General features: G+C 72.6%; 48 protein-coding genes and 3 pseudogenes (2 of these 51 cut by a window edge). 27 read left to right on the forward strand and 24 right to left on the reverse strand.

The window, feature by feature from the left end:
- Together ACH4U7_RS24500 and ACH4U7_RS24505 are read right to left on the reverse strand one after the other, a co-directional pair.
- Positions 1 to 389 carry the 5' portion of a GNAT family N-acetyltransferase gene (locus ACH4U7_RS24500; protein ID WP_398529977.1) on the reverse strand. The gene continues 127 nt to the left of window position 1, outside the view, so the window shows 389 of its 516 coding nt (coding positions 1-389); the start codon lies at positions 387 to 389; its stop codon lies beyond the left edge, outside the window.
- A gap of 239 nt (positions 390 to 628) precedes the next feature.
- A complete protein-coding gene (locus ACH4U7_RS24505; RefSeq protein ID WP_398529978.1) occupies positions 629 to 1,081 on the reverse strand; it encodes a phosphatase PAP2 family protein in 453 nt (150 codons plus the stop codon).
- 74 nt (positions 1,082 to 1,155) lie between these two features.
- Here ACH4U7_RS24505 and ACH4U7_RS24510 point away from each other — a divergent pair, with 74 nt between their 5' ends.
- Positions 1,156 to 1,533, forward strand: a complete 378-nt coding sequence (locus ACH4U7_RS24510; RefSeq protein WP_398529979.1) for a DUF5753 domain-containing protein — start codon at positions 1,156 to 1,158, stop codon at positions 1,531 to 1,533.
- Positions 1,530 to 1,757, forward strand: a complete 228-nt coding sequence (locus ACH4U7_RS24515; protein ID WP_398529980.1) for a DUF397 domain-containing protein — start codon at positions 1,530 to 1,532, stop codon at positions 1,755 to 1,757. Before ACH4U7_RS24510 ends, ACH4U7_RS24515 begins: the two co-directional genes overlap by 4 nt.
- A gap of 97 nt (positions 1,758 to 1,854) precedes the next feature.
- Here ACH4U7_RS24515 and ACH4U7_RS24520 read toward each other — a convergent pair whose 3' ends face one another.
- Positions 1,855 to 2,520: a hypothetical protein gene (locus tag ACH4U7_RS24520; RefSeq protein WP_398529981.1), complete on the reverse strand. Its 666-nt coding sequence runs from the start codon at positions 2,518 to 2,520 to the stop codon at positions 1,855 to 1,857.
- Positions 2,521 to 2,578: 58 nt separating this feature from the next.
- Between ACH4U7_RS24520 and ACH4U7_RS24525 the strand changes: the two genes are divergently transcribed.
- Positions 2,579 to 3,298: a copper homeostasis protein CutC gene (locus ACH4U7_RS24525; RefSeq protein ID WP_398529982.1), complete on the forward strand. Its 720-nt coding sequence runs from the start codon at positions 2,579 to 2,581 to the stop codon at positions 3,296 to 3,298.
- A 34-nt stretch (positions 3,299 to 3,332) separates the two neighbouring features.
- Here the strand turns inward: ACH4U7_RS24525 and ACH4U7_RS24530 are convergent, their stop codons facing one another.
- The gene (locus ACH4U7_RS24530) at positions 3,333 to 5,324 is read right to left on the reverse strand and encodes a hypothetical protein (protein WP_398529983.1); all 1,992 of its coding nucleotides are present in this window, start codon (positions 5,322 to 5,324) and stop codon (positions 3,333 to 3,335) included.
- A 112-nt stretch (positions 5,325 to 5,436) separates the two neighbouring features.
- Positions 5,437 to 6,882, reverse strand: coding sequence for an MFS transporter (locus tag ACH4U7_RS24535; RefSeq protein WP_398529984.1), 1,446 nt, complete (start codon positions 6,880 to 6,882; stop codon positions 5,437 to 5,439).
- Between the two features lie 147 nt (positions 6,883 to 7,029).
- On the opposite strand from ACH4U7_RS24535, the gene ACH4U7_RS24540 reads away from it, so the two are divergent.
- Positions 7,030 to 7,362: an ArsR/SmtB family transcription factor gene (locus ACH4U7_RS24540; RefSeq protein WP_398529985.1), complete on the forward strand. Its 333-nt coding sequence runs from the start codon at positions 7,030 to 7,032 to the stop codon at positions 7,360 to 7,362.
- Between the two features lie 21 nt (positions 7,363 to 7,383).
- Here the strand turns inward: ACH4U7_RS24540 and ACH4U7_RS24545 are convergent, their stop codons facing one another.
- Complete coding sequence (locus ACH4U7_RS24545) at positions 7,384 to 9,441, reverse strand: HelD family protein (protein WP_398529986.1); 2,058 nt, start codon at positions 9,439 to 9,441, stop codon at positions 7,384 to 7,386.
- 293 nt (positions 9,442 to 9,734) lie between these two features.
- On the opposite strand from ACH4U7_RS24545, the gene ACH4U7_RS24550 reads away from it, so the two are divergent.
- Positions 9,735 to 10,313 (forward strand): TetR/AcrR family transcriptional regulator, encoded by a 579-nt coding sequence (locus ACH4U7_RS24550; protein ID WP_398529987.1) that lies wholly within the window; start codon positions 9,735 to 9,737, stop codon positions 10,311 to 10,313.
- Positions 10,314 to 10,332: 19 nt separating this feature from the next.
- Here the strand turns inward: ACH4U7_RS24550 and ACH4U7_RS24555 are convergent, their stop codons facing one another.
- Entirely contained in the window at positions 10,333 to 11,991 is a 1,659-nt protein-coding gene (locus tag ACH4U7_RS24555) for a DNA repair helicase XPB (protein WP_398529988.1), read from the reverse strand.
- A gap of 75 nt (positions 11,992 to 12,066) precedes the next feature.
- Complete coding sequence (locus ACH4U7_RS24560) at positions 12,067 to 14,643, reverse strand: helicase-associated domain-containing protein (RefSeq protein ID WP_398529989.1); 2,577 nt, start codon at positions 14,641 to 14,643, stop codon at positions 12,067 to 12,069.
- Positions 14,644 to 14,758: 115 nt separating this feature from the next.
- Between ACH4U7_RS24560 and ACH4U7_RS24565 the strand changes: the two genes are divergently transcribed.
- Both ACH4U7_RS24565 and ACH4U7_RS24570 read left to right on the forward strand, forming a co-directional pair.
- Positions 14,759 to 16,045: a hypothetical protein gene (locus ACH4U7_RS24565; protein WP_398529990.1), complete on the forward strand. Its 1,287-nt coding sequence runs from the start codon at positions 14,759 to 14,761 to the stop codon at positions 16,043 to 16,045.
- Between the two features lie 225 nt (positions 16,046 to 16,270).
- Positions 16,271 to 16,873, forward strand: a complete 603-nt coding sequence (locus tag ACH4U7_RS24570) for an HAD family hydrolase (RefSeq protein WP_398529991.1) — start codon at positions 16,271 to 16,273, stop codon at positions 16,871 to 16,873.
- Between the two features lie 5 nt (positions 16,874 to 16,878).
- Here the strand turns inward: ACH4U7_RS24570 and ACH4U7_RS24575 are convergent, their stop codons facing one another.
- A complete protein-coding gene (locus ACH4U7_RS24575; RefSeq protein WP_398529992.1) occupies positions 16,879 to 17,121 on the reverse strand; it encodes a hypothetical protein in 243 nt (80 codons plus the stop codon).
- A 181-nt stretch (positions 17,122 to 17,302) separates the two neighbouring features.
- On the opposite strand from ACH4U7_RS24575, the gene ACH4U7_RS24580 reads away from it, so the two are divergent.
- Complete coding sequence (locus tag ACH4U7_RS24580; protein ID WP_014177506.1) at positions 17,303 to 17,686, forward strand: cold-shock protein; 384 nt, start codon at positions 17,303 to 17,305, stop codon at positions 17,684 to 17,686.
- A gap of 65 nt (positions 17,687 to 17,751) precedes the next feature.
- Here the strand turns inward: ACH4U7_RS24580 and ACH4U7_RS24585 are convergent, their stop codons facing one another.
- The 4 genes from ACH4U7_RS24585 to ACH4U7_RS24600 all read right to left on the reverse strand — a co-directional run bounded on the left by ACH4U7_RS24585 (position 17,752) and on the right by ACH4U7_RS24600 (position 21,495).
- The gene (locus ACH4U7_RS24585) at positions 17,752 to 18,642 is read right to left on the reverse strand and encodes a 1,4-dihydroxy-6-naphthoate synthase (protein WP_398529993.1); all 891 of its coding nucleotides are present in this window, start codon (positions 18,640 to 18,642) and stop codon (positions 17,752 to 17,754) included.
- Complete coding sequence (locus ACH4U7_RS24590; RefSeq protein ID WP_398529994.1) at positions 18,639 to 19,394, reverse strand: futalosine hydrolase; 756 nt, start codon at positions 19,392 to 19,394, stop codon at positions 18,639 to 18,641. The genes ACH4U7_RS24585 and ACH4U7_RS24590 overlap by 4 nt, the downstream gene beginning before the upstream one ends.
- A gap of 110 nt (positions 19,395 to 19,504) precedes the next feature.
- Positions 19,505 to 20,017: a hypothetical protein gene (locus ACH4U7_RS24595; protein WP_398529995.1), complete on the reverse strand. Its 513-nt coding sequence runs from the start codon at positions 20,015 to 20,017 to the stop codon at positions 19,505 to 19,507.
- Between the two features lie 26 nt (positions 20,018 to 20,043).
- A complete protein-coding gene (locus tag ACH4U7_RS24600) occupies positions 20,044 to 21,495 on the reverse strand; it encodes an MFS transporter (protein ID WP_398529996.1) in 1,452 nt (483 codons plus the stop codon).
- Between the two features lie 393 nt (positions 21,496 to 21,888).
- Between ACH4U7_RS24600 and ACH4U7_RS24605 the strand changes: the two genes are divergently transcribed.
- Both ACH4U7_RS24605 and ACH4U7_RS24610 read left to right on the forward strand, forming a co-directional pair.
- A complete protein-coding gene (locus ACH4U7_RS24605) occupies positions 21,889 to 22,800 on the forward strand; it encodes a DUF3027 domain-containing protein (RefSeq protein ID WP_398529997.1) in 912 nt (303 codons plus the stop codon).
- Positions 22,801 to 23,051: 251 nt separating this feature from the next.
- The gene (locus tag ACH4U7_RS24610; RefSeq protein WP_398530234.1) at positions 23,052 to 26,462 is read left to right on the forward strand and encodes a sacsin N-terminal ATP-binding-like domain-containing protein; all 3,411 of its coding nucleotides are present in this window, start codon (positions 23,052 to 23,054) and stop codon (positions 26,460 to 26,462) included.
- A gap of 55 nt (positions 26,463 to 26,517) precedes the next feature.
- On the opposite strand, the gene ACH4U7_RS24615 is transcribed toward ACH4U7_RS24610, so the two are convergent.
- Positions 26,518 to 27,336: an SAM-dependent methyltransferase gene (locus tag ACH4U7_RS24615; protein WP_398529998.1), complete on the reverse strand. Its 819-nt coding sequence runs from the start codon at positions 27,334 to 27,336 to the stop codon at positions 26,518 to 26,520.
- 175 nt (positions 27,337 to 27,511) lie between these two features.
- On the opposite strand from ACH4U7_RS24615, the gene ACH4U7_RS24620 reads away from it, so the two are divergent.
- Positions 27,512 to 28,291 (forward strand): calcium-binding protein, encoded by a 780-nt coding sequence (locus tag ACH4U7_RS24620; RefSeq protein WP_398529999.1) that lies wholly within the window; start codon positions 27,512 to 27,514, stop codon positions 28,289 to 28,291.
- A 33-nt stretch (positions 28,292 to 28,324) separates the two neighbouring features.
- Here ACH4U7_RS24620 and ACH4U7_RS24625 read toward each other — a convergent pair whose 3' ends face one another.
- Complete coding sequence (locus ACH4U7_RS24625) at positions 28,325 to 28,573, reverse strand: DUF2530 domain-containing protein (protein WP_398530000.1); 249 nt, start codon at positions 28,571 to 28,573, stop codon at positions 28,325 to 28,327.
- A gap of 212 nt (positions 28,574 to 28,785) precedes the next feature.
- Between ACH4U7_RS24625 and ACH4U7_RS24630 the strand changes: the two genes are divergently transcribed.
- A complete protein-coding gene (locus ACH4U7_RS24630; protein WP_398530001.1) occupies positions 28,786 to 30,252 on the forward strand; it encodes an NCS2 family permease in 1,467 nt (488 codons plus the stop codon).
- 56 nt (positions 30,253 to 30,308) lie between these two features.
- Here the strand turns inward: ACH4U7_RS24630 and ACH4U7_RS24635 are convergent, their stop codons facing one another.
- Positions 30,309 to 30,506 carry a ribbon-helix-helix protein, CopG family gene (locus ACH4U7_RS24635; RefSeq protein ID WP_014177490.1) on the reverse strand — a complete coding sequence of 66 codons (198 nt, stop codon included), beginning with the start codon at positions 30,504 to 30,506 and terminating at the stop codon, positions 30,309 to 30,311.
- 130 nt (positions 30,507 to 30,636) lie between these two features.
- Here ACH4U7_RS24635 and ACH4U7_RS24640 point away from each other — a divergent pair, with 130 nt between their 5' ends.
- Genes ACH4U7_RS24640 through thpR form a run of 3 tightly spaced genes read left to right on the forward strand, consistent with a single transcriptional unit; the run spans position 30,637 to position 33,119 of the window.
- Complete coding sequence (locus ACH4U7_RS24640; protein WP_014177489.1) at positions 30,637 to 31,080, forward strand: MarR family winged helix-turn-helix transcriptional regulator; 444 nt, start codon at positions 30,637 to 30,639, stop codon at positions 31,078 to 31,080.
- Positions 31,081 to 31,112: 32 nt separating this feature from the next.
- Positions 31,113 to 32,507: an MFS transporter gene (locus ACH4U7_RS24645; protein WP_398530002.1), complete on the forward strand. Its 1,395-nt coding sequence runs from the start codon at positions 31,113 to 31,115 to the stop codon at positions 32,505 to 32,507.
- Positions 32,508 to 32,555: 48 nt separating this feature from the next.
- Positions 32,556 to 33,119, forward strand: a complete 564-nt coding sequence (gene thpR, locus ACH4U7_RS24650; RefSeq protein ID WP_398530003.1) for an RNA 2',3'-cyclic phosphodiesterase — start codon at positions 32,556 to 32,558, stop codon at positions 33,117 to 33,119.
- A 175-nt stretch (positions 33,120 to 33,294) separates the two neighbouring features.
- Here thpR and ACH4U7_RS24655 read toward each other — a convergent pair whose 3' ends face one another.
- The 3 genes from ACH4U7_RS24655 to ACH4U7_RS24665 all read right to left on the reverse strand — a co-directional run bounded on the left by ACH4U7_RS24655 (position 33,295) and on the right by ACH4U7_RS24665 (position 35,524).
- Positions 33,295 to 34,290: an aldo/keto reductase gene (locus ACH4U7_RS24655; protein WP_398530004.1), complete on the reverse strand. Its 996-nt coding sequence runs from the start codon at positions 34,288 to 34,290 to the stop codon at positions 33,295 to 33,297.
- A gap of 55 nt (positions 34,291 to 34,345) precedes the next feature.
- Complete coding sequence (locus tag ACH4U7_RS24660; protein WP_398530005.1) at positions 34,346 to 34,819, reverse strand: hypothetical protein; 474 nt, start codon at positions 34,817 to 34,819, stop codon at positions 34,346 to 34,348.
- A gap of 171 nt (positions 34,820 to 34,990) precedes the next feature.
- Complete coding sequence (locus tag ACH4U7_RS24665; RefSeq protein ID WP_398530006.1) at positions 34,991 to 35,524, reverse strand: Trp biosynthesis-associated membrane protein; 534 nt, start codon at positions 35,522 to 35,524, stop codon at positions 34,991 to 34,993.
- 271 nt (positions 35,525 to 35,795) lie between these two features.
- On the opposite strand from ACH4U7_RS24665, the gene ACH4U7_RS24670 reads away from it, so the two are divergent.
- On the forward strand, positions 35,796 to 36,800 hold the full coding sequence (locus ACH4U7_RS24670) for a hypothetical protein (protein ID WP_398530007.1): 1,005 nt from the start codon (positions 35,796 to 35,798) through the stop codon (positions 36,798 to 36,800).
- A gap of 93 nt (positions 36,801 to 36,893) precedes the next feature.
- On the opposite strand, the pseudogene ACH4U7_RS24675 reads toward ACH4U7_RS24670, so the two are convergent.
- Positions 36,894 to 36,968 (reverse strand): annotated as a pseudogene (locus ACH4U7_RS24675) (TetR family transcriptional regulator); the annotation flags it as partial.
- 14 nt (positions 36,969 to 36,982) lie between these two features.
- Here ACH4U7_RS24675 and ACH4U7_RS24680 point away from each other — a divergent pair.
- Both ACH4U7_RS24680 and ACH4U7_RS24685 read left to right on the forward strand, forming a co-directional pair.
- Positions 36,983 to 39,091 carry a transposase gene (locus ACH4U7_RS24680; RefSeq protein ID WP_398530008.1) on the forward strand — a complete coding sequence of 703 codons (2,109 nt, stop codon included), beginning with the start codon at positions 36,983 to 36,985 and terminating at the stop codon, positions 39,089 to 39,091.
- 81 nt (positions 39,092 to 39,172) lie between these two features.
- Positions 39,173 to 39,541 (forward strand): annotated as a pseudogene (locus ACH4U7_RS24685) (ABC transporter permease); the annotation flags it as partial.
- 75 nt (positions 39,542 to 39,616) lie between these two features.
- On the opposite strand, the gene serC reads toward ACH4U7_RS24685, so the two are convergent.
- Positions 39,617 to 40,735, reverse strand: coding sequence for a phosphoserine transaminase (serC, locus tag ACH4U7_RS24690; protein WP_398530009.1), 1,119 nt, complete (start codon positions 40,733 to 40,735; stop codon positions 39,617 to 39,619).
- A gap of 10 nt (positions 40,736 to 40,745) precedes the next feature.
- On the reverse strand, positions 40,746 to 41,087 hold the full coding sequence (locus ACH4U7_RS24695; protein WP_398530010.1) for a hypothetical protein: 342 nt from the start codon (positions 41,085 to 41,087) through the stop codon (positions 40,746 to 40,748).
- Between the two features lie 7 nt (positions 41,088 to 41,094).
- Here ACH4U7_RS24695 and ACH4U7_RS24700 point away from each other — a divergent pair, with 7 nt between their 5' ends.
- Positions 41,095 to 44,277: an FAD-binding and (Fe-S)-binding domain-containing protein gene (locus tag ACH4U7_RS24700; RefSeq protein WP_398530011.1), complete on the forward strand. Its 3,183-nt coding sequence runs from the start codon at positions 41,095 to 41,097 to the stop codon at positions 44,275 to 44,277.
- An 18-nt stretch (positions 44,278 to 44,295) separates the two neighbouring features.
- Here ACH4U7_RS24700 and ACH4U7_RS24705 read toward each other — a convergent pair whose 3' ends face one another.
- Positions 44,296 to 45,291, reverse strand: a complete 996-nt coding sequence (locus ACH4U7_RS24705; RefSeq protein WP_398530012.1) for a 2-hydroxyacid dehydrogenase — start codon at positions 45,289 to 45,291, stop codon at positions 44,296 to 44,298.
- Between the two features lie 257 nt (positions 45,292 to 45,548).
- Between ACH4U7_RS24705 and ACH4U7_RS24710 the strand changes: the two genes are divergently transcribed.
- Positions 45,549 to 46,487, forward strand: a complete 939-nt coding sequence (locus ACH4U7_RS24710; protein ID WP_398530013.1) for a dihydrodipicolinate synthase family protein — start codon at positions 45,549 to 45,551, stop codon at positions 46,485 to 46,487.
- 46 nt (positions 46,488 to 46,533) lie between these two features.
- Here the strand turns inward: ACH4U7_RS24710 and ACH4U7_RS24715 are convergent, their stop codons facing one another.
- Positions 46,534 to 46,791: a glutaredoxin domain-containing protein gene (locus tag ACH4U7_RS24715; protein WP_398530235.1), complete on the reverse strand. Its 258-nt coding sequence runs from the start codon at positions 46,789 to 46,791 to the stop codon at positions 46,534 to 46,536.
- Positions 46,792 to 46,908: 117 nt separating this feature from the next.
- On the opposite strand from ACH4U7_RS24715, the gene ACH4U7_RS24720 reads away from it, so the two are divergent.
- From ACH4U7_RS24720 to ACH4U7_RS24750, 7 genes and pseudogenes are all read left to right on the forward strand, one after another.
- On the forward strand, positions 46,909 to 48,345 hold the full coding sequence (locus tag ACH4U7_RS24720) for an MFS transporter (RefSeq protein ID WP_398530014.1): 1,437 nt from the start codon (positions 46,909 to 46,911) through the stop codon (positions 48,343 to 48,345).
- Between the two features lie 133 nt (positions 48,346 to 48,478).
- Positions 48,479 to 49,264 (forward strand): annotated as a pseudogene (locus ACH4U7_RS24725) (TIGR03084 family metal-binding protein); the annotation flags it as partial.
- A gap of 371 nt (positions 49,265 to 49,635) precedes the next feature.
- A complete protein-coding gene (locus ACH4U7_RS24730) occupies positions 49,636 to 51,345 on the forward strand; it encodes an acyclic terpene utilization AtuA family protein (protein WP_398530015.1) in 1,710 nt (569 codons plus the stop codon).
- On the forward strand, positions 51,342 to 52,940 hold the full coding sequence (locus ACH4U7_RS24735) for an acyl-CoA carboxylase subunit beta (RefSeq protein ID WP_398530016.1): 1,599 nt from the start codon (positions 51,342 to 51,344) through the stop codon (positions 52,938 to 52,940). The genes ACH4U7_RS24730 and ACH4U7_RS24735 overlap by 4 nt, the downstream gene beginning before the upstream one ends.
- A 24-nt stretch (positions 52,941 to 52,964) precedes the next feature.
- Positions 52,965 to 54,899, forward strand: coding sequence for an acetyl/propionyl/methylcrotonyl-CoA carboxylase subunit alpha (locus ACH4U7_RS24740; protein WP_398530017.1), 1,935 nt, complete (start codon positions 52,965 to 52,967; stop codon positions 54,897 to 54,899).
- 187 nt (positions 54,900 to 55,086) lie between these two features.
- A complete protein-coding gene (locus ACH4U7_RS24745; protein ID WP_398530018.1) occupies positions 55,087 to 56,244 on the forward strand; it encodes an acyl-CoA dehydrogenase family protein in 1,158 nt (385 codons plus the stop codon).
- Between the two features lie 57 nt (positions 56,245 to 56,301).
- A protein-coding gene (locus tag ACH4U7_RS24750) for a 4-coumarate--CoA ligase family protein (RefSeq protein WP_398530019.1) crosses the window boundary here: on the forward strand, positions 56,302 to 56,746 show its 5' end (the start). The gene runs 1,142 nt beyond the window's last position; 445 of the gene's 1,587 nt are visible here — the first part of the coding sequence; the start codon lies at positions 56,302 to 56,304; the stop codon falls past the right edge of the window.

The following is a 56,746-nucleotide window of genomic DNA, read 5'->3' on the forward strand; positions in this document are numbered from 1 at the left end:
CGGCCGAAGCCGAACCGCGGGTAGTACTCCGGGTGTCCGAGGACGGTGACGTAGTACTCGCCCAGCTCCCTGGCCGCGCTGAGCGCGGCACGGATGGCCGCCGAACCGGCACCGGTCTTCTGGTGCTCGGGCAGCACGGAGACCGGGGCCAGGCACAGGGCCGGGGTATCGCCGATGTGGCAGCGCGTCAGCAGCGCGTGGCCGACGGGCGTTCCGTTCGCGTCGGCGCTGACGACGGACAGGCCCTCGATCCACGACACGTCGGCGCGCAGGGCGTCGACGAGGTCGGCCTCGTACGGGGTGTCGAAGGCGGCGAGGACGATACCGCGGACGGCCGGGATGTCGGCCTCGGTCTCGACACGGGCGGTCCACTGGTTGTGGGTACGCATGATGGGATGAAGATCCGTTTCATGGTGAGGTTCGTGTGGGACTGCCCCGCGAGCTCACGCTCCCAGCGAGGCGGGTGACTGGATCAGGCCGTCGCCCGGGACGTGAGGACGGTCCGGGCGCTGCGCGGCGCAGTGACCTTCAGCGCGGCCATCAACTCACCCTCCCTGTCGTCCTCAACCTGATCCAACACGAACTCCCGCACCGTACCACGATCTTGATCCGACATCCGGCAGCGGATTTATCGGTCACCCAAGGCCGCGCCGGATCGCCCCCGCCGTTCGAGCAGTACCGCGGCGGCCCGGGCGACGGGCGGGGCGGCCGACCACACCGCCGCGGTGACGACGGCGGCCCCGAGCGCCGCGCCGGCCAGCACGTCGTGCGGATAGTGCACGCCCGCCGCCACGCGTGCCACCGCCACCACCGCCGCCAGCGGCAACACGACGGCCGCCAGGCGCGGGCGCAGCACGACCAGGCCGACGGCGAGCGCGGCCGCGAGGGTGGCGTGGTTGCTCGGAAAGGACCAGTCACCCGCCCCCGGACAGTCGGCCACCGCCGCCACCCCGCGCACCGCCCGGCACGGCCGCTCCTCGTCCACCACCAGCTTCAGCGCCTCGCTGACCGCGTACGCGACGCCGGTCCCGACGCCGACCAGCACCACCACGGCGATCCCCCGGGCACTGCGGCGCCGCACGGCCGCCCACCCCACCCACGCCAGGAGCAACGCGGGCCATCTTCCGCTCGTCGCATCCAGGAGAAGAAGCCGAGGTGATCGAGGGCAAGGTCGCAGCGCGTCTGCGTCGGCGTGAGGTGTTCGAGCTGGACGCGCCGTCGTTCTTGTGGGTCATTCTGAATGAGGCCTGCCTGCGTACGGTCGTGGGCAGCTCTGATGTCATGGCCGGTCAGCTTGAGTACCTGCTGACAGCGGCCACGTCACCGCACGTCAAGCTTCAGGTCATGCCGTTCTCGGCAGGCGCCCCGGCCGCACACGCGAAGCCCTTCACTGTGTTGCGCTTCACGGACTCTCCCACGGTGCTTTACACCGAGACCAGGGTAGGAGGCCGGATGCACGACTCCGCTCGGACGGTCGCCTCCGCCCTGGATGATTACGATTTGCTCGCTGTGGCGAAGGAGTACCGCGCATGATGAGTGCCGCCTTGGATCTCACAGCCGCCGAATGGGTCAGATCCTCCTACAGCGACGCCAACGGCGGCGAGTGCGTGGAGTTCTCCCGCACCTTCACCCGGACCCACGACGCCGTCCTGGTCCGTGACTCCAAGAACCCCCACGGCCCGGCGCTGATCTTCTCAGCACAGGGCTGGTCGTCGTTCGTCTCCGACCTCATATGCGCAGAGTGCTCGGGCGCCTGACCTGCCGGGAAAGCTGGTACTCCACCAAGGGAGTTCGAAGCCTTCGGTGATCGAAGGACACACAATGTCGTCTGACCCGGGTCGCGAAACGATCGCATTACGCATTCAGCAGCGCCAGCTCCGTCGCGAGATTCCGGCGCGCCGCGTCCTCCCAGCGGTCGCGGGCCTGGGGCGTACGGAACAGCCTTGGCATGGCGAGCAGTTCGCGCAGCACACCTGCCCGGCCGTCGCGGAAGGCGTCGTCGGGGACGAAGCCGTACTCCTCGCGGACGGCGGCGGCGTACGCGGCGTAGTCGTCGGGGGTGCCTGCCAACACCGCCAGGTCGGCGTCGCACAGCACTTCGCCGTTGGTGTCGCCGGGGGCGGGGTCGTGGGTGCGGGTGAGGCGGACCAGGCGGGCGACTTCGGCGGTGCGGGGCTCCGGCACGCCTGCCTCGGGTAGGGCGCGTTCGGCCAGGCGGGCGCTGCGGTCCTCGTTGGTGGAGCGCTCGGGGAGGTAGACGGCGTCGTGGAACCAGGCGGCGAGGCGGACGGCGGCGGGGTCGGCGGCGTGGGTGATCAGCTCGTCGATCCGGTCCAGGATCGCGAGGAGGTGGTCGGTGGTGTGGTAGCGGCGTTGGGGTTCGGCCCAGCGCGCGAGGAGGTCCTCGCCGTACGGGGCGGGGGAGGGGGCGCGGACGGGCTCGCGGGCGCTGTTGAGGTGGGTCGCCCAGCGGGTGAGGAGGGTGTCATGGGCGGGGTGGCGGGGTGCGGGGTCGGCCATGGGCCAATTGTGCGGGGTGCGGGTTTCGGGGCGCGTGGGGTGTGGCAAGCTGTTCAGCATGTCTAGACCAATTCTCGAGGTGATCGCCCTCGACGCGGCGGACGCGGTCGCGGCGCAGGCCGGAGGGGCCGACCGGCTCGAACTGGTCACCGATATGGCCGCCGACGGGCTCAGCCCCTCCCGCGAGACCTTCGCCGAGATCCGCTCGGCCGTGGACCTCCCGCTGCGGGTGATGCTGCGCGCGTCCGACGGCTTCGCATGCGGTGGAGCCGCCGCGCTCGACGCGCTGTGCGCGCGGGCGGAGGCGCTGCGGGCCGAGGGGGCGGACGAGTTCGTCCTCGGCTTCCTGGGCCCCGACGGGCTGGCCGACCTGGCCGCGATCCGCGCGCTCACGGACGTCGTCGGGGCGGGTTCCGGGCTCGATGAGAGCCGGTGGACCTTCCACCGCGCCATCGACCGGGCCGCCGACCGCGATGTGCTCCGTCAGCAGCTCGCGGGCCTTCCGGGGCTGGACACGTATCTCACCGCCGGGTCGGCCGCCGGGGTCGACGAGGGGCTTCCGGTCCTGGCGGAGGAGGCGGCGCGTGGCGCGGGCGGGCCCCGGATCATGGTGGGCGGCGGGCTGCGCCTCGACCACCTGCCCGCGCTGCGCGCCGCGGGGATCGACGCCTTCCATATCGGCGGCGCGGCGCGGCCCTCGGGGTGGGCCGGGCCCGTGGGCACCGCCTCGGTGCATCAGTGGCGGGCCGCGCTGGACGAAGTGGTGCCGGTGGGGTGACTCCGGGGCCGCCCCCGCAGCCACCCCGGCGCGTTCAGTCGACTGCGGCGAGGTTGGTCGCGGAGGAGCCGATGGTGGTCCAGGTGGAGCCGTGGCCGCTCCAGCGGGAGACGGTCTTGTGGTCGCTGGAGACGCGGTACACCTTGTGGTCTGTGACGATCAGGTCGGCGCCGGCGGTGCCGATGGTGGTCCAGGAGAAGGGCTCATCGTTGTACTTGAGGATCTGTCCGGTGGACTCGCGGACGATGAACATCCCGGCGCCACCGGCGTAGATCTTGTCGGCGGCGCCGCCGACTCGGAACCACCCGTCACCGTGTTCGGTCCACTGGAAGACCGACGCGTGGTCGGGGGTGATCCCCCACAGGTGATTGCCGACCGCGAAATCCGCGCCTGGATTGCCGATGTCGCTCCAGTTGTCCGGGGCGCCGTTGTACTTCCAGATCCTTCCGGTGTCCGGGTTGGTGGAGAACAGTCCGGCCGGGCCAGCGTAGAGCTTTGCCGATTTGATCCCAATACGGGTCCATTTGTCCTTGTCCGGGTCCCAGCGCATGACCGCGTCGCGCAGGGGCCTGAGCCCGTAGAGCGTGTTGCCTTGCTGGATGAATTGGGCGCCGGGAGAGCCGATCGGTTTCCAGCTCTTGGACGCCGGACGGTACTGGGAGATCCATTTGTCGGACTCGTTGATCCGGAACAGGCCGGCTCCTCCCGCGACGATGCTGTCGGCATCGCTGCCGATGGAGCGCCAGGACTTGCCGGTTCCGCTCCACTGCAGCACCTTGCCGCCCTCGGAGACGGCGTAGACGCCGGCCGGGTCGGTGACGTCCGCGCCCTTCGCGGGCGCCGAGGACTCGGTGTCGGGACGGGCGTCCTCGTGCCGGGGTGAGGAGGTGGAGGGTTTGGGGGGCGGGCTGCTGCTCTGCGAGGCGGAAGGGCCGCCCGCGGCCGGCCCGGAGGAGGAGGGCGGCTGCTGCGGCGGCGAGGAGAGCGTGCGGGCCGGGCCCGCGTCGTGGCGTTCCGGGAGGGCGTAGAGGAGTACGCCCGCCGTGGCGGCCGCGACGGCGGCCCCGACCCCGGCGGCCAGGATCAGCTGGGTGTGGCGGCGGTGCGGCCGGGCGGCCGTGGGGCGGATCTCCGTGACAGGGGCGTCGGCGTTGCCGGCGACCCCGGTTGCTTCGGGAGTTGCGCTGGTCAGCGGAGTGTCCAGGCGTTCCAGGACAATGCCCTGGACGATGTCCGACCCGGTGAGGGCCGGGCGGATCTGCTGCCATAGGAGGGCGACTTCGGTTCGCTGTTCCTCGATCTCGTCGTGCACCAGAGCCGACTGGAGGATCACGCCCCCGCGGGCCGATATGGCCGGCAGACGGTCGCCATGGCGGTCCTCATGGCGTTCCTCAGTCTGGTCCTCAGCCCGGTTCTCATCGTGGTCTTCTGCGCTGTTCTCGTCCTCGGCCTCAGCACCCGTCGTGTGCGCCCGGCCTTCCCCTTCTCCTCGCTCCGGGGTGTCCGCCAGGACCCGCTCCGCGGCCTGCTGGACCTCCCGTACGACGCCCAGCCGATGGCGTGCCTCCGCCAGGTGCTGCCGTACCAACTCCGCGTCCGCTCCCGCCCCGACGGGCTCGTCCGGATCCGTGAGCGCGGTGATGATCTGCAGCAGCGCCTTGACCAGCTTCTCCGACTCGGCGCGGTCCGCCTCGGCCTGACGGCGCGCCGCGCCGGGGTCCTCCGCCGAGCGGATGGTCTGCTCGGCCGTGATCGCCGCCTCGTACAGGCGCCGAGCCTTGGCCAGCATCGTGGTCCGGCCGCGCTCGTCGCGGACGCGGTCCTTGATCACGGCGTTGAGCCGACCCAGCGGGATGATCTTGGTCCCGGACCGGTACTCGCCCCAGATGGTCTTGCTGGTGCGGTAGCGCTCGGCCAGCTCCCGTACGGTCATCCCGGCGGTGAGATCCCGTAAGAACCCCGCCAGGGCGTTCCCCTCTTCCGTGCTTCCCTTCGGCGGTCCCTGCGGCCGCCCGGCTCTGCCCACACGTCCCCCTTGTCCACCCGTGCCTCGTGGCGTGGTGTCACCACCCGATCACACCACTTCGGAGGTCCCGGTGACACCCGGATCCATGAAAAGCCCGACGACCGCACGGACATCAACCAGCGGTAGCCGCGCGGTCGTACGAGCGGTCGTACGAGCGGTCGGGGGTGCGGGTCGTCGTCAGGACCGTGGCCGTGGCGAGCAGGGCCAGCAGCGTCGCCGTCAGCGGGAACCAGCGGTCGCCGAGGAGTGCGATGGACGCGCTGCCCGCGCCGCCGCCCGCCGCCATCCCGAGGTAGAGGGCGCTGCTGTTGAGGGAGATCAGCAGGGGTGCGTTCGGCGGGTCGAGGGAGGCCAGCCGGTGGGGGAGCGCGACCGAGACGGACCAGCCGGCGACCGGGGTGACCAGGGCGTAGAGCAGTGCGCCCGGCATGGTCCGGCCGAGCCAGGGGAGGGACAGGAAGGCGAGGGCCGTGACCGCGCTCCCGGTGAGCATGACGCTGCGTACGCCCCAGTGGTCCACCGCCCGGCCGCCCAGCCAGCTGCCCGCCACCGATGCGATGCCCATCACCAGCATCACCATGCTCAGGCGTCCGGCCTCGCCGCCCGTGGCGGGGCGTATGGCCGTGGCGATGTAGATGTACACGGAGTTGAAGGCGAGGAAGAAGAGGAAGGTGGTGGCCGTTGCCGCGACGACCCGGCGGTCGCGCAGCGGGGTCAGCCGTTCGCGCAGCCCGGGTGGAGTCGGCTGCCTGGGCTGCGTGGTCGGGGTGCCGACGCTGGATGCGGCACCGGGCGTAGCACCTGCTCCGGCACTCGGCGCGGCCGCGGCACCCTGCGTGCCAGCAGCCGGGCCACCAGCAGCGCGCGGTCCAGCCGCGGCCCCGGCACCGGCGCCCGGCGCGCCAACAGCAGCGCGCAGCCCGGCCGCGACGCCGGCACCCTGCGCGGCACCGGCGCCCGGCGCGGCACCGGCCGAACCACCAGCCGCCCGCGCCCACGGCGCCCCCGGCGTCCCCGGCAGCTCGCGCAGCAGCAGCGCCTGGCCCGCCAGGGCCGCCGCGCCGAGGGCGACGACCAGCCACATCGTCAGGCGCCAGTCCGTACGCCCGATCCAGGTGCCCAGCGGTACGCCGAGCGCGGTCGCCACCGTCATACCGCCGAGCACGGTGGCCAGCGCCCGGCCGCGCCGTTCGGGTGGGACGAGCGAGGTGGCGACGGCGTTGGCGGTCGGGGTGTAGAGCGCGGCTCCGGCGGCGGCCAGTACGCGGGTGGCGAGCAGCAGGGGGTACGTGGGGGCGAGGGCGCTCAGCGCGTTGGCCGCGGTGAAGACGGTGAGCGCGGTGAGCAGCAGTTGGCGGCGCGGCCAGCGGGCGGTGAGGGTGGCGAGGACGGGCGCGAGCAGGGCGTATGCGAGCGCGAAGACGGTGACCATCTGCCCGGCGGTGGGGACCGATACGTCCAGGTCGCGGGAGATCAGGCCGAGGATTCCGGCCATCACCATGGAGTCGGTGCCCACCGCGAAGGTGCCGAGGGCGAGCAGGAGCAGGCGTAGCCGCACGGGTGTCCTCCCCGAAAGACGGTTTGATATGCGTCCAACAATAGGGATGGTTGGACGAGTGTCAAACTGTTTCGGGTTGATGAATGTCAAACTGTTCTGGGAGGACGGGACAGGACGGGGCGAGCGAGAGCGAGGAGGGTGGGCGAGGTGGACGAACGGCTGCCCCAGCCCGATGCCGAGGACATCGAGCTGGTAAAGGTCATGCACGCACTCGGTGATCCGGTGCGCCTGTGGCTGCTGTGCGTCTACGGCGACGGCGAGGAGCACAGCTGTGCGCCCGAGGCGGTGAGCCTCGACCATCTCCACAAGTCGACCGTCTCGCACCACATGCGGGTGATGCGCGAGGCCGGGCTCACCACCACGCGAGTCGCCGGGCGCAACCGCTATGTGCGGCTGCGCCGCGACGAACTCGACGCCAGGTTCCCCGGCCTCCTCGACGCGCTGCTCACGTCCATGCCGTGGAGCAGGGACGCGTTGTAAACGGGCCCGGAACCGGCCCGCTCAGACCAACTGCTCCGGGAGCGGCGCCGCGTGGACCACCGTCAGCCCCGACACCGCCCGGGTCAGCGCCACATACAGGCGGCGCAGTCCGGTGCGCTCGTCCGGTTCGCCGTCGACCACCGCGGCCGGTTCGTCCAGCACCACGTAGTCGTACTCCAGACCCTTGGCCAGCGTCGCCGGGACGAGGGTGAGGCGGGCGGCGGCGCTGGTCTCCTCGCCGGGGGAGAGATACGCCAGGCCCGCCGCGTCCAGGGCGCCCGCCAGCACCGGGATCCGCGCGTCGGCCGCGATCAGGCCGATCGAGCCCTCGTGGCCCAGCGCCTCATGGCAGGCGGCGATCACGGCGGAGTCGAGTGCGGCGGGGTCCACCGCGCGTACGGAGAAGTCGCCCGCCGCCTCGCGGATCGAGGTGGCCTCCGACAGCCCGGGGGCGATGGCGGGCAGCAGCCGCGAGGCGTATGCGATCACCTCGCGCGGCACCCGGAAGCCCTGGGTCAGTTCCTCCACCGCCGCCCCGGACTTGCCGAGGTGGACGAGGGCGTCCTCCCAGGTCGCCGTCGCCCACGGGGTGGTGCCCTGTGCGATGTCGCCGAGGATGGTCGCCGAGCCGGTGGTGCAGCGGCGGCCCACCGCCCGGTACTGCATGGGGGACAGGTCCTGCGCCTCGTCCAGGACCACATGGCCGAGCGAGTGCGTGCGCTCGACGAGGTCGGTGGCCTCGTCGATGAGCACCGCGTCCGCCGAGGACCACTGCGCGGACTTCACACCGCGCGGCGGCTTCGACCACAGGATGGTCTTCTGCTCGTCGGCGTCGAGGATCCCGTCCGCCTGCTCGGCGAGGAAGTCGGGGTCGGAGAGCAGCCGCAGCACGAGTTTGGCCGGGTCGACGGGCGGCCAGATCTCCTTGACGGCCGCCTTCACGGCGGGGTTGCGGGCCACCGCGTTCTGCACCCGGTCGTCGGGCGCCTCGCCGGCCTGTTCCATCCGTACGAGCACGGCGTGCGCGATCCGCTGCGGCAGCGCCTCGCGGGCCGCGCCGTACCGGATGTCGCGGTCCAGCAACTCGCGGACCATCTCCTCCAGTTCGTACGCCGGGACCCGCCAGCGCCGCGAGCCGCGCACCACCACGCACGGCTCGGTCGGCAGCGTGACGTGCGAACGTACGGCGCGGCGCAGCACCTCGGCCATCCGCGCGTCGCCCTTGAGGCCCGCCGCGTCGGCGCCGTCCGTGCCCCGCACCTCCACATGCGCGACGAGGTCGTCCACCGTGGCCTGCCCGACCTGCAACTCGCCGAGCGCGGGCAGGACTTGCTCGATGTAGTGGAGGAAGGACCGGTTCGGGCCGATGACGAGGGTGCCGGAGCGGGCGAGCCGCTCCCGGTGCGCGTACAGCAGATACGCGACCCGGTGCAGGCCGACCGCAGTCTTCCCGGTACCCGGCGCCCCCTGGACGCAGACCGTGCCGCCGATTCCGGCGCGTACGATCTCGTCCTGCTCGGGCTGGATCGTGGCGACGATGTCCCGCATCGGGCCCACACGGGGCCGCTCGATCTCGGCCTGGAGCAGCTTGCTCGCGTGCTCTGCCTCGGTCGGGTCGGTCAGGTGCTCGTCCTCGTACGCGGTCAGCTCGCCGCCGGTGTAGCCGAAGCGGCGGCGCAGCCCGATGTCCATCGGCGTCTTCTTCGACGCCTGGTAGAAGGGCTGGGAGACCGGCGCGCGCCAGTCGATGACCATCGGGTCGCCGTCGGCGTCGTGGACATGCCGCCGCCCGATATAGAACTGCTCGCCTTCCGCGCCCTCCGCCGACTCCGCGCCCGGCGCGTGCAGATAGTTCAGGCGGCCGAAGAACAGCGGGGTGTCGGCCAGGTCGGCGAGGGCCTTGATGCGCTCGTCGATCTGGCGCTGGAGGACTTCGGCGTTGACCCAGTTGGCGGTGACGTCCTTGATGTCGAGGGCTTCGACATCGGCGCGCATGGCGCGCAGGGCGGCACGGGACGCGGCGAGATGGGTGCGCTCCCGCTCGAGCGGGTCGGGGTGGTCAGGGGCGTGCGAGGGCACGGCGTAGCCTCCGGCGTGTACACAAAGCAGACAGACAAAGTGCGGGGCGTGAATGGCTCACGTCAGAAGCCGGCCGGTTTCCGTCCGGGCGGCGGCTCTCCCGGGGTGGTCGGGAGGCGGCAAGACGGGCGATTGTAGCCAGTGCTCCGCGGGGCCGCGAATGATTTTCCCCGCGGCTTGCCCCGCGGCTTGCCCCGTGGCTTTCCCAGTGGCTTTGCCCGCGGTTTTCCCCGCGGACCGGCCTGGTTGGATGGGCCAGGTGTTGAGGGAGACGAGGGAGAGGGAGGTGGCGCATGGCCCGTGCCGGTCTGACGCCTGAACGGGTGGCGGAGGCGGCGGCGGATATGGCGGACTCCGTCGGCCTGGAGAACGTCACGATCTCCGCGCTGGCGCGCGGCTTCGGAGTGGCCGACGCGAGCCTGTACTCGCACGTCAAGAACCTCCGGGACCTGCGCGTACGGGTCGCCTTCCGCGCCGCGAGCGACTTCGCCGACCGCCTCACCGCGGCCGTTGCCGGGCGCGCCGGGCGCGACGCCCTGATCGCCTTCGCCAACGCCTACCGGGCCTTCGCGCTTGAGCACCCCGGCCGGTACGCGGCGACGAACATCGAGATCGACCCCGAAGTGGCCGCCCGGTCCACGGGCGGCGCCCGCATCATCGAGGCCACGACCGCCGTGTTCCGCGCGTACGGGCTCGGTGACCCGGATCTGACCGACGCCATTCGGCTGGTGCGCAGCACCTTCCACGGCTACGCCAGCCTCGAGGCGATCGGCGCCTTCCGGGATCCGCGCGACGTCCAGGCGTCATGGGAGCGCGGTGTCAACGCCCTGGCCACGCTCCTGGAGAACTGGCCGTCGTACGCCGCCGACTAGCGGGCGCCACAGCCGGGCGTCACACGTCCTCGACGTCCTCGCCCGCCAGCAGCGCGTTCGCGTCCACGATCCGGTAGGCGTACCCCTGCTCGGCGAGGAACCGCTGGCGGTGGGCGGCGAAGTCCTGGTCGATGGTGTCGCGCGCGACGACCGAGTAGAAGACCGCCTGGTGGCCGTCCGCCTTCGGCCGCAGGACGCGGCCGAGGCGCTGGGCCTCCTCCTGGCGGGACCCGAACGTCCCCGACACCTGGATGGCGACCGTGGCCTCCGGGAGGTCGATCGAGAAGTTGGCGACCTTGGAGACGACCAGGACGGAGATCTCGCCCTGCCGGAAGGCGTCGAACAGCTTCTCGCGCTGCGCGTTGGTCGTCTCACCCTTGATGACGGGCGCGTCCAGATGCTCGCCCAGCTCGTCAAGCTGGTCGATGTACTGGCCGATGACCAGGGTCTGCTGCCCCTTGTGCCGCGCCACCAGCGCCTCGGTGACCTTGCGCTTGGAGTCGGTCGTCGCGCAGTAGCGGTACTTCTCGTCGGCCTCGGCCGTCGCGTACGCCAAACGCTCGTGCTCCGTCAGATTGACCCGGACCTCGACGCAGTCCGCGGGCGCGATATAGCCCTGCGCCTCGATCTCCTTCCACGGCGCGTCGAAGCGCTTGGGGCCGATGAGGGAGAAGACATCGGACTCCCGGCCGTCCTCCCGCACCAGCGTCGCGGTCAGGCCGAGCCGGCGGCGCGCCTGCAGATCGGCCGTGAACTTGAAGACCGGCGCGGGCAGCAGATGCACCTCGTCGTAGACGATCAGGCCCCAGTCGCGGGAGTCGAAGAGCTCCAGGTGCGGGTAGATGCCCTTCCGCTTGGTCGTGAGGACCTGGTACGTGGCGATGGTGACCGGGCGGATCTCCTTGCGCGTCCCGCTGTACTCGCCGATCTCCTCCTCGGTGAGCGAGGTGCGCCGCACCAGCTCGTGCTTCCACTGGCGGGCCGAGACGGTGTTGGTCACCAGGATCAGGGTGGTGGACTTGGCGGTGGCCATCGCCCCCGCGCCCACCAGCGTCTTCCCGGCGCCACAGGGCAGAACGACGACCCCGGACCCGCCGTGCCAGAACCCCTCGACGGCCTGCTTCTGGTACGGCCGCAGCGCCCAGCCGTCCTCGTCCAGCTCGATCGGATGCGCCTCGCCGTCCACATACCCGGCCAGGTCCTCGGCGGGCCAGCCCAGCTTGAGCAGCACCTGCTTGATCTGCCCGCGCTCGGAGGGGTGGACCACCACCGTGTCCGGGTCGACGCGCTGGCCGACCAGCGGCTGGATCTTCTTCGAGTGCAGCACCTCCTGGAGGACCGGGCGGTCGGAGGTCTCCAGGACCAGGCCATGGGTGGGGTGCTTGAGCAGCCGCAGCCGCCCGTAGCGCGCCATGGTCTCGGCGACGTCCACGAGGAGGGCGTGCGGGACGGGATAGCGGGAGTACTGGACGAGCGCGTCCACGACCTGTTCGGCGTCGTGCCCGGCCGCACGGGCGTTCCACAGGCCGAGCGGGGTCACCCGGTAGGTGTGGATGTGCTCGGGAGCCCGCTCCAGCTCGGCGAAGGGGGCGATGGCGCGGCGGCAGGCGTCCGCCTGCTCGTGGTCTACCTCGAGCAGGAGCGTCTTGTCGCTTTGGACGATCAGCGGTCCGTTCACGCGCCTGGGCCCTTCATGACGGGGTTGGGGGGCAAGCATCCAGTGTTACGCACTCGGGAGGGTGAACGGGAATGGTCACGTTCCCGCCGAGTCGTCCGCCAGCTCCGCGACCCCCGTGATCCGGTGCAGCGGGTATGTGCGCACCTCGTCGGCCGTGTGGTCGTACGCCGTGACGAAGCCGCCCTCGACGCGCACCGGGGCGATGACGCGCTGGCTGGCCGCGCCGTCCGCGTTGACGTAGCCGATCCAGACGGCCGAGCCGGTGAGGGCCGCGGCCTGCATGGTGGCGAGGGTGTCGGCGGAGGTGGTGCGGGGGAGTCGGCCGCTGTCGGTGGCGGACGCCGGGACGGGCTTGTGGGGGGCCGTCGCGGCGCGGTCACCTGCGCGGATGGCGCGCACCGCCGCGCCCAGAAGCGTGTCGTCGGGCACCGGCGGGCCCTCGGGCACGGGGGCGGGGGCCGAGCGGGGCGGGGTGCGGTGGGCCTCGGCGCGGGTGATCAGCACATCACCCTCGGCGGACTCGGCCGCCGGCGCGTACCCCATCGCGCGCAGGCCCTCCAGCAGCGCGTCCGGCGCCGCCTGCGCGGCCAGCACGGTCGGCGCGAGGCGGCGCAGCCGCAGACCGGCCGAGCGGCGGTCGGCGAGGATCTCGGTCAGCAGGGTGTCGTCGTCGCAGCGTACGTAGGCGGAGGCGGCGCCGACGCGGAGTCGGCCGTGCTTACGGGCCACGTCGTCGATGAGGTAGGCGAGCGGCTGGGGCACCGGGGTGCGGGAGTGCTCCGCGAGGAACGCGTGCAGGTCGGACGCCGCCCGCCCGGCGTCCAGCGCGCGGCGTACGGAGGCGGGTGTGAAGCGGTAGACCGTGGCGCCGCCCTTGGATTCCACCTCGGCCAGGACGCCGAGCGTCGCCGCGAGCGGCCGCTCCAGCGGGCCGGGCGCGACGGCGGTGAGGTCGGCCTGGAGGAGGACGTGGTCCAGCGGCTGGGGCAGCAGCGGCGCGAGCAGCCGCGCGGCCGTCGCCGCGGCGGCGGCAGCCTCGGCCCCGGACAGCGGTCGGCCGGCCGCGGGGCCCGCCGGGGGTGGGGCCGCGGGTGGGCGGGGGCCGAGGAGGGCGGCGCCGTGGGTGGAGAGGGCGCCGCGGCCGGTGACGCCGAGCAGTTCGGCCTCGGGCAGCGTCCACTGGGCCAGCCGGGAGCGCAGGTCGTCGGCGGGTGCGCCGCGGTGGGCCGGGCGCTCCCAGCGCAGGCGGGCCAGGAGCGCTTCGGTGGTGGGCGGGGCGCCGGGTGGGAGGGCGGCGAGGAGTTCGAGGACGCGGCGGCGCACCTCGGGGGCGGGGGACCGGTCCAGCTCCGGGCCGAGGGCCGCGAGCGTACGGCCCTTCACGTCGCGGCCGCCGACCAGGCCCGGTGTGCGGGTCGCGGTCAGCCAGGCGGCGGCGAGCCGCGCCCAGCGCTCCTCGGCGGGCAGCCCGAGCCAGTCGTCGTAGGCGGGGGTGGGCGCGTAGCGCTCGTCCGTCTCGCCGTCGGAGGCGAGCAGCCCGGCCGCGTACGCCAGCTCCACCCAGAACGCGGCCACCGGCTCGGACACATCGAGCGCCGCGGCGGTCCGCTTGAGGTCCCGTACGCTCACGCCGCCCGCGCGCAGGACGGGCGGTCCCGCGGTCTCCCACTGGCCCAGCAGCTCCTCGACCGTGGACAGCGCGGTGAAGGCCTCGCCCGCCGCCGTGGCGTCCACAGCCTGTGGATTGTGCCGCGCCGCGGGCGGAAGGGGCGGCGGCAGTGGTTCGGGCGTGCGGTGCGCGCGGCCGCCGCGCAGATGCAGGGCCACCTCGCGGGGCAGCACCACATTGCGCGGCCCGGACGGCAGTAGCAGGCCGCGGGCCAGCAGCCACTCGACGGGCGGGCTGGGCGAGGCGACGGACGCCTCCCCGTACGGCGGGCCCCAGGTCAGCCTGGACAGGACCGCCGTCGCGCCGGCGGGGGCCGCCACCAGCAGCGCCGCCATACGGGGGCGGTCGCCGAAGAGTCCGGTCAGGGCGGCCACCGCGGTGACCGGGTCGTGGGTGGGCGGCAGCCCGGCCGCCGCCAGGATCTCCTGGAGCCGGCCGGGGGACATACCGGCCGTGGCCTCCTGGACGGTTGGGCCCAGACCGGTCGGGGAGGGGGCCGTGGGCGAAGGGGCCAGCAGCTCATGGGCGGTGCGGACCAGGCGCAGCCGGTCGTCGCCGCCCCAGGCGAGGGCCTGGGCGCGCAGGGTGGCCACGGCGCGGGGGAGTTCGGCGAGGATCTGGTCGCGGGTGGCCTCGTGGGGCGCTTCGGGCTCCGGGGCGTCGCCGGCCATCAGCGCGCTCAGCGTCTCGTACGAACACGGGTCCGGCGCTACCGCCAGCGCCTCCGCGGTCTGCAGCGCGAACCGGTCCAGCCGCTCCACCGCCCGTACGACCGAGGCGCGGGTGCCGGCCCGGGTGGCGAGCTGGGTGAGGTCGTTCGGCACGGGGGACAGCAGGTCGGGGCGGGCGTGCAGAAGGGTGGCGAGGGCGTCGTCGGGGCGGGTGCGCAGCTCTTCGGCGAGCGTGCGCGGCGCTCCGCGGCCGCTGTCCCGTGGGCCGGTCTCTGCAGGCACGTATGCCTCCCGATTCCGCGAGCTGGTCATTCGATCCACGATACCGGGGGGTGATGACGAGCCGGGGGTGCGGCGGGCAGCCGGTCCGGCGCGGTACCGTCGGAACGATCTGATACGCCAGCGGTGCGCATTGTCAGGGGTCTTGGTGGGGATCGAGAGCGAACAGCTCGTCTACGACTATCTGAGCCGTGTCGGCGATCTGGCACAGCAGCGGGGGTTGTCATCCGGCGACCGGATGCGGCTGGTCTCCGAGTTGCGCGCCGATATCGACCAGCGGCGGGCGTCTTCCGCCGGCTCGGACAGCCCGGCGGGGGTGAAGCGGATCCTCGCGAAGCTGGGCACGCCCTCGGAGGTGGTGACCGCCGCGGGTGGCCGCCCGGGAGCGGGCGCCGCGACGAATGGCGGCGCGGCGGGCGACGGCCCGGCTGGTGGCGGCCCGGCGAGCGGCGGCCCGGCGGGCGGTGGTGCCGCGGGCGCGGGGAGCGCAGGGCGCGCGGGCGGGGCGTACGGGGGTGCGGAGCCGTCGCGCGGAGCGGGCGCGACCGGGATGGCGCGGGCGGCCCGCGACAAGCTGTCCGGGTTCGCCGAGCGCAGCGGGCTGATCGGCAAGGTGCCCTCCCCGCGCGACGGTGACTCCCCGGCCCGGCCCGAGTCCCCGTCCGGCGAAGCCGGGGCAGACTCCGGGCCGTCGCCCCGTCGGCGGTCGTCCACCGCCGCGTCGCCGCCTCATCTCGCGGGCGAGGACGAGCTCGGCCCCCGCGAGTCCAACCCCGACTGGTGGCATACCGAGCCGGGCCCGTTTCTCCAGCCCGAGCAGCGCGATTCGCCGTTCGGCCAGGTGGAGGGGTTCGTCGGCGGGGTGGAGATCCCCGAACTGCTCGGCCGGCCGACCGAGTCGGACCAGGAGAACGAGGGTGCCGCCGAAGGAGCCTCGGGCACAGGTACGGGCACGGAACAGGGCGCCGACGCGGGCGCGGAGGAGGCGGAGGCCGACACCGGCGGCGGCAGGGCCGCCCGCAAACCCGGGCTGCTGCGCCGGGCGCTGCGGCGGCGCGGCGCGAAGGGCGACGGCGGCGGAGACGGGGCCCAGAAGGCAGGCTCCCTCGGTCTGTTGCCCCTGCTGGCGGTCGTGCTGCTCGTGGCCGGTGCCGCGCTGGGCGAACTCATCGTGATGGCCTTCGGCTGGGTGATCATCTACGGCGCGCGCAAGCTGTCGCGTGCCGAGATGAGGTGGGCCGCGCTGGGCATGCCCGGCCTGGTCGTGGCCGCGACCATGGCCTGGCTGTGGGGCCGGGCCTCCGGCAGATGGGGCGAGCCGATCCCCGAGAACGGCATGGGGGACGCGGTGCGGGCAGCCTGGCCGGTCGTTGTGCGCGCCGCGGCGATCGCGTCGGCGCTCTTCCTCGTATGGCGCACGAGGCGTCGGCGCTGACCCCGGCGCCCGACCGCCCCGTACCCGACCGCCCCGTACCCGACCGCCTCCGCGCCGACCTGCCCCGGCACCTGACCGGCCCCGTGGTGAGCGCCACGTCGGCGGCACGGAGTCAGCGGTTCCGCGCGGGGGAGAATGTCGGGCATGTCTTCGTCTTCGCCCGCATCCGCTGCTGCGCCCGCCGCATCCGCTACGTCTGCTGCGCCCGCCGCATCCGCGCACCCCGTGACCGTCGGTTTCGACCTCGACATGACCCTGATCGACTCCCGCCCCGGCATCAAGGCCGCCTACGAAGAGCTCTCCGCCGTCACCAGCACCTTCATCGACACCGACCTCGTCATCACCCGCCTCGGCCCGCCGCTGGAGCAGGAGCTCGCGCACTGGTTCCCGAAGGAGCGGATCGACGAGGTGGGGGACCTGTACCGCGAGCTGTACCCGGAGTACGCGATAGCCCCCACGCCCGCCATGTCCGGTGCCCGCGAGGCCGTCGCCGCGGTGCAGGCGGCCGGTGGGCGCGCGGTCGTGGTGACGGCCAAGCACGAGCCGAACGCCAAGCTGCACCTGAGCCATCTCGGCATCGAGGCGGACGCGGTGGTCGGCTGGCTGTGGGCCGAGGCGAAGGCGGAGGCGCTGCGCGAGTACGGCGCATCGGTGTACGTCGGGGATCACACGGGCGACGTGCGCGGCGCACGCACGGCGGGCGCGCTGTCCGTGGCGGTCGCGACCGGGCCGTGCGGCGTGGAGGAGCTGCGTACGGCGGGGGCCGACGTGGTGCTCGACGACCTGACCGCCTTCCCGGCATGGCTGGCCCGCCACCTGGAAGGATGACCCGCTCAGGGGTTGGGAGGACGGCGCTGCGCCCTGATCGAGCGCAGCAGGCCCGCCGCGGAGAGCGCGAAGCCGACGCCCATCAGCATGCACACGAAGTACGCGGCCGATGGCAGCGGGTGCAGGCCCAGGAAGAGCGGGGCTACGGTGATCAGAGTGGCCACGGCGCCCACGCCGAAGACGATCACGCCCAAACGCACCATCCGGTCGCCAGGGGCCGTTCCGTCGTGTGGTGTTTCATTGCTCACCGCAACAGGGTAGGTCGGAGCAGAGCGCGCGTAGGAACCACCACCCGGAACCACCCGGGTACGTCTTGTCACCAGGCTCCGGACCATTAGCCTTGGTGGTGGCGGGTCTTACGACCCGCTGTAGTGCTATCCAGACCCGTTTTTACGTGTTTTCCGACGAGTGACGAGGACGAGGACAGACGTGCCTACCGGCAAGGTCAAGTGGTTCAACAGTGAGAAGGGCTTCGGCTTTCTCTCCCGTGACGACGGCGGCGACGTCTTCGTCCACTCGTCAGTGCTCCCGGAAGGCGTTGACTCGCTGAAGCCAGGACAGCGGGTTGAGTTCGGCGTCGTCGCCGGTAACCGCGGTGACCAGGCGCTTTCGGTGACGGTGCTGGACCCGACCCCCTCTGTCGCGGCAGCCCAGCGGCGCAAGCCCGATGAGCTGGCGTCCATCGTCCAGGACCTGACCACCCTGTTGGAGAACGTGACGCAGCAGTTGGAGCGCGGGCGCTACCCCGACAAGGCACATGGCCACAAGATCGCGGGCATGCTGCGGGCGGTGGCCGACCAGCTCGACGTCTGAAGTCCGGTCAGATTCGACGTCTGAAGTCCGGCAAGGAAAACCCCGCCGGACCGAGAGCGTTCCGGCTAGACGAACTCCAGCGCGTTGTGGCCGAGGGGCGGCACCAGCCCCTCGGCCGCCGCACGTGTGAGCAGCCCGCGCACCGCGGCGTAGCCGTCCTCGCCCAGGTCGGCGGTGAATTCGTTCACGTAGAGCCCGATGTGCTGATCGGCGACCGCCGGGTCCATCTCCTGTGCGTGCTCCAGGACGTATCCGCGCGAAGCCGTCGGGTCGTCCCAGGCCGCTCGTACGGACGTACGCGTGGCCTCGGCGATGGCCCGCAGCCGCTCGGCGCCCAGCGACCGCTTCGCGACGATCGCGCCGAGGGGGATCGGCAGGCCCGTGGTGAGCTCCCAGTGCTCGCCCATGTCAGCCAGGCAGTGCAGACCGTAGTTCTGATAGGTGAATCGGGCTTCGTGGATGACCAGCCCGGCGTCGACCCGGCCGTCCCGTACGGCGGGCATGATCTGGTCGAACGGCAGCACGATGACCCGGCCGACCCCGCCCGGCACCTCACCGGCCGCCCACAGCCGGAAGAGCAGATACGCCGTCGAGCGTTCGCTCGGCACGGCGACCGTCTTGCCGGCCAGGTCCTTGGCCCGCCCCGGCTCCTTGGTGAGCACCAGCGGACCGCAGCCGCGCCCGAGCGCGCCGCCGCAGGGCACCAGCGCGTAGTCGCGCAGGATCCACGGCAGAACGGCGTACGACACCTTCAGCACATCGCGCTCGCCGCGCTCCGCCATGCCGTTGGTGATGTCGATATCGGCGAAGGTGACGTCGATCGCGGGCGCGTCCGGGACGCGGCCGTGTGCCCAGGCGTGGAAGACGAACGTGTCGTTCGGGCAGGGCGAGTACGCGATGCTCAGCGGCTGCGGCGTCGACCGCGGACTCTGCCGCGGGGGCGTGGGGGCGGTCATCTGCTGGGTCCCTTCCAGGTGGCGAGGGCGGGCGGGAGGTGACGGAAGGCGCTCGCCAGGGCGTCGAGCGCTTCGCCGATCCGCCAGGCGGCCCGGTCGCGCGGGCCGACGGCGTTGGAGATCGCCCGTAGCTCCAGAACGGGCACGCCGTGCGCGGCGGCGGCCTCGGCCACCCCGAAGCCCTCCATCGCCTCGGCGGCGGCGCCCGGGTGCCGTCGGCGCAGCTCCGCGGCGCGCTCGGCGCTGCCGGTCACGGTCGAGACGGTGAGCACCGCGCCGCGCACCGCCCCCGTCGCCTCGGCCACGGCCCGTACGAGCGCGGGCGGCGGAAGGTGTTCGACGGTTCCGAAGCCGAGTTCGGTGACGGCGGCGAAGCCGTCGGGGGTCTCGGCGCCCAGGTCGGCGGCGACGATCGGTTCGCCGACGACGACGGAGCCGAGGGGCGCGGGGGCGAAGCCGCCGCCGATGCCGGCCGAGACGACGAGCCCGTACGGCGTGTGTCCGAGCTCGGCGGCGGTGAGGGCCGTGGCGGTCGCCGCCGCCGCGGCGGCGGGGCCGACCCCGGCGTCCAGCGCGTCCACGGTGAGCGGGGGGCGTACGACCCGGTGCAGCGTCCGCCCGCCGGGTACGGACACCCTGGCTTCAGCAGTTTCGGCGGCTTCGGCCTCGGTCGCTGTCTCTGTCGCGCTGACGACGCCACGTACCACCGCGTCCCGCTCGGCGGGCACGGCGGTGACGACGAGTACGCGCATCAGCGGCTCCCGGATCTCCTGGATCTCGCGGATCTCCCGGTCAGGCGTCGGTTGTCAGACGCCGAGTGTCAGACGCCGGGTGTCAGACGCCGGTTGTCAGACGCCGGGTGTCAGGCGTCCCGCGTGAGCTTGATCGGCCAGGCGCCCTTGATCCCGCTGTTCTTGCCGGTCTCCACCACCACGATCGTCACGCTGTCGAGCGTGGTGGTCTGGCCGGTCTGCGGGTTCGTCTGCTCGAACAGCTTGTCGCTGTCGAGGCTGCGGTAGGTCTTCTTGGACTGGCCGTTGATGACGCCGTGGGCCTCGCTTATCACGAGCCATCCCGACTCGGCGATCTTCGGGTCCACGCCGACCCGCACCTTCTCACCGGGGCTGACCGACAGCGACTGCTCGGGCTTCGCGGTCAGGCACGCCGTGACCTTCTTCTCGGACTTGGCGACGACCTTGTCGTCCTTGTAGCAGCCCTTGGCGGCCTCGGTCGTCACGGTCTTCGAACCGACCGTGACCGTCGCCAGCGGGGTCGGCTTGTCGCAGGCGGAGAGGGCGACGATCCCAAGGGACACGGCACAGGCGGCGGTGGCGGCCCGGCGGCCCTTGCCCCTGGTAAACAGCGCAGCGGTCATGCGGGCAGGCTACCGGGCTGGGTTGATCAAGCCACGCGGGGGTGTGTCGCTCCCTGCCGTGCGGCCGCCAGCAGCCCCCGTACGCTCGCCGCCGCGCCCAGCGCGATCATCGCCCCGGCGACCGCCATACCGAGCGCGCCGCTGAGCGGGAGAACGATGCCCACGGCCCCACCGATGACCCATGCCAGCTGGAGCGTGGTCTCCGAGCGGGAGAAGGCGGAGGTGCGGACCCGCTCGGGCACATCGCGCTGGATCAGCGCGTCCAGCGACTGCTTGGCCAGCGCCAGCGCGAACCCGGCGGTCGCGGCCACGACGGCGACCATGACCGCGCTGTAGAGGGCGGCCGACACGATGAGCACGCCCAGGGCCGAGGTCAGCACCACCGCGATGATCCGCTCCGGCCCGCGCGCCCGCAGCCAGGCGCCGATCGCCGTACCCAGCGCGTTGCCGCCGCCCGCCGCGACCGCGGCCACGCCGAGCGAGATCTCGGGGGACAGCCCGCCCAGTGGGTGCTCGCGGAGCAGAAAGGCGAGGAAGAAGGTCAGAAAGCCGGACAGCGTCTTGAGGGAGGAGCATGCCTCCAGGGCGTGCAGCACGGAGGGGCTGACGTTGCGCAGGCCGACGCGGCGTGGGGCCTTGTCGCCCACCTTGTCCGTCTTGTTGACCTGTTCATCCGTATCGCTTGCCTTGTCGCTTTTATCGCTCGCCGAGTGTGTCGGCTTCGGCAGATGCAGATGGTGCTCACCGGAGGTGAGCTGCACCTTGCCCTCGCCCTTCGCCGAGTCGACCTTGTGCGGCAGCGTGAAGGAGAGGAAGCCGCCCCCGACGAACACCGCGCACGCCCCGTACAGCGGCCAGCTCGGCCCGATCTGGTGCAGCCCGGCCCCGACGGGCGCCGCCAGACCGGTCGCGAGCAGCCCGGCGAGCGTGACCCGTGAGTTCGCCTTGACCAGCGAGAAGCGGGGTGGGAGCAGGCGTGGCACGACGGCGGACCGTACGACGCCGTACGACTTGGAGGCCACCAGCACGCCCAGCGCCTCCGGGTACAGCTCGAGCCCGCCGCCCGCCACCGCGCCCGCGATCATGAGCGCGAGCACGGCCCGCGTGAGCATGGCGCTGGCCATCGCGGCGCGCCGGCCGTGCGGAAGGCGGTCGAGCAGCGGGCCGACGATGGGGGCGAGCAGGGCGAAGGGGGCCATGGTGATGGCCAGGTAGAGGGCGACGCGCCCGCGCGCCTCGGCGGTCGGTACGGAGAAGAAGACGGTGGAGGCGAGGGCGACGGTGATCAGCATGTCGCCCGCGGAGTTCACGGCGTGCAGCTCGATCAGCTTGCCGAGGCCGGATTCGCCGGCGCCGTGGGCGTGGGTGGCCCGGCGGATGCCTCTGCCGGTCGCGGTGAACGGGAGGTGCAAGGCTCGGCCGATTCGGCGGCCATGCCGTCGGATCGGGCCGTCGCCGATGAACCTCGTGACTTCCACCCGACCATGGTGCAGCCAACAGGGCCGGTATGTGAGGCCCCTGACCGCCATCCGGAACTATGCGTTCCCCTTTGGTGGCTCATGGGTGGCTTGTTCCACCGCTTTCGCAAGGCTTCCGGACGGCTTCCGGGCGGACGGGGGTGGGGCGGGGAGGGCCGGACAGGGTAGCGTGCGTTACGCGCCACCGACGGTCGTTCTTGGCCACGCGCCGAGTCGCCATCCCGCAGAATGGATGAGACATACAAGGTGCGCCCGAGGCCGGATCGGGTGCGGACGTCGACGCGGTCCTATGGTCCGCTCCGTCCGTGCTCCCGCGTCCCGGCCGTGTGGCTGGCGCACTCGTCAAACGGCTGCGACGGCGTGGAAGAGAGAATCGATCCTGTGAGTGCTGCGATGCGAAGCCGTACCCCCGACCGCCTGTGCGCCGAGGCGGTCGAGCTCGCGCGTGAGGCGGCGGCGGAAGCCGCCCATCCAGGCACGGTCGGCGCGCATGTGCGCGCGGTCGCCGACGCGGACCGCGTCGTCACCCACCTCTTCGAGTGCCAGGAACCGGGCTACCGGGGCTGGCGCTGGGCGGTGACCGTCACCCGTGCCTCCCGTGCGAAGGTCGTCACCGTCGACGAGACGGTGCTGCTGCCAGGACCGGACGCGCTGCTGGCGCCGGAGTGGGTGCCCTGGAGCGAGCGGCTGCGCCCCGGCGATCTGGGCCCGGGCGATCTGCTCCCCAGCGAGGCCGAGGACCTGCGGCTGGAGCCCGGCTACTCGGGCGAGGACGTCCCGCCGCCGAACTCCATCGTCTCGGAGGAGATGCAGCAGCTCGCAGCGGTCGAGGACGCCGATGTGACGGCGGGCGCGCCCGCCGTACAGGAGGCGCCGCCCGCGGTCGGGAGCATCGCGGCGGTCGCCGAAGAGCTGGGCATGCGCCGCGCCCGCGTGCTGTCCCGCTACGGGCTGTATGACGCGGCGGACCGCTGGGACGATGCGTTCGGCGCCAGGACGCCGATGGCGCAGGCCGCCCCCGCGTCCTGCGCGACCTGCGGCTTCCTGATGCCGCTCGCCGGGTCGCTGCGGCAGGCGTTCGGGGTGTGCGCGAATGAGTTCAGCCCGGCGGACGGGCGCGTGGTGTCCCTGTCGTACGGCTGCGGGGCGCACTCCGAGGCCGCCGTGATGCCGAAGCCGCCGCGTCCGGCGGCGCCCGTGATCGACGAGACGATCGTCGAGCCGCTGGCGCTGCGGGGGCCCGCGGAGCGGACCGGGGGGTCGGTGGAGGCGGATGCACCGGCGGAAGAGCTCGGCCACTCCTGATCGGTCCCCGGAGGCCGTTCCTGATCGGCCCCCCGGGCCTCGCCTCTTGGCGCCCGCCCGCTCTCCCGTCTGCTGTGGCAGGAGGGCGCCGCGAGATCGAGGGCGAGGTGGCGGTACGTTCGGCGACAGCAGTGGGGAAGGCGGGCCGCGGGGGAACTCGGTGACGCGGGACGCATCCCCAGGGACTGACCCAGACGGACCCAAACGGTCCCCGACCAGGACCCCGGAGGCGACACGTGAGCAGCACGGCGATGGTGCGAGGCGCGACGGAGGACGCGGATCCGTTCGGGACCGCGCGGCTGCGGCGCGGCGTACTGGACGCCTGGGCCGCTTCGCCCGCGAGGTTCCGTGAGGACGCCAACGCCGAGGAGGACCTGGCGTTGGGCGGCCACCGGGATCGCCTCGTGGTCGAGTTGGCGCAGAACGCCTCGGACGCCGCCGCCCGGGCCGGGGTGCCCGGCCGGCTGCGGCTGACCCTGCACCCGGCGCGGGACGGCGAGCCCGCCGTGCTGGCGGCGGCCAACACCGGGGCGCCGCTGGACGCGGCCGGCGTGGAGTCGCTGTCCACGCTGCGGGCGTCCGCGAAGCGGGACACCGCCGCGTGGGACGAGCCCGGCGCGGCGGTCGGCCGGTTCGGGGTGGGCTTCGCGGCGGTGCTCGCGGTCAGCGACGAGCCCGCGGTCGTGGGCCGCTCGGGCGGTGTGCGCTGGTCGCTGGCGGAGGCGCGCGAGCTGGCGTACGGCGCGGCGGCGGCGAGCCCCGGCCTCGGGGACGAGCTGCGCCGCCGCGACGGGCACGTACCGCTGCTGCGGCTGCCGCTGCCCGCCGAGGGCACCGCGCCCGAGGGGTACGACACGGTGGTCGTGCTGCCGCTGCGCGACGGCGCCGCCCAGGACGTGGTGGAGCGGCTGCTGACCGGTATCGACGACGCGCTGCTGATCACCCTGCCGGGCCTGGCGGAGGTCGTGGTCGAGACGCCCGAGGGCGTACGGACGATGCGGCAGACACGGGCGGAGGGGGCGGGCCCGTACACGGTCGTCGAGGACACCGGCGCCACGGGCGGGGCCCGCCGGTGGCGGACCGAGACCGCGGGCGGCCCGCTGGACGCCGCGCTGCTCGCCGACCGCCCGGTGGAGGAGCGGCTGCGGCCGGTGTGGTCGGTGACCTGGGCGGTACCGGTGGACGCGGAGGGCGCCCCGGCGCGGCCGGACACGGCCCCGGTGGTGCACGCACCGACGCCGACGGACGAGCCGCTGGGCGTGCCCGCGCTGCTCATCGCCTCCTTCCCGCTGGAGCCGACCCGCCGCCACACCGCCCCCGGGCCGCTGACGGACTTCCTGGTGGAGCGGGCGGCCGAGGCGTACGCGGCGCTGCTGCGCGACTGGCACCCGGTGGGGGTCGGCACGATCGGCCTGGTCCCCGGCCCGCTGGGCAAGGGGGAGCTGGACGGCGAGCTGCGGCGGCGAATTCTGGAGCTGCTGCCGCGCGTGCCGTTCCTGCCCAGCGCCGCCGCTCCAGTGGGTGGCGAGACGGACAGTGGCACCGAGACGGGCTGGCTGGGCTCGCCGGACGCGCTGGGCCCGGACGCCGCGCAGGGCGGTCCGGGGAACCCGGGCGGCGGTGCGCCGGCCGAGCGGTGGGACGACGAGATCCTGGGCGACGTCCTCGTCGGCGGCTCGGAAAGCGAGCCGTACGCGCTGCGGCCCCGGGACGCCGAGATCCTGGAGGGCGCGGGCGCCGAGACCGTCCAGGTGCTGGCAGAGCTGTTCCCGACGCTGCTGCCCGCCGGTCTCGAACGGCGGCAGGAGCTGCGGGTGCTGGGCGTGGCGCGGGTGCCGCTCGGCGAGGTGATCGACCGGCTCGCGGGCGTCGAGCGCGCCCCGGCGTGGTGGCGGCGGCTGTACGACTCGCTGGGCGGCACCGACCCGGACCGGCTCACCGGGCTGCCGGTGCCGCTGGCGGACGGGCGTACGACGATCGGGCCCCGGCAGGTGCTGCTGCCGCTGCCGGGCGAGACGGGCGGCGAGGGCGAGGAGGCCGAGGGCGAGGCGCAGGGCGACGACCGGCACCGCACCCTGGCGCGTCTCGGCCTGAAGGTCGCGCACCCGGATGCGGCCCACCCGCTGCTGGAGAAGCTGGGCGCGACCCCCGCGACCCCGCGGGCCGTGCTGACCACGCCCCAGGTGCGGGCCGCGGTCGCGCACTCGCTGGAGGCGGAGGACGAGTACGACCCGTTCACGGATGACGAGGGCGCGCCCGCCGCCGCGCTCGACCCCGACACGCTCGCCGAGACGGTCCTCGGCCTCGTCCAGCAGGCCCGGCTCGCGCCCGGCGACGAGCCGTGGCTGGGCGCGCTGGCGCTGCCCGACGAGGAGGGGGAGCTCGCCCCCGCCGGGGAGCTGGTCTTCCCCGGGAGCGCCTTCGAGCAGGTGATGCGGGAGGGCGAGCTGGCCGCGTGCGACGCCGAGCTCGCCGAGCGGTGGGGCGAGGAGACGCTGGCCGCGGCCGGGGTACTGGCGGGCTTCACACTGGTGCGCGCCACCGATGTGGTCCTGGACCCGGACGAGCTCGAACCGCGCGAAGGGGACTTCGCCGAGCCCGACGACGTGGGGCTGCTGGACGCGGTCGACGTGTGGTGCGAGGACGTCCTGGACCGGCTGCCCGAGACCCCGGTGCCGCCGGTGGCCACCGAGATCGTCGCCGTACGGGACCTGGATCTGGTCGACGACGACGCCTGGCCCAAGGCGCTGGCGATGCTCGCCCAGCCGCCGCTGCGCGACGCGCTCACCGCGCCGGTGCGGGTGCTGCTGCCGGACGGCACGACGGAGGTCGTGCGCTCGTACACCGCCTGGTGGCTGCGCGGCCACCCGGTGCTCGACGGGCGCCGGCCGGCCGGGCTGCGCGCGGCCGGGGGCGACCCGCTGCTGGCCGGTCTGTACGAGGCGGTGGACGCGGCCGGGTTCGAGGACGAGCAGGTGCTGCGCGCGCTGGGCGTACGCACCTCGGTCGCCGCGCTGCTCGACGAGCCGGGCGGGGCGGCGGAGCTGCTGGCGCGGCTGGCCGACGAGGACCGCCCGGTGACCCCCGCCCAGCTGCACGCCGTCTACGGGCTGCTGGCCGACCTGGACCCCGACCAGGTGACCCTGCCGGACGAGCTGCGCGCCGTGGTCGACGGCGAGCCGCGCGTCGTCGACGCGGGGGACGCGCTGGTCGCGGACGCGCCGGACCTGATGCCGCTGGCCGAGGCGGAGGCCCGGGCGCTGCTGCCGGTGGGGCCGACGCGGGCGGCGGAGGTGGCCGAGCTGTTCCAGGTGCGGCGGCTGAGCGAGGCGTACCCGGCCCCGGTCGTCTCCCAGGGCGAGCAGCACGAGGTCCCGGCGGCGGTGCGCGAACTGCTGCCGGGCGCCCCGCTGTCGTACGTCGAGCACGAGGAGCTGCTGGTCGAGGGCGGCGCCGAGCCTGACGGGCGGGCCGAGCCTGACGGGCGGACCGAGTTGGATTGGCGGTACATCGACGGCACGCTGCACGCCTCGACGCTGGAGGGCGTGGCGGCGGGCCTGGCCTGGGCGGCGGGCCAGTGGGCGCGCCGCTTCGAGGTGGCGGCCCTCCTGGAAGACCTGACCCGCACCGACGAACTGGCCCGCGCCCGCTGGTTCGACTGACCGGGCCGTGCTCGCCGCTACCCGAAGCCTCGGGTAGCGGCGAGCACGTACGTCGCTACCCCTTGCGTCCCACCCCCGCGTAGATCCACAGATCCCGCGCGTCCGCCTCCGCCCGCTCCCGCTCGGTCTCCGGCTTCCAGCGGTGCGGCATCACCACGCCCGGTTCGACGAGCTCAAGCCCGTCGAAGAAGGCCGTGATCTCCACGTGGGTGCGCCCCTGCACATGGATGCCGCTTGCGCGGTAGAGGTTGGTGACCGCGTCGGAGAGGCCGGGGCGGGGGTCGATCGCGCCGTGGGAGAGGACGAGATAGCTGCCCGGCGCCAGGGGGGCCAGCAGCCGCTGGACGATGTCGTACGGCTTGCGGTCGTCGCCGATGAAGTGCATCAGCGCGTTGAGGGACAGCGCGACCGGCTCGCTCAGATCCAGCGTGGCGTGCAGCTCATCGGCGGCCAGGATGGCCTCGGGGTCCTCGACGTCGGCGTGGAGGTAGGCGGTGCGCCCCTCGGGGGTGGAGAGCATCAGCGCCTGTGCATGGGCCAGGACGATGGGGTCGTTGTCGGCGTAGACGACCCGGGAGGCGGGGGCCGCCTGCTGGGCCACCTGGTGCAGATTGGGCTCGGTGGGGATGCCGGTGCCGATGTCGAGGAACTGCCGGATGCCCGCCTCGGTGGCCAGCCAGCGGGTGGCGCGGTGCATGAAGGCCCGGTTGGCGCGGGTCCACGGGATGACGTCGGGCCAGACGGCCTCGACCTGTTCCGCGGCCCGGGTATCGACGGAGTAGTGCGTCTTCCCGCCGAGGAAGTAGTCGTACATGCGAGCCGAGTGCGGCTTGCTGGTGTCGATTTGGTCCGCGCGAAAACCATGGCCGGTCATGAAGCCCACATTACTGGTCAGTTGGCGTGAGAAGTGAGCAACTTTCATACCCGGAAAGAATCGTGGGGCCACTGAAGCGCTTGTGAATGATCAGTGAAGATCGTACGGTTGTTCCCTGTCGGGCTCCGCTGCCGCATGCCCGCGGCCGGGCCCTCTCAGTCCTGTGGGGGGACAGATGCGTAAGCGCACTACCGTCGCCATGCTCGCCGCCGCCACCGCGCTGGGCGGTCTGGCCGCCCCGGCGGCTGAGGCGGCCCAGGCGGCAAAGACGGACGGGTTAGGCGACACCACGATCACAGACGTCACGGTCGACGGCGCGGGGAGGATCCCCGTCGGGACGACGGACGCCAAGACCTTCAAGGTCGCGGTGGTCGCGAAGGACGACTCGGGCATCAAGCGCGCCGAGCTCTACCTGGACGGGCCGTCGTACGGCTACCTCCAGCCGGACGCCAAGGTGACGTGCGTCACCTCGGCCGCGGACGCCACCACCTCGACCTGCACGGGGACCTTCACCATCGACCCGGAGATCGACTTCGCCGACAACACCCCGGCGGGCACCTGGTACGTCAACGCGTGGGTCGACGGCAAGGACGGTGACTACTTCACCTCCGACCAGGCCGGCTCCTTCACGGTCCAGCGGCTGTCCAAGCTGACGGTCGACGCCTCGCCCGAGCCGGTGAAGAAGGGCAAGACCCTCACCGTGACCGGCGCGCTGACCCGCGCCAACTGGGAGACCGGCGCCTATGCGGGCTACACCAACCAGCCCGCGCAGCTCCAGTTCCGCAAGCGGGACAGCGACACGTACACCACGCTCAAGACGGTGAACACGGGCAGCCGCGGGGCGCTGAACACGACCGTCACCGCCACGGAGGACGGCTGGTACCGCTGGACCTTCGCGGGCACCTCGACCACCCCGCCGGCCACGGCGGGCGGGGACTTCATCGACGTGCAGTAAGGCGTGCAGTAAGCGGCCTTGGGCCGAGGGTGCTCAGGACTCGCCGGAGCGGCGGATGGCCGCCTCGCGGGCGCGGACGTACCAGATGCCGAGCAGCCCCAGGCCGCCGCCGGCCAGGCAGGTCCCCAGCCACCACAGATGGCCGCGGTCGTCGTACCAGCCGTAGAAGGGCAGCTGGACCAGGAAGAGGACGAACCACACGATCGTGCCACCGGTGATCGTGGCGACGACATTGCCCTCCAGGGGCGCCGGGGCCTCGTGCTTGGGGGTCCACTTCGTCATGCGCACAGCTTACGGGCCGGGTGTGGGGCGGCGAGAGCGCCGTCCCGCACCCGGCCCGCTCGCTTACCGTCACCGGCCGTCACCGAACGTCCGGGATTGGCGTTTTTGTACTTCATCTATTCATACTGAAACGGTCCGGGTCTGGCTGGATTGTCTTGTCTGATCATCCAAAATGGCCCGTTGGTTATGTTCACGCACCTTTGAGGTACTTCATGTCCCCCTCGGCCACCGCGCCGGCCGACGCCAAGCAGCAGGCTCCGGCACCCCCCAGAAACGGCCTGGACAGGTTCTTCCGGATCAGCGAGCGGGGGTCCTCCATCTCCCGGGAGGTCCGCGGCGGTCTGGCGACCTTCTTCGCGATGGCCTACATCATCGTGCTCAACCCGATCATCCTCGGGAGCGGCGAGGACAAGTTCCACCATCACCTCGACAACGCCCAGCTCGTCACCGCCACCGCCCTGATGGCCGGCCTGACCACCCTGCTCATGGGGGTCATCGGCAACGTCCCGATCGCGCTCGCCGCCGGGCTCGGCATCAACGCCGTGGTCTCGCTGCAGCTCGCGCCCAAGATGAGCTGGCCGGACGCCATGGGCATGGTGGTCCTTGCGGGCCTGGTGCTGATGCTCCTGGTGGCCTCCGGGCTGCGGCAGCGGGTGATGGACGCGATCCCGGGCGGGCTGCGCCGTGCGATCGCGATCGGCATCGGGCTGTTCATCGCCCTGATCGGCCTGGTCGACTCGGGCTTTGTCACCCGTAACCCGGACAAGGCCAACACCACCGTGCCGATGGGCCTGGGCATCGAGGGCAAGCTGCAGGGCTGGCCGGTGCTGATCTTCGTGGCCGGGCTCGCGCTCACCTTCGTCCTGGTCGTCCGCAAGACGCGCGGTGCGATCCTCCTCGGCATGGTGACCATGACGGTGGTCGCGGTGGTGATCAACGCCGTGGCTGATATCCCGGGCGGGAGCTGGGGGCTGACCACCCCCGAGCTGCCGGACAAGGTGGTCGCCACCCCGGACTTCGGCCTGATCGGTCAGGTCAGCCTGTTCGGCGGCTTCCATGAGGTCGGCATCCTCACCGGCTGTCTGTTCGTCTTCACCGTGCTGCTGTCCGGCTTCTTCGACGCCATGGGCACGATCATCGGCGTCGGCGAGGAGGCGGGGCTCACGGACAAGCGGGGCCAGCTGCCGGGGATGGGCCGGATCCTGATGGTGGACGGCGTCGCGGTCGCGGGCGGCGGCTTCGGCTCGGCCTCGGCCAACACCTGCTTCGTGGAGTCCACGGCGGGTGTCGGGGAGGGCGCCCGTACGGGCTTCGCGAACGTGGTGACCGGTGGGCTCTTCCTGCTCGCGCTGGTCTTCACCCCGCTGGCCGAGGTCGTCCCGTCGCAGGCGGCGACCCCCGCGCTGGTGGTCGTGGGCTTCCTGATCATGGCCGCGAACGTCAAGGAGATCGACTGGAGCGACTTCACGATCGCGGTCCCGGCCTTTCTGGCCATGATCTCGATGCCGTTCACATACAGCATCACCAATGGGATCGGCCTCGGCGTGCTGTCGTATCTGCTGCTGCGGATCGCGACCCGGCGGATGCGGGAGGTGCCCTGGCTGCTGAGCGCGGTCGGGCTGTGTTTCCTCGTCTACTTCCTGCTGCACCCGATCCAGCAGGCGCTCGGGTCCGGCTGACCCGCTCGGGTCCGGCTGACCCCGGCACACAGACATACGGGCGCGCCGGTGGGGCCTTAAGGGGCCCGGCCGTAGAAGCGCTCCGTCTCGTCGACGGACGTTTTGAAGCGTTCGTCGAAGTCCTCGCGAATGAGCGTCCGGATGACATAGTCCTGGACGCTCATTCCGCGTTTTGCGGCATGCTCCCGGACCCGGTCCAGCAGCTCGCCATCGATCCGTAGGCTGAGCACTTTCGATCCCGTGGGCGATCCCATGCGGCCAGGGTCCCCGTGACATGCGTCTCGCTGCGTCACTTTCCGGAACCGACTCACTCGTATGGGTGAATATGTTACCGGGTCGTCATGCAGGTTTCATTAGACGAGGTAATGAGTTATGCTAAAGACCATGCCGGATCTGTCCCATGGTGGCACCGAAGACACAGCCGCCGTGAACGCACTGCGATCCGCCGTGATGCGTCTGTCGCGACGGCTCAAGCACCAGCGCGTCGACGAGTCGCTCAGCCCCACCGAGATGTCCGTACTGGGCACGCTGGCCCTGTGCGGCTCGGCCACCCCGGGCGAGCTCGCCCGTAAGGAGCATGTCCAGCCGCCCTCGATGACCCGCATCGTGGCGCTGCTCGAGGCCAAGGGACTGGTCAGGCTGGAGCCGCATCCGGAGGACCGGCGGCAGAAAGTCGTCTCGCCGACGGAGCGGGCAGAGGCCATGCTCGAAGAGAGCCGGCGCAGGCGGAACGCCTGGCTGGCCGAGCTGGTCGGCGGGCTGACCGAGGAGGAGTGGGCCGCGCTTCGCGCCGCCGCGCCGGTCTTGGAGAAGCTCGCGCAGATGTAAGAGGAAACGAGCCGCTTGGAGGCGAACGCACTTTGAGTACGGGACCCGGAGCAGATTCCGCACCCGCACCCCATACCGACCCCGTGACCGACCCCACTGGTGACGCCGCAGCCGGGCGCACCAGGGGCGGGACCTTCAGCTCCCTGAAGATCCGCAACTACCGGCTGTTCGCCACGGGTGCGGTGATATCGAACACCGGCACCTGGATGTCGCGTATCGCCCAGGACTGGCTCGTCCTCAGCCTCACCGGCTCCTCCACCGCGGTCGGCATCACCACCGCGCTGCAGTTTCTCCCCATGCTGCTCTTCGGCCTGTACGGCGGCGTCATCGCCGACCGCTACCCCAAGCGGCGGCTGCTCGTGCTCACCCAGGCCGCGCTCGGGCTGTGCGGGCTCGCGCTCGCCGCGCTCACCCTCAGCGGTCTTGTGCAGGTCTGGCATGTCTATCTGATCGCCTTCCTGCTCGGCATGGTCACCGTCGTCGACAACCCCACACGGCAGGCGTTCGTCGTCGAGATGGTCGGCCCCAAGGACCTGCGCAACGCCGTCAGCCTGAACTCCGCGAACTTCCAGTCCGCCCGGCTGGTGGGCCCGGCGGTCGCCGGTGTGCTGATCACCGCCGTCGGCAGCGGCTGGGCCTTCCTGCTCAACGGGCTGTCGTTCGCCGCCCCGCTCGTCGGCCTGCTGATGATGCGCCCCGCCGAGCTGCACAACGTCGAGCGCGCGCCCCGCGGCAAGGGGCAGCTGCGCGAGGGGCTGCGCTATGTCGCCGGGCGCCCGGACCTGATCTGGCCCATCGTGCTGGTCGGCTTCATCGGCACCTTCGGCTTCAACTTCCCGATCTGGCTCAGCGCCTTCGCCGACGGCGTCTTCGACGCCGGACCTGGCACCTACGGCCTGCTCAACTCGCTGATAGCGGTCGGCTCGGTGACCGGCGCGCTGCTGGCCGCCCGGCGGACCACGACGAGACAGCGGGTGCTGGTCGGCGCGGCGCTGATGTTCGGCCTGCTGGAGGTCGCGGCGGCGCTGTCCCCGACCTTCTGGCTGTTCGCCGCGCTGATGGTGCCGATCGGGATCTTCTCGCTGACCTTCAACGTGACGGCGAACTCCAGCGTCCAGCTGGCGACCGACCCCGCGATGCGCGGGCGGGTGATGAGCCTGTTCATGATGGTCTTCGTGGGCGGCACCCCGCTCGGCGGCCCCCTGGTGGGCTGGCTGACCGACACCTACGGCGCACGGGTCGGCTTCGCCGCGGGCGGCCTGGTCTCCGCGGCGGCCTCGGTGGCGGTGGGCCTGATCCTCGTACGGGCCGGTGGCCTGCGGATGAAGGTGAACCTGCGGCCGGGGCGCCCGCATCTCACCTTCGTACCGCGAACCCCTGAGAACGCGGAGAACGCGCAGGAGGAGCCGGTGCCCGCGGCGGTCTGACGCGGTTGTGGCAGGCAGGGCGGGCGGTCGCTGCGGGAGACTGGGCGGATGAGACTCTTCGCCGCTGTGCTGCCCCCCGAGGAGGTCGTCGCCGAGCTCGCCGCCCGGGTGGCGGCGCTGCGCGGGCTGCCGGGCGCGGACGGGCTGCGCTGGACCGAGCGCGCGGGCTGGCACTTCACGCTCGCCTTCTTCGGCCAGGTCGACGAGAGCGTACTGCCCGCGCTGCACGAGCGGCTGGCGCGGGCGGCCCACCGCCATCCGCCCCACGAGGTCCGGCTCGCGGGCGGCGGCCGCTTCTCCGACAACGTGCTGTGGGTGGGCGTCGAGGGCGACCGGACGACCCTGGGGCAGCTGGCCGACTCCGCCGAGGCCGGGGCCCGGCGGGCCGGGCTCCCTATGGACCGGCACCGCCCCTACCACCCGCATCTCACGCTCGCACGCTGCCGCGGCGGCGCGGATCTGCGGCCGTATGTGGCGGGGCTCGAAGACTTCGAGAGCGGCGCCTGGACGGTGCCCGAGCTCAGCCTGGTGCGCAGCCATCCGCCGACGCCCGGGGTCGCGGGCGCGCAGCCACGCTACGAGGTGATGGCCGCCTGGCCGCTGGGCCACTGAGCGGTCCCGTTACCCTCGAGACGTGGATCCCAAGACCAGGAACCTGATCATGAGCGGTGCGCTCGTGCTGATACTCGTCGTCGTCGCCGTGGCGGCAGCGTTCGGCTGAACCTGAGGCTCTGAGCCTGAGGCTCGGCCGTGCCGCTGCCGCCACGGCGGTATGTGACTGCGAGCCCTACCAGGCGAACGCCTCGGGCGAGGGGCCCGTGCCGGGGAAGATCTCGTCCAGCGCGGTCAGCAGCTCCTCGCTCAGGGTCAGCTCGCTCGCGCGGATCGCGGAGTTCAGCTGCTCGGCGACGCGCGGGCCGACGATCGGGCCGGTCACCCCGGGCCGGGTCAGCAGCCACGCCAGGGCCACCTCGCCGGGCTCAAGGCCGTGCTTGTCCAGCAGGTCCTCGTAACGCTGGACCTGGTCGCGGACCGCGCTGTTCTTCAGCACGTCGGCGCTGCGCCCGGACGTGCTGCGCGCACCGCCGCCCTCGCGCTCCTTGCGCAGCGCCCCGCCCAGCAGCCCGCCGTGCAGCGGGGACCAGGGGATCACCCCGAGGCCGTACTCCTGCGCGGCCGGGATGACCTCCATCTCGGCGCGCCGCTCGAACAGGTTGTACAGGCACTGCTCGCTGACCAGACCCAGCGAGCCACGGCGGCGCGCGGCCTCGTTGGCCTGGGCGATATGCCAGCCGGCGTGGTTGGAGGAGCCGGCGTAGAGGATCTTGCCCTGTTGCACCAGGACGTCGATGGCCTGCCAGATCTCGTCCCAGGGGGTGGAGCGGTCGACGTGGTGGAACTGGTACAGATCGATGTGGTCGGTGCCCAGTCGCTTGAGGCTGGCGTCGACCGCGCGGCGGATGTTGAGCGCGGAGAGCTTGTCCTCATTGGGCCAGGGCTCGCCGTCGACGCCCATGTTGCCGTAGACCTTGGTCGCCAGCACGGTCTTCTCGCGCCGGCCGCCGCCCTGCGCGAACCAGCTCCCGATGATCTCCTCGGTGCGGCCCTTGTTCTCGCCCCAGCCGTAGACGTTGGCGGTGTCGAAGAAGTTGATGCCCGCGTCGAGCGCGGCGTCCATGATCGCGTGGCTGTCGGCCTCGTCGGTCTGCGGGCCGAAGTTCATGGTGCCGAGGACTACTCGGCTGACCTTGAGTCCCGTACGTCCGAGCTGCGTGTACTCCATGAACACCTAGCCAAGCCCTTGGAGTGCGCTCTAATCAAGGGCCCGCCGGGTCAGCTCAGGGCCAGTTCACTTCACCTTCGGTGACGGACACCGGCGCGAAGGTGTCCTCCTCGTAGAAGCGCACATGGCACTGGAAGGCGAGGGAGTCGACGGCCCGCTCATGCAGCCAGAGCAGGAGCTCGTCCACCCGGTCGAGCTCATCGGGGTGGAACTCCTGGCGGGACGTCAGGGCCCAGCCGCCGCGGGTCTCGGGCTCCAGGGCCGAGAGGAGTACGCCGCCGGCGTGGTGGGCGGGGCCCTTGGCGGCGAGGACGGGGTACGGCTCGTAACTCATCAGCCAGTTGCCCTGCTCGTCTTCTTCCGGTCGGCCGTCGTCGCCGATCAGCGGTTCGGCGTAGTCGGTCACGAGGGACAGGGGAGTGGCGGGCTGGGGGGCGAGGCCAAGGTGCCAGCGGAGCTCGGATATCTCGGCGTCGGAGAGGGTGTCGGGGAGGTTCACCGACAGGATCAGGTCATAGATATCGGCCACGCGGTGATCATAGCGCCGGGTGGCCGGGGGAAATCGCCGGATGGTCCGGGGAAATGCTGGGCGCTCCGGGGAAACTCCGGACGGCCCCGGAAAATCCGAATGCCCGCATTCTCGGCCGGGATGCGGCCGAAAAGCGGGCTCTCGGATACTGCCTGCCGAATTAATTGTTTCTTATCGGCTGTTGCGGGACTTCATGAAGCCGAGGACACCGAAGACCACGGTCAGCAGCGCGCCGATCAGCACCATGTACAGGCCGGGGCCGGCGGAAAAGTCGGCCGCCTTCACGACCTGCTCGGCGTACTTTTCGGCCTCCGCCGAGGACGCCCCCTCGCTCTCCAACTTCGCTGCGACCAGGCGGGCCGGGTCCACCATGTTGATCACGGCGAAGACCACAGTGACCAGCGACAGGACCGCGCCGCCCAAGTAGAGCAGCGCCTTCTTGGTGACCATGGCGCCGATCAGGGCCAGTGCGGCGACGATGGAGACGATCAGCGTGATCACGCCATCGCCGTCCTTGCCCTTGACGCCGCCCGTCTCGCCCCCGGCCTCGCCCACCACCCAGTTCACCCAGGTGCAGGCCAGGACGAGGACCGCGCCGACGATCGCGACGATCGGGAATGCCTTGGGCACCGCGGCGTCCGCCGGAGCGCCCCCGTGCGCGGGCGGCGCGGTTTGCGGGTAAGAGGAACCACCGTAATTGCTCATGGGGCAGACCGTAGGGCGGGTTTATTCTTCGACGCAACGCCGCGGTCCGCTTTGCCGCCAATTGACCGATAAATTTCCAAAAATTAATCTCCAGATCAGCACAACTAATCCGGAGATTATGAATTTGTGTGTCGAGTCGGTGTCGAGTGCTCGCTTATTCGTTATCTGCCCGTTCTCGACGAAGTCAATCAGACAGGTGTAGCGGCCCTGGAGCCGCCCCTGGCCGACTGCCGCCCCCTCAGCTCCGGGCCAGGATGGCAGGCTTGGCCCCATGCGTTCGCTTCCGTCCGTCCTCGGCGCCGCCGCGCTGGTGGTTCTGTCCGCCGCCGCCCCGGCCGCCGCCGACGACCACACGTCGCCGTCCTCGTTCACGATCGAGGACTCCAGGATCACCGAGTCCAGCGGCCTGGCGGCCAGCCGCGCCCACCCGGGCGTCTACTGGACGCACAACGACAGTGACGACGGCCCGTACGTCTACGCCGTCGACAGCAAGACCGGGCGTACGGTCGCGACCGTCACCATGCGCGGCGTCGGAAGCCCGCGCGACGTGGAGGCCATCTCGATCGGACCGGACGGTGACATCTACGTCGGCGATATCGGCGACAACCTGGACGGGACCTGGTCGCATGTGTGGATCTACCGTTTCCCCGAGCCGAAGACGCTGAAGAACACCACGGTCAGGGCGGTGCAGTACACCGTGAAATACGCGGACGGCCCGCGCAACGCCGAGGCGTTGATGATCGACCCCAAGACCGGCCGAGCCTATATCGCCAGCAAGAGCCAGAAGGACGGCGGACTGTACGCCGGGCCGAAAACGCTGTCCCCTTCCGGGACGAATATCTTCCGCCGGGTCGACGACATCGGCATGGAGGTGACGGACGGGGCCTTCGCCCCGGACGCCAGCAGACTCGTGCTCCGTGGCTATTTCAACGCCGCGGAGTTCAGATGGCGCGGCGGCAAGCTCGAAGATCTGAAGGAGGAGCCGGATCTGCCGCTCCAGCGGCAGGGCGAGTCGGTCACCTTCACGACCGACGGCGGCACGCTGATGTACGGCACGGAGGGCCCGAGCAGCAAGGTGACCGCGGTGAAGCTGGACGGGGAACTGCTGCCGGACGCGACGGCGAAGGAGCAGAAGAAGAACGGGGGCGGGGACTCCACGGGGGCCGGTGCGGTCTCGGAGAAGGAGAAGAACGGCAATCTCCTCAAGGGCGCGCTGACGTTTGCCGTCGCCGCGGTCCTGTTCTTCGGCGTGCGCTCGCTCTTCCGCCGCCGGTGATCCGCCGCTGATCCCCTGCTGATTTCGAGGGGGCGAGGGTCTACTTCTCGGCGGTGTCGCAACCTGCCGCTGGCGATTCCTTCCGGCGACGGCGGCGGCCATCACGATCCGCTTCAGGGGCAGCCCGGGCTTGGGGCCGCGGGTGGGCCGCTCGCCGGTGCCCCAGAGCGCGGGTGGGGTGGATGCGGGTGCGTAACTCGTACGGGGGTTCGGTCGTTGATGTGATCGTCAGGCAGTGGCGAGGCGGGGCGCGTGAGGGGGTGGGTGGGGTGCGGCGCAGGGTTGTGGTGGGTGAGGGGGAGGTGCAGCAGGTCGCGGCGGCCTGCGCCCGCGCGCTGCGTGGTGTGGATGCGACGACCGGGGAGCAGCTTGGCGAAGTGGTTTTGGTGGAGCGGGCCAGGTGGCTTGCAGCTCTGGTCGGGTCGCTGGCGACGGGCGTGGTTCAGGAGCACTGGAACGGGGGCGATCTGGCCCGGCTTGCCTCCGGAGTCGACCGGTCGGGGGCCGGTTTGCCGTCGCAGGGGTGGATGGCACTGCGGCGGCTCGGCTGGACGGTGACCATTCCGGAGAGGGTGTATGTGCCGGATCGGGTGGTGCGGATCGCGCAGGAGCAGGCGGGGCGGGTGCTGCGTTCGGCCTGGTGGCGCGCCGAGATCACCGCCGCGCTCCTGGCGACCTGGCCCGCCGATCCCGCCCGGCGCACCGTGGCGGAGTGGGAGGCGCTGCGCGCCGCGCTGCCCGACGGCGGGGTAGTGGCGACCGGTGTTTTGCTGGCCCGTACACGGCAGATCGCCGCGTTCCAAGCCCGCCACCGGCGGCTGCCGGTGGATGTGACCGAGTGCGAGCAGGCGCCGGGTGGGAGTGGGCAGGTGGTGCTGGCAGCGGTCGACAAGCAACTCGCGATCATCGAACGCTGTCCGGAAGACTCATTCCGCTATGGGGTGTTGACGGTGCGGCTGCCGACCCGGTCCGCGCCCGCCTGCCGGGGAGACTGGCATCCGGTACGTATCCGGTTCAAGCTGCCGCCGCATGTGCCCGCCACAGCGGTGCTGTGTCCGCCGACCCTGCGCGTCCGTGAGGGACGGCTCCTCCTCGATGTGCCCTACGCGCTCGCCGCCCCGAAGCCGGAGCGGACCGGACACCGCACCGCAGTGGCTTTCGACTGGGGAATCAACACGCTGCTCACCGGCGGTGCCCTCCACCTCAGCAACGAGACGCAGCCCAGGGTTGTGAGCGACGGGCGTCCGGTGTACTTCCGCGCGGCCGGGGTACTGGCCAAGGCCGACCGGCTGCGCATCCTGGGCGAGCACATCTGCGCCCGCATCGACCGCCTGCGCACCCTGATCACCTCACGACACGAGCGCGGCCAGCGCCCGAGCCCGCTCCTGGTGGCAAAGCTCGCCGTCCTTTCGGCCGAGCGGGACCGTGTCGCGAGGCGGCGTAGGCGGCTCAACGCGGCGCTGGCCCGGGCCGCCGCCCGCTTCATGACCGACCACGCGACCGCCGCCGGAGCCACGGTCATCTACCTCGAAGACCTCCGCGACATCCAGGCACGCGGCAAAGGCCGCACACTCAACACACGCCTGTCCCAGACCGTGCGCGGCGCGATCGTCACCCAGGCCCGCCACCAGGCCGCGGCCCGGGGGATCGCGGTGGTGATCGTGCCGCCGCGTGGCACGTCGAAGTACTGCCCCCGATGTCTGACCGAGTTCCGTCACCTCAAAGCCCCCCACGACCCGGCGGCGGGCTGGGCCTGGGCGTCGTGCCCGAATCCCGCGTGCGGGTACAGCACCGGCCGGGACAACGCTGCCTGGCAGCGTATCGGCGCCCGCGGTCTGACCCACCAGCACAAGACCAGCCTCGACCGCACCGGCGGCACCTTCGTGATCCGTACGGTCGCCCCGGCCCTGGACCGCGCGAGTACGGTCCAGCAGCAGACCCGGGACCGCACCAAGAGCGGCCCCACGAACAAACGCCCTGTGCACGGGAAGCGGCGCAGGGTCCCCGCCCCATCCGACAACCGTGCCCCAGCCAGGGCGCGGCCGGGTGGCAAGCGTCCGGCGGGGCGGACCCCCACGCACCCGACCCACCGCAGCCAGCGGTGTTCACGGCAGCAGGGACCGAACACAATCGGTACCCCCGCACGGCCACACCGGCCGAACGGGGCCAGACTCGGGGCAGGCTTCCACCGCCACGCCCACACCACCCCCACTCGGGGACAGCCGTGGCCGAGTCACCCTCCCGCGCGATCCCGAACACCTGGGATCACCCAGGAAACCCAAGCCGATTAGAGACGCTGCGGGAGATGTCTCCGCAATGGTTTCTTTGGACACGGCGCAATGGGCGGTCCTCACCGAAGGGCTGTGCCGGAGACCTTGAGCGCCTTCGCGCTGCTGATCCTGCTGCGGTCCTCGCTGATCTGGGTCGGGGTGTATCTGGGGCTGCTGGTGCCCAACCAGCAGGCGGCGGGGAACCTCTTCGCGGTCGCCTTCCCGCTCGGGATGATCTCCAGCGTCTTCACCCCGCCCGCGATGATGCCCGACTGGCTGGGCGCGATCGCGCTGTGGAACCCCGTCTCGTCGACCGCGAACGCGATCCGGGACCTGTTCGGCAACCCGGTCCCCGGCGGGGGCGGCTGGGTGGAGCAGCACGCGACGCTGATGGCGGTGGTCTGGCCGGTGGCCCTCACGGCGGTGTTCCTGCCGCTGGCCGTACGCCGCTTCCAGCGGCTGAGCAGCTGAGAGCGTACGTACGCGCAGGGGCCCGCGGCCGTCGAATCGGCCGCGGGCCCCTACCCGGGTTCTTAGGTCAGTCGGTCACAGGTGCTCGATGACGTAGTCGACGCAGGCGGTCAGCGCCTCCACGTCCGACGGCTCGACGGCCGGGAACATGGCGATCCGCAGCTGGTTGCGGCCCAGCTTGCGGTACGGCTCGGTGTCCACGATGCCGTTGGCCCGAAGCGTCTTGGCGACCGCGGCGGCGTCGATCTCGTCGTTGAAGTCGATCGTCCCGACGACCTGCGACCGCTTGGCCGGGTCGGTGACGAACGGCGTGGCGAACTTCGACTCCTCCGCCCAGCCGTACAGCGCGCCCGAGGAGGCCGCGGTGCGGCGTACGGCCCAGTCCAGGCCGCCCTGGCCGTTGATCCACTCCAGCTGGTCGTTGAGCAGGAAGAGCGTCGCGAGCGCCGGGGTGTTGTAGGTCTGGTTCTTCAGCGAGTTGTCGATCGCCGTCGGCAGCGAGAAGAACTCCGGGATGTGCCGGCCCGAGGCGTGCACCCGTGCGGCGCGCTCCAGCGCGGCGGGGGAGAATGCCGCGATCCACAGCCCGCCGTCGGCGGCGAAGGACTTCTGCGGTGCGAAGTAGTAGACGTCCGTCTGGGCGATGTCGACGGGCAGACCGCCCGCGCCCGACGTCGCGTCCACCAGCACCAGCGCGCCCGCGTCGGCGCCCGCCACCCGCTCGAGCGGCATGGCGACACCGGTCGAGGTCTCGTTGTGGGTGAGGGCGTAGACGTCCACGCCGTCCTCCGCCCGCGGCAGCGGATGCGTGCCCGGGTCGGCGGAGATCACGGTCGGCTCGTCGAGCCAGGGCGCGAGCTTGGCGGCCTTGGCGAACTTGGACGAGAACTCGCCGAACGACAGGTGCTGGGACTTGGCCTCGATCAGGCCGTGGGTCGCGATGTCCCAGAAGGCGGTGGACCCGCCGTTGCCGAGGATCACCTCGTATCCCTCGGGAAGCTGGAACAGCTCGCGCACGCCCTCGCGCACCTTGCCGACCAGGTTCTTGACCGGGGCCTGGCGGTGGGAGGTGCCGAGCAGAGAGCTTCCGGTGGCGGCCAGCGCACTCAGCGCCTCGGTGCGTACCTTGGAGGGGCCCGAGCCGAAGCGACCGTCGGCGGGCTTGATGTCAGCGGGAATCCGGATCTCAGCCACGGACGAAAGCCTAATCCGTCGGTATGCGCAGCCTGCCCTGGTGTCCACCCGATGAGACACGGTGTCTCTTCCCTGGGATGGCCCACGAGGCGCCGAGGGCACCGCAGGCCAACAGCGCGAAGACGGCGAAAGCGCTGGTGCAGCCGGATTCGGCGGGAAAACCGGGGGCCTCGGCGGGGCCCGCGGCATCGAGGACCGCGACCGCGATCTGGGCGCCCACCGCACCCCCGACCGTGCGTGCGATCGTGTTGACGCCACCGGCCACCCCGATGTCCGCGGGCCCCGCCGTGTCCACGACCAGGTCTTTGAAACGGAACTTGACATTCTCATCCGGGCGCCAGCCGGGGACCATGGGGAACATGGTTGATCACGAGGCAGGCGGAGCAGACAAGGCAGGCGGAGTAAACAAGGCAGAGGAAGCACGCGAACTGGAGCGGGCGCTGCGCCGGGCCGTCCGCGGCGAGGTCTCGTTCGATACGGCGAGCCGCGCGCTGATGACGATGGACGCGTCGAACTACCGGCGGGTGCCCGCCGGGGTCGTCGCCCCGTACGACGCCGACGACGTCGCGGCCGCGCTCGCCGTATGCCGCGAGCGCGCGGTGCCCGTGGTGGCGCGCGGGGGCGGCACGTCGATCGCCGGACAGGCCACCGGGGTCGGCGTCGTCCTCGACTTCACCCGCCATATGCGCTCCATCGTCTCCCTCGACCCGGACGCGCGTACCGCCGTCGTCCAGCCCGGTGTGATCCTCGACGACCTGCGGGCGGCGGCCGGCGCGTACGGGCTGACCTTCGGCCCCGACCCGTCCACCCACAGCCGCTGCACCCTCGGCGGCATGATCGGCAACAACTCGTGCGGCTCCCACTCGGTCGCCTGGGGCACGACGGCCGACAACGTACGAGAGCTGGACGTCGTGACGTACGGCGGCGAACGGCTGCGCGCCGGGCGCGGCCTGGACGGGCTGCCGCCGCGGCTCCGGGACGGCCTGCGCGCCCTGGTCGACGCCAACCTCGCCCCGCTGCGCACCGGCTTCCCCGAACTGCCGCGCCGTATCTCCGGCTACGCGCTCGACGCGCTGCTGCCCGAGAAGGGCGCCGATGTGGCCCGCGCGCTCACCGGCAGCGAGGGCACCCTCGGCGTGCTGACCGAGGCGACCGTACGCCTCGTCGACGCGCCCGCCGCCCGCGCCCTCGCCGTCCTCGGCTACCCGGACGAGAGCGCCGCCGCCGAGGCCGCCCACACCCTGCTGCCCCACGGCCCGCTAACCGTCGAGGGCATGGCCGCCGACCTGGTCGCGGGGGCGACCGGGCTGCCGGGGGGCGGCGCCTGGCTGTTCGTCGAGGTCGGCGGCGAGACCCCGGACGAGGCCCGGGCCCGCGCCGAAGCCCTGGCCCGCGCGGCCGCCGACGCCACCACCGACCACACCGTCGTCGCCGACCCGGCCGGCCAACGCGCCCTGTGGCGGATCCGCGAGGACGCCTCCGGCACGGCCACGCGCATGCCGGACGGCAGCGAGGCCTGGCCCGGCTGGGAGGACTGCGCCGTACCGCCCGCCCGCCTCGGCGCGTATCTGCGCGACTTCCGCGCGCTGATGGCCCAGCACGGGCTGCGCGGCACGCCGTACGGGCACTTCGGTGACGGCTGCATCCACGTACGCATCGACTTCGACCTGCTGACAGATGCCGGGATCCGCGTCTTCCGCGGCTTCTCCACCGACCTCGCCGAACTCGTCGTCGCCCACGGCGGCTCCCTCTCCGGCGAACACGGCGACGGCCTGGCGCGCGCCGAACTGCTGCCCAAGATGTACGGCGACGACATGGTCCGGCTCTTCTCCCGCTTCAAGGACCTGTGGGACCCGGCAGGCGGCCTCAACCCCGGCGCCCTCGCCCGCCCGCAGCGCATGGAGGAGAACCTGCGCTTCGCCGTGCTGCCCCGGGGCCCGGTGGACGTCGAGTTCGGCTACCCGCACGACAACGGCGACTTCTCGGCGGCGGTGCGGCGCTGTGTGGGCGTCGCCAAGTGCCGCAACGAGTCCGTCTCCGGCGCGTCCGTGATGTGCCCCTCCTACCGCGCCACCGGCGAAGAACAGCACTCCACGCGCGGCCGGGCCCGCCTCCTCCACGAAATGCTCGCGGGCGAGGTCGTACGCGACGGCTGGCGCTCGGAGGAAGTACGCGGGGCCCTCGACCTGTGCCTGTCGTGCAAGGGGTGCCGTAGCGACTGCCCGGTCGGGGTGGACATGGCGACGTACAAGGCGGAGTTCCTGCACCACCACTACGAGGGCCGGGTGCGCCCCGCCGCGCACTACTCGATGGGCTGGCTGCCGCTGTGGCTACGGGCCGGCGCCATCCTCCGGGCGGCACCGGTGCTCAATGCGCTGGCGGGGGTGGCGCCGCTGGCCGCGCTCGCGAAGCGAGCCGGCGGCATCGCGCCGGAACGCGACATCCCGGAGCTGGCCCCGGAGCCGTTCACCCGGTGGTGGCGCAGGCGGGTGCGGGCCGCTGCGCGGGGCGGCGGCGAGCGGGGCGGTCCGGCCACCGCTGGCCCGGGCGTTGTCCCCGGCGGTGGTGGCGCGCCCGCGCCGGGGCTGCCTGCCGCGGGGCCGCCTGCCGCGGGGGCCTCCGGCCCGCGGTCGGGCGATGCGGGGCGGTTGGGCGAGGCGGGGCGGTTGGATGAGGGCCCGCGGGCGGGTGAGGCGGCGCGGACGGGTGAGGGGGCGTGGTCGGGCGATGCGGCGCGGTCGGGCGGTACGGCGCGGGCGGGTGAGGGCCCGCGGGCGGGCGAGGGGGCGTGGGCCGCTGCGCGGTCCGGCGGCCGTGCGCGGGCCGCCACCGTCGTGCTGTGGCCCGACACCTTCACCAACTACCTCTCCCCGTCCGTCGGCAGGTCGGCCGTCGCCGTGCTGGAGGCGGCCGGGCTGCGGGTGGTCGTGCCGCCCAAGCCGGTGTGCTGCGGGCTGACATGGGTGTCGACGGGGCAGCTCGACCGGGCCCGGTCCGTCATGCGGCGGACGCTGGACGTCATGGCCCCGGCCCTGGACGCCGGGCTCCCCGTGGTCGGCCTGGAGCCCAGCTGCACCGCCGCCCTCCGCACCGATCTGCCCGAACTCCTCGGCCCCGCCGACCCGCAGGCCGCACGCGCCGCCCGCCTCGCCGACGCCGTCACCACCTTCGCCCAGGCCCTGGAGGACCACGCCCCCGACTGGCAACCCCCCAAGGCCGACCGCCCCGTCGTCGGCCAGACCCACTGCCACCAGCACGCCGTCCTCGGCGACGCGGCGGAACGCCGCCTGCGCGCCCGCGCCGGCCTGACGGGCGAGCTGAGCGGCGGCTGCTGCGGACTGGCGGGCAACTTCGGCTTCGAGCAGGGGCATTACGACGTATCCGCCGCCTGCGCGGAAGAGCAGTTGCTGCCGTCCGTACGGGCCGCCGACCCCACCGCCGAAGTCCTCGCGGACGGGTTCTCCTGCCGTACGCAACTGGAGCAGCTGACGGACCGCCGGGCCCGCCACCTCGCGGAGGTTCTGGCCGAACGGCTGCCCTGACGGGGCCTGCCCGCGTGTTCACCTGGCCGGGGCGGGCTGGGCGCGGTTGACGATGACGCCGTTGACGACATTGCGCGGGGCCTCGCCCGACAGCACCCGGTCCAGGCTCTCGATCAGCCGCGCCCTGATCGCGTGGTACGCCTCGTGGGTGACGCCCGCGGTGTGCGGGTTGAGCAGTACGTCGGACCGGCCGCGCAGCGGGGAGTCGGCGGGCAGCGGCTCCTCGGCGAACACGTCGAGGGCCGCCCCCGCCAACTGGCCGCTGTCCAGGGCCCGTACCAGCGCGTGCTCGTCGAGGACCCCGCCGCGCCCGGCGTTGATCACGTACGAGCCCTGGGGCATGCGGGTCAGCAGGGCGTCGCCGACGAGGCCGCGGGTGGCGTTGTTCAGCGGCATGTGCAGGGTCAGCACGTCGGAGCGGGAGGCGAGTTCGTCCATGGGTACGTACTCGCGCTCCGGCTCGGACGGCAGGTGGTCATGCACCAGCACGCGGCTGCCGAACGCGTCGAGGCGGCGCGCCACGGCCCGGCCGATATTGCCGAACCCCGCGATGCCCACGGTCAGCGCGGCCAGATCGCGTCCGCGCAGCCCCTCCGGGCCCCAGCCGCCCTCGATGATCTTGGTGTGGCCGGCCGCGTAGTGCCGTACCAGGTACAGCAGCGCGCCGACCGTCCAGTCGGCGACGGCGTCGGTGTTGAACCCGGGGAGGTTGGCGACCGGGATGCCCAACTCCGCGGCGGCGCGGTGGTCGACCCCGTCGAACCCGACTGCCACGGACTGCACGAGCCGGCACCGCTCCATCCCCGCCAGCAGTTCGGCGGTGATGCGGCGCTCCTTCTCCAGCGGGGCGAGGACGACGGTCGCGTCGGCGAGCGCTGCCCGGTGGTCGTACGGGTCCTCGTCGGGGCCGATCTCTGTGATGCGCAGATCCGGGTGGCCGGGCAGCAGCCGCCGCAGCTCGTCGGGGCCCAGGTCATTGAGGTGATACAGGGTCACGAGATGGTGGTCGGGCATGGCGGGCGGCTCCAGAGGTCGGACCAGGGCGAGGGGCGCTGGGGCAGCGGCCCTGCGGACGGCAAGAGTTTTCGCCACCATTAAGATCGTGTCAACGGTTAACCGATGACGGTCTGCCGTGCCCCGGAGCGGTCTCGACGTTTCGCGCCGCGCCCGCGCCCCGTACCGCCTCAGCACCACCCAGCACGAGCACCAGCACCGGCCCCGCACTGGCCCGTACCGCCCGCTCCCGCACCGCCGAGGAAAGGCCCCGGACCATGCCCGCTCAGCGCACCGCTCAGCGCACCGCCCGGCACACCGCTCAGCGCACCGCTCAGCGCACCGTCGTCACCGCCCTGACCACCCCGTTCACCGCGGACGGCGACCTCGACCTGCCCGCGGCCCGCGCCCAGTACGCGTTCGCCGCCCGCACCACCGGACAGCTGCTCGTGGCGGGCACAACCGGCGAGTTCCCCGCCCTCAGCGACGGCGAGCGCATGCTGCTGACCGAGACCGCCCTGGCAGAGGCGGGCGCCGACGCCGTGATCGCCCATATAGGTGCCCCCGACGCCCACGGAGCCGCCCGCCTGGCCCGTGCGGCGGTGGCGGCCGGCGCCCGCCGCCTGGCCGCGCTGACCCCGTACTACCTTCCGGCGAGCCCCGACGAACTCCTGACGTACTTCAGCCGCATCCGCGATGCCGCCCCCACGGCCCAGCTGTACGCATACCTCTTCCCGGAGCGCAGCGGCCTGACGGTCGACCCGGTCCTGCTCGGCGAACTGGCCGCCTCCTGCGGCCTGTCCGGCGTCAAGCTGAGCGGCGCCCCCTCCGCCGAGGTCGCGGCCTACCGCGCCGAACTCCCCGAGGACTTCGAGGTCTACTCCGGCAACGACCGCCGCCTCGCCGACGTCCTCGCCGCGGGCGGCGCCGGCGTCGTCTCCGGCTGCTCGGCCGCCTTCCCGGAACCCTTCCTCGCCCTGTCCTCCGCCCTGTCCACCGCCCTGGCCTCCGGCGCCTCCGACCCCTCCGCCGACCTGCCCGCCCTCCAGGCCCGCGTCGACCGCACCGTCGACCTCCTCGGCCCCAGCATCGGCCGCATCAAACACGCCCAACGCACCCGCGGTCTCCCCGCCGGCACCTCCCGTATGACCGTCGGCGACCCGGACCAGCGGACCGCCGCGGCGATCGAGGCGCTGGGGCGGGAGGTTCTGGGGTGAAGCGGCGCGGCAAATCCCACCACGGAGCGGAGCGGCGTCCGGGGTGTCAGCCGGTTTTGGGGAGCAGGTGCGGTGCGTGCGTCGCGACCGCCTTCATCAGCTGTTTCTTCGACGGGTTCACCATGGCCCGCCCGGCGACTGTCACGGTCGGCACGGTCTCGTTCCCGTCCGCGACCGAGCGGACGAACGCCGCCGCCTCGGGGTCCCTCCAGATGTTCACCTCGGTATACCGCAGCCGCGTGAGCCGCAGCCGTAGGCGAAGCTTCATACAGTACGGGCACATCGGCCGCCAGTAGACGACCATGCCCTCCTGGTCTTCGACCACCGAACTCCCTCTCCGCCGACGCGCCGCAGCCTGTGGCCGAGCCTCCCATGAAAACCAGTGGCATGACTTGGTGCGTACCAATTAGCTTGCGCGCTCGTGATCGAAGCTTCGAAGGCGCAGGGGCTGTTCTCCCGGACGTACGCGGCCGCCACCGCCAGTTTCGCGGCGGTGATGTTCCTGACCGGGTTCGCCGCGCTCGCCGTGGTGCCGACCCTGCCGACCGCGGCCCGGGACCTGGACGGGGTGTCGCTGTTTCCCGTGGTCGCGGGGTGTTTTGTGACGGCGAGTCTGCTGGGTGGGGTGCTGGGCGGTCACTGGGCTGACCGTTCGGGGGCGCGCAGGCGGTTGGCGGCCGGGGTGGTGCTCACGGTGGTCACCTTGGTGGTCTCGGGGGCCAGTGTCTCCGTCTGGCAGCTCGCGGCCGGGCGCTTCCTGGACGGGCTGGCGGCCGGAATGGTCGCGGTATCGGTCGACGCCGCCATCGGGCAGGCGTATCCGGAGCGGCTGCGGCCGCGCGCGCTGGCCCTGATGAGTTCGTGCTGGATCATTCCCTCGCTGGCGGGCCCGCCGCTGGCCGGGCTGGTGTCGGAGTGGTGGTCCTGGCGGGTGGTGTTCTTCGGGCTGGCGGCGGCGACCCTGCTGCCGGCGCTGGCACTGGTGGTCGTGTTGCGCGGCGCCGCCCTGCCGGGGGCGGCGGCGTCGGACGGCCACCCGTCGCGCCCGCCGCTGCTGATCGCGGCGGCGGTGAGCCTGGGCGCGGCGCTGGGGCAGTACGGGGTGTCGGGCTGGGACGTGCGCCATCTGCTGTTTGTGGGCGCGGGGTTGGGGTTGCTGGTGGTGTTCGCGCCGAGGCTGTTGCCCTCGGGCACCTGGAGCGCCGCGCGGGGGCTGCCGACGACGGTGCTGCTGCGCGGGCTGTCGTCGGGCACCTACTTCACGGTCGAGGCGCTGGTCCCCCTGATGCTGATCAGCGAACATGACGCGCCCGCGGTGTTGATCGGGCTGGCCTTCACGGGCGCCGCCGTGGTGTGGGCGGGCGCCTCATGGGTGCAGGGACGGCTGCTGGAGAACCGGCCCCGGCATCTGCTGGTCTCCGCCGGGGCGTTGGTGATGGCGGTGGCGGTCGGGCTCGCCGTCGTGGGGACGTTCGCCAGGGGGCCGGTGCTCATCGCCGCTTCCGCCATGCCCGTGGCGGCCGTCGGCATGGGGCTGCTGGCCCCGTCCCTGACCGTGTTGTCGCTCTCGCACAGCCCGTCCGGTCGGCTGGGCCACACCAGCAGCGCGATGCAGACCAGCCAGAACCTCGGCCAGGTCACGGTGATGGCCCTCGCCTTCGCCGCGCTCAACACCTGCGTGGCGATGGGCGCCTCCGCGACGGCCGGTTACGGGGCCGCCTTCGGGCTGCTGCTCCTGCCGCCCCTGGTGATCGCCCTGCTGGCGGGGCGTGCCCGCAGTACGGGAGGTCGGGTGGTGACCGCCCCTGCTGCCCATGCCGGTGAGCCGTCCCTGACCCGTAGCGCTTCCGCCGATTGACGGATCGCGGGCATCGGCCCGCCCGGCGCCGGTTGCGGCCAAATCATGCAAGCGCGCTTGATTGTTTCTTGGCGTGCTGCCACGCTCCCTTCCCGGGACGCACGACAGGGACCCCACACGACGGGAGCGCAGCGTGTCCGATACGGAGGTCGTGCTCGGCGATCTGCTGGCCGAGGGCGAGGAGTTGGACGGCCTGGTGGCCGGGCTCGCGGAGGAGGCGTGGGCCGCGCCGACGCCCGCCGCGGGCTGGACGATCGCGCATCAGATCGCCCATCTCGCCTGGACCGACGAGCGGGCGGCGCAGGCGGCCACGGACCCGGCGGGGTTCGCGGCCGAGGTGCGGAAGGCCGCCGCCTCGCCGGACACGTTCGTGGACGAGGCCGCCGAGGCCGGCGCGGCGCAGCCGCCCGCGGAGTTGCTGCGGCGGTGGCGGGAGGGGCGGGAGCGGCTGCGGCGGGTACTGGCCGGGCAGCCCGCCGGGGCGCGGGTGCCGTGGTACGGGCCGTCGATGAGCGTCGCGTCCATGGCCACCGCCCGGCTGATGGAGACCTGGGCGCACGGGCAGGACGTCGCCGACGCGCTGGGCGTGCGCCGCGCGCCCACCGCCCGGCTGCGACATGTGGCCCGGATCGGCGTACGGGCGCGGGGCTTCGCGTACGCGGTGCGCGGTCTTGAGCCGCCCGCCGAGGAGTTCCGGGTCGAACTGCGCGCCCCGGACGGGGAGCTGTGGACGTACGGGCCCGAGGACGCGCCCCAGCGGGTCACCGGGCCCGCGCTGGACTTCTGCCTGCTGGTCACCCAGCGCGCGCATCGTGCGGATGTGGCGGTACGGGCGGAGGGGGCGGACGCGGACCGGTGGCTGGACATCGCCCAGGCCTTCGCGGGGCCCCCGGGGCAGGGGCGGCCCCCTGGCGGGGGAGGCCCCGCCGGGGCCCCGGCCCGCCCCCACGGCGCCGCACGGCCCGGCCGTGGCTCCGGCGTGGCGCCCGAGGGCGGCAGCCCGGGCGCGGGTGCCGACGGCGGCCGGGACATCGATCCTGGCGGCTGGCGGGCCGCCACCCAGGCCGCCACCGAGGTTGGAACCGAGGCCGCCACCGAAGCCGGTGCCGAAGCCGTGCCCGAAGCCGGCGTCCGTTTCGGCGCCGGCGGCGCGGCTCCGGCCCCCGGCGCGGCTCCGTCCCCCGGCGCGCGGCCGTCCCCCGGCGGCGACGGGGCGGCGCACGGGGGTGCGTCGTGGGGCACCGGGCGGGCGCCCGAGGGTCTCGTCGCGCGCGGCGCCTGGGGCGGCGCGTGACCCCGGCGCCCGCGCCCCTCCGCATCGGCAACTGCTCCGGCTTCTACGGCGATCGCTTCGACGCCATGCGCGAGATGCTGACCGACGGCCCCCTCGACGTGCTGACCGGCGACTATCTCGCCGAGCTGACCATGCTCATCCTCGGCCGGGAGCGCCAGAAGGACCCGGCGCGCGGCTACGCCACCACCTTCCTCCGCCAGCTCGACGACACCCTGCCCCTCGCCCTGGAGCGCGGCGTGCGGATCGTCAGCAACGCGGGCGGGCTCAATCCGGCCGGGCTAGCGGACGCGATACGTACCGCCGCCGACAAGCAGGGCCTCGCCGCCCGCATCGCCCACGTCACCGGCGACGATGTCCGCACCTCCCACGACTGGCCGCAGCACACCCTCACCGCCAACGCCTACCTCGGCGGCGCCGGAATCACCGCGGCCCTCCGCTCCGGCGCCGATGTCGTCGTCACCGGGCGGGTGACCGACGCCGCGCTGGTCACCGGGCCCGCCGCCGCGCACTTCGGGTGGCGGGCGGACGACTGGGACGCGCTCGCCGGGGCGGTGGTGGCCGGGCACATTCTGGAGTGCGGGGCACAGGCCACCGGTGGCAATTACGCCTTCTTCAGAGAGCATGACGTACGCCGCCCCGGCTTCCCGCTGGCCGAGATCCACCCCGACGGCTCCTGCGTGATCACCAAACACCCGGGCACGGGCGGCGCGGTGACCGTCGGCACCGTCACCGCCCAGCTCCTCTACGAGACGGCGGGCGCACGCTACGCCGGGCCGGACGTCACCGCCCGGCTCGACACCGTACGGCTGACCCAGGACGGCCCCGACCGAGTCCGAGTCCACGGGGTGAAGGGCGAGCCGCCCCCGCCGTCGCTCAAGGTGGGCCTCACCCGTATCGGTGGCTGGCGCAACGAGGTCGTGTTCGTGCTCACCGGCCTCGATATCCACCCCAAAGCCGCCCTCGTACGCGACCAGATGGAGGCGGCCCTCACCAAAGGCTCCCAGCGCCGCCCCGCCGAGGTGCGCTGGACCCTGGCCCGCACGGACCACCCCGACGCCGACACCGAAGAGGCCGCCAGCGCCCTGCTCCGCCTCACCGTCCGCGATCCGGACCCGGAGAAGATCGGCCGGGCGGTCAGCGGCGCCGCCGTGGAGCTGGCGCTGGCCGGGTACCCCGGCTTCCATGTCACCGCGCCGCCCGGCAAGGGCTCACCGTACGGCGTGTTCGAGGCCGCGTACGTGCCCGCCGCCGACGTCCCGCACACCGCCGTGCTCCCCGACGGCACCAGTACGCCCATCCCCGCACCCCTCACGTCCACCCCCCTCGCCCCCGTCCCCGAACCGCCCCTGCCGCCCCCGCTCCCGCCCGGCCGCGCCACCCGCCGTGCCCCGCTCGGCCTGGTCGCCGGGGCCCGTAGCGGGGACAAGGGCGGGGCCGCGAACGTCGGGGTCTGGGCCCGCAGTGACGACGCCTGGCGCTGGCTGGTCCACACCCTCACCACGGACCGCTTCCGCGCGCTGCTCCCCGAGACCGAAGAGCTGCCCGTCACCCGCCACACCCTCCCCGCCCTGCGCGCACTCAACTTCGTCGTGGACGGCCTCCTCGGCGAGGGCGTCGCCGCCCAGGCCCGGTTCGATCCGCAGGCCAAGGCCGTCGGCGAGTGGCTGCGCTCGCGTCACCTCGACATACCGGAGGAATTGCTTTGACCGTCCTCGCCTCCGCCCTCGACCCCCACGGCGCCGACTACGCCGCCCACCGCGAGGCGATGCTCACCAAGCTCGCCGAGCTCGAGACCGAGCACGCAAAGGCCCTCGCCGGAGGCGGCGAGAAGTACGTCGCCCGCCACCGCAAGCGCGGCAAGCTCCTCGCCCGCGAGCGCATCGAGCTGCTGCTCGACCCCGACACACCCTTCCTCGAACTCTCCCCGCTCGCCGCCTGGGGCAGCGACTACCCCGTCGGCGCCTCGGTCGTCACCGGCATCGGCGTCATCGAGGGCGTCGAGTGCCTGATCAGCGCCAACGACCCGACCGTACGGGGCGGGGCCAGCAACCCCTGGACCCTCAAGAAGTCCCTGCGCGCCCATGAGATAGCCCGCGCCAACCGCCTGCCGGTCATCAGCCTCGTCGAGTCCGGCGGCGCCGATCTCCCCAGCCAGAAGGAGATCTTCATCCCGGGCGGCGCCATGTTCCGCGATCTGACCCGGCTGTCCGCCGACGGAATCCCCACCGTCGCCGTCGTCTTCGGCAACTCCACGGCCGGAGGCGCGTACATCCCCGGGATGTCCGACCACGTGATCATGGTCAAGGAGCGGTCGAAGGTTTTCCTCGGCGGGCCGCCCCTGGTCAAGATGGCCACCGGCGAGGAGAGCGACGACGAATCCCTCGGCGGCGCCGAAATGCACGCCCGCACCTCCGGCCTCGCCGACTACTTCGCCCTCGACGAGCCCGACGCCATCCGCCAGGCCCGCCGCGTCGTCGCCCGCCTCAACTGGCGCAAGGCGCACCCCGACCCGGGCCCTGCCGAGGCCCCGAAATACGACCCCGACGAACTCCTGGGCATCGTCCCCGGCGACCTCAAGACCCCCTTCGACCCCCGTGAGGTCATCGCCCGCATCGTCGACGCCTCCGACTTCGACGAGTTCAAGCCGCGCTACGGCCCCAGCCTCGCCACCGGCTGGGCCACCCTCCACGGCTATCCGATCGGGATCCTCGCCAACGCCCAGGGCGTGCTGTTCTCGGCCGAGTCCCAGAAGGCCGCCCAGTTCATCCAGCTCGCCAACCAGCGGGACATCCCGCTGCTCTTCCTCCACAACACCACCGGCTACATGGTGGGCCGCGAGTACGAGCAGGGCGGGATCATCAAACACGGCGCCATGATGATCAACGCGGTCTCCAACTCCCGCGTCCCCCACCTCTCCGTCCTCATCGGCGCCTCGTACGGCGCCGGCCACTACGGCATGTGCGGCCGGGCCTACGACCCCCGCTTCCTCTTCGCCTGGCCCAGCGCCAAGTCGGCCGTCATGGGACCCCAGCAGCTGGCCGGCGTCCTGTCGATCGTCGCCCGCCAGTCCGCGGCCGCCAAGGGCCAGCCGTACGACGAGGACGCCGACGCCGCCCTGCGCGCCATGGTGGAGCAGCAGATCGAGTCCGAATCGCTGCCCCTGTTCCTCTCCGGGCGGCTGTACGACGACGGCGTCGTCGACCCCCGCGACACCCGCACCGTCCTCGGCCTGTGCCTCTCCGCGATCCACACCGCCCCCGTCGAGGGCGCGCGCGGCGGCTTCGGCGTCTTCCGGATGTGAGATGTGAGTAACCCCGTGATATCCGTGATCCGATCCCTCCTCGTCGCCAACCGCGCGGAGATCGCCCGCCGTATCTTCCGCACCTGCCGCGAACTCGGCATCGCCACCGTCGCCGTACACTCCGACCCCGACGCCGCCGCGCCCCATGTACGCGAGGCCGACGCGGCCGTACGGCTCCCCGGTGCCACGCCCGCCGACACCTATCTGCGCGCCGACCTCATCGTCAAGGCCGCCCTCGCGGCCGGGGCCGACGCCGTCCACCCCGGCTACGGCTTCCTCTCCGAGAACGCCGACTTCGCGCGCGCCGTCATCGACGCGGGCCTGCGGTGGATCGGGCCGCCGCCCGAGGCGATCGAGGCCATGGCCTCCAAGACCCGCGCCAAGGACCTCATGGGCGCCGCCGGCGTCCCGCTCCTCGCCCCCGTCGACCCCGGCCAGGCCACACCCGACGACCTGCCCCTGCTCGTCAAGGCGGCGGCGGGCGGCGGCGGGCGCGGGATGCGTGTGGTCCACGACCTGGCGGCCCTCCAGGCCGAGTTGACCTCCGCCCGCGCGGAGGCGCTGTCCGCCTTCGGCGACGCGGAGGTGTTCCTGGAGCCGTACGTCGAGGGCGCCCGCCATGTCGAGGTGCAGATCCTCGCCGACGCACACGGCGAAGTGTGGGCGCTGGGCACCCGCGACTGCTCCCTCCAGCGCCGCCACCAGAAGGTCATCGAGGAGGCCCCGGCCCCCGGGCTGACCGACGAGTTGCGCCACGCCCTCGACGAGGCGGCGGTCGGCGCGGCGCGCGCGATCGGGTACCGGGGGGCGGGGACGGTGGAGTTCCTGGTGGGGCGGGACGGGCGGCCGTACTTCCTGGAGATGAACACCCGGCTGCAGGTGGAGCACCCGGTGACGGAGTGCGTGTACGGGGTGGACCTGGTGGCGCTGCAACTACGCGTCGCCGAAGGCGAACCCCTGCCCGCCCAGCCGCCCCAGCCCCACGGCCACGCGGTGGAGGGCCGCCTGTACGCGGAGGACCCGGCGGCGGGGTGGCGCCCGGGGACGGGCACGATGCACCGGCTGGCCGTGGCGGAGGGCCCGGGGCTGCGCGTCGACTCGGGGCTCGCCGACGGCGACGACATCACCGTCCACTACGACCCGATGCTCGCCAAGGTCATCGCTCGGGCCCCCACCCGGGCCGAAGCCGTACGCCGCCTCGCACACGCCCTGGAGCGGGCCCGGCTGCACGGGCCGGTCACCAACCGGGATCTGCTCGTACGCGCCCTGCGCCACCCCGAGTTCCAGGACGCCCGCATGGACACGGGCTTCCTCGAACGGCACCTCAAGGAGCTGACCACTGCCACCGACGAGACGACGGCTCCCCTCGCCGCCCTAGCCGCCGCCCTGTCCGACGCGGCACAACGGCCCGGGACCGTGGCCGGGCGGCTAGGCGGGTGGCGCAACGTACCGTCGCAGCCGCAGCTCAAGACCTACCGCTCGGAGCCCGACGGCACCGAACACGAGGTCCGCTACCGCCTGACCCGCGACGGCCTGATCGCGGACGACCACCCGAACACCCGCCTGCTCGAGTTCAACCCCCATCAGGCCGTCTTGGAGATCGATGGCGTACGCCGGACGTTCGACGTCGCCGCCTACGGCGAAGAGGTGTACGTCGACTCGCCCCTCGGCGCCCACGCCTTCACCGCCCTGCCCCGCTTCCCCGACCCCACGGCCCGTACTGAACCGGGCTCGCTGCTGGCCCCCATGCCGGGCACGGTCGTGCGCCTCGCCGAGGTGGCGGTCGGCGACCGGGTCGAGGCGGGGCAGCCGATTCTGTGGCTGGAGGCCATGAAGATGGAACACCGGGTCACGGCGCCCGCCGCCGGTGTGCTCTCCGCGCTGCATGCCACCCCGGGCCGGCAGGTCGAGGTCGGGGCGGTATTGGCGGTGGTGGTGGCGGAGGGGGATGAGACGTGAGGGGACGGGGGTGCAGGGGTGGTGCCCTGGACGCTTACGCATATTTGTGGCGCCAAGTTCCGGCTCGCTCCGCGCTTCGGGGCACCGGCGCCGTAAATATGCGGTCCAGGGTGACAGCCCCGGAGGCCCCGGCCCCGCCCCGTACACCGCACCGCAACCAGTAGCCCGCCCCCGGGAGGAGCCGCACATGACCCACGACCCGAGCACCAGCCCCCTGATAGACGGCCCCGAACGCACCGCCCTCCGCTCCGCCGTAGCGGACTTCGCCAAGCGCCGCGGGGGCGAGAAAGCGGACCCTGACGCCCTCTGGGCCGAGGCCGGCAAGCTCGGCTATCTCGGCGTGAACCTGCCCGAGGAGTACGGCGGCGGAGGCGGCGGCATCGCCGAGCTGTCCATCGTGCTGGAGGAGTTGGGCGCGGCCGGCTGCCCGCTGCTGATGCTCATCGTCTCGCCCGCGATCTGCGGCACGGTGATCGCCCGCTTCGGTACGGAGGAGCAGAAGCGCGCCTGGCTGCCGGGTCTGGCGGACGGCAGCAAGACGATGGCGTTCGGCATCACGGAGCCCGACGCCGGGTCCAACTCGCACCGCATCACGACCACGGCCCGCCGCGCCCCCGACGGCGGTTGGCTGCTGACCGGCCGGAAGGTGTTCATCTCGGGCGTGGACATCTCGGACGCGACGCTGATCGTGGGCCGTACGGAGGACGCGCGGACGGGCAAGCTCAAGCCGTGTCTGTTCATCGTGGAGCGCGGGGCGCCCGGCTTCTCGTACCGGCACATCCCGATGGAGCTCGCAGCGGCGGAGAAGCAGTTCGAGGTGGTGCTCGACGATGTGCCGCTGCCGGCCGGGGCGCTGGTGGGGGACGAGGACGCGGGGCTGCTGCAACTGTTCGCGGGGCTCAACCCGGAGCGGATCATGACGGCGGCGTTCGCGCTGGGCATGGGCCGGTACGCGCTGGCGAAGGCGGTGGAGTACGCGCGCGTACGCCAGGTGTGGAAGGAGCCGATCGGCGCGCACCAGGCCGTGGCGCATCCGCTCGCGCAGGCCCATATCGAAGTGGAGCTCGCGCGGTTGATGATGGCCAAGGCGGCCCACCTCTACGACGCGGGCGACGACGCGGGCGCGGGGGAGGCGGCGAACATGGCGAAGTACGCGGCGGGGGAGGCGGCGGTGAAGGCGGTGGACCAGGCGGTGCACACGCTGGGCGGGAACGGCCTGACGGTGGAGTACGGGCTGGCGAAGCTGGTCACGGCCGCACGGGTGGCGCGGATCGCGCCGGTCAGCCGGGAGATGATCCTCAACTTCGTCTCGCACCAGACGCTGGGGCTGCCCAAGTCGTACTGACGCTGACGGACCAGAACGTCAGGACTTCGGACTTCAGGACTTACGGAGGGATCCGCGATGGCGTGGCGCAGTGAGTACCCGGATGTCCCGCTCTTGGACCTGCCCATCCACGAGGCCGTACTGGCGCGGGCGAGCAGCGAGTTCGGCGAGCTGCCCGCGCTGGTCGACGGGGTGGGCGGCGCGGCGCTGAGCTACGCGGAGCTGGACCGCGCCACGCGGCGGCTCGCGGCGGCGTTCGCGGAGGCGGGGGTGCGCCAGGGGGATGTGGTGGCGCTGCACAGCCCCAACTCGGTGCTGTACCCGGTGGTGCTCTACGCCGTGACGCGCGCGGGCGCGGCGGTGACCACGGTGCATCCGCTGGCGACGGCGGACGAGTTCGCGGCGCAGCTGCGCGATGCGAAGGCGGAGTGGATCGTCACCACCTCGGCGCTGCTGGGTGTGGCCCGGCGCGCCGGGGAGCGGGCGGGCGGGGTGCGCGAGGTGTTCGTCTGCGATGCGGCGC

This window comes from Streptomyces sp. NPDC020845 (genome assembly GCF_044334165.1).
Taxonomy (GTDB): Bacteria; Actinomycetota; Actinomycetes; order Streptomycetales; family Streptomycetaceae; genus Streptomyces.

Bases quoted from the DNA above. Each gene is read 5' to 3' on its own strand.
- ACH4U7_RS24665 (WP_398530006.1), bottom strand. From the start codon at position 35,524: ATGAGCAATTACGGTGGTTCCTCTTACCCGCAAACCGCGCCGCCCGCG.
- ACH4U7_RS24550 (WP_398529987.1), top strand. From the start codon at position 9,735: ATGGCCCGTGCCGGTCTGACGCCTGAACGGGTGGCGGAGGCGGCGGCG.
- ACH4U7_RS24745 (WP_398530018.1), top strand. From the start codon at position 55,087: ATGACCCACGACCCGAGCACCAGCCCCCTGATAGACGGCCCCGAACGC.
- ACH4U7_RS24630 (WP_398530001.1), top strand. From the start codon at position 28,786: ATGTCCCCCTCGGCCACCGCGCCGGCCGACGCCAAGCAGCAGGCTCCG.
- ACH4U7_RS24710 (WP_398530013.1), top strand. From the start codon at position 45,549: ATGCCCGCTCAGCGCACCGCTCAGCGCACCGCCCGGCACACCGCTCAG.
- ACH4U7_RS24605 (WP_398529997.1), top strand. From the start codon at position 21,889: ATGCGAAGCCGTACCCCCGACCGCCTGTGCGCCGAGGCGGTCGAGCTC.
- thpR (WP_398530003.1), top strand. From the start codon at position 32,556: ATGAGACTCTTCGCCGCTGTGCTGCCCCCCGAGGAGGTCGTCGCCGAG.
- ACH4U7_RS24695 (WP_398530010.1), bottom strand. From the start codon at position 41,087: ATGGTCCCCGGCTGGCGCCCGGATGAGAATGTCAAGTTCCGTTTCAAA.
- ACH4U7_RS24640 (WP_014177489.1), top strand. From the start codon at position 30,637: ATGCCGGATCTGTCCCATGGTGGCACCGAAGACACAGCCGCCGTGAAC.
- ACH4U7_RS24610 (WP_398530234.1), top strand. From the start codon at position 23,052: ATGGTGCGAGGCGCGACGGAGGACGCGGATCCGTTCGGGACCGCGCGG.
- ACH4U7_RS24615 (WP_398529998.1), bottom strand. From the start codon at position 27,336: ATGACCGGCCATGGTTTTCGCGCGGACCAAATCGACACCAGCAAGCCG.
- ACH4U7_RS24525 (WP_398529982.1), top strand. From the start codon at position 2,579: ATGTCTAGACCAATTCTCGAGGTGATCGCCCTCGACGCGGCGGACGCG.
- ACH4U7_RS24680 (WP_398530008.1), top strand. From the start codon at position 36,983: ATGCGGGTGCGTAACTCGTACGGGGGTTCGGTCGTTGATGTGATCGTC.
- ACH4U7_RS24520 (WP_398529981.1), bottom strand. From the start codon at position 2,520: ATGGCCGACCCCGCACCCCGCCACCCCGCCCATGACACCCTCCTCACC.
- ACH4U7_RS24560 (WP_398529989.1), bottom strand. From the start codon at position 14,643: ATGACCAGCTCGCGGAATCGGGAGGCATACGTGCCTGCAGAGACCGGC.
- ACH4U7_RS24620 (WP_398529999.1), top strand. From the start codon at position 27,512: ATGCGTAAGCGCACTACCGTCGCCATGCTCGCCGCCGCCACCGCGCTG.
- ACH4U7_RS24635 (WP_014177490.1), bottom strand. From the start codon at position 30,506: ATGGGATCGCCCACGGGATCGAAAGTGCTCAGCCTACGGATCGATGGC.
- ACH4U7_RS24590 (WP_398529994.1), bottom strand. From the start codon at position 19,394: ATGCGCGTACTCGTCGTCACCGCCGTGCCCGCCGAGCGGGACGCGGTG.
- ACH4U7_RS24700 (WP_398530011.1), top strand. From the start codon at position 41,095: ATGGTTGATCACGAGGCAGGCGGAGCAGACAAGGCAGGCGGAGTAAAC.
- ACH4U7_RS24655 (WP_398530004.1), bottom strand. From the start codon at position 34,290: ATGGAGTACACGCAGCTCGGACGTACGGGACTCAAGGTCAGCCGAGTA.
- ACH4U7_RS24625 (WP_398530000.1), bottom strand. From the start codon at position 28,573: ATGACGAAGTGGACCCCCAAGCACGAGGCCCCGGCGCCCCTGGAGGGC.
- ACH4U7_RS24595 (WP_398529995.1), bottom strand. From the start codon at position 20,017: ATGACCGCTGCGCTGTTTACCAGGGGCAAGGGCCGCCGGGCCGCCACC.
- ACH4U7_RS24670 (WP_398530007.1), top strand. From the start codon at position 35,796: ATGCGTTCGCTTCCGTCCGTCCTCGGCGCCGCCGCGCTGGTGGTTCTG.
- ACH4U7_RS24705 (WP_398530012.1), bottom strand. From the start codon at position 45,291: ATGCCCGACCACCATCTCGTGACCCTGTATCACCTCAATGACCTGGGC.
- ACH4U7_RS24715 (WP_398530235.1), bottom strand. From the start codon at position 46,791: ATGGTCGTCTACTGGCGGCCGATGTGCCCGTACTGTATGAAGCTTCGC.
- ACH4U7_RS24515 (WP_398529980.1), top strand. From the start codon at position 1,530: ATGATGAGTGCCGCCTTGGATCTCACAGCCGCCGAATGGGTCAGATCC.
- ACH4U7_RS24585 (WP_398529993.1), bottom strand. From the start codon at position 18,642: ATGACCGCCCCCACGCCCCCGCGGCAGAGTCCGCGGTCGACGCCGCAG.